Raw genomic sequence first — 56132 nt, 5'->3', positions numbered from 1 at the left:
TCCAACGCCATCGCGTTCTGCTCCTGGCCTGGGCGCTTGTTCGCCGAACGGTTGACGTCATCAGCGTACACACCACAGTAAATCCAGCAGCCGGAGGAGGTTGAGCCGTCAGCCTTGAGATCCGCAAACTTGTCTACAAGCTGTCCCTTGCGAGGACCGTCGAGGTAGTAGCCGTTGATCTCCTTCAGCACCGACTCCGGCAGAATCTCACCGTGCTCATCGCACTCGTAGTCCCAGGTGATCTTCTGCAACGGCACGTCGCGCGGGTCGGTCGAATCCTTGACGCGCTCCTTCAAGCGAAGTCCCAAGTCGTAGAAGAACTCGAGGTCACTCTCGGCATCGCCCGGCGCATCCTTGGCCTTGTAGCGCCACTGCAGCACACGCGAGGTCTGGGTAAAGGTACCAGCCTTCTCGACGTGGTTCGCTGCTGGGAAGAGGAACACCTCAGTGTCGATCTCCTCCGGCGAAATCTCACCGGACTGCACCTCTGGAGAGTCCTTCCAGAACGTTGCCGTTTCGATTTCAGAGAAATCACGTACGACGAGCCACTTCAGCTTGGTCAGCGCCATGCGCTGAATGCGACCGTTCGACTGCGCAACCGCAGGGTTCTGGCCGAAGACGAAGTAGCCGTCAACAAGCCCCTGGTTCATCAGCTGCAGCGTGTGGTACGTCGAGTGCGCACCAGTCAACCTTGGCATGAGGTCCATGCCCCAGTTGTTCTCCTCGGTTGCGGCGTCACCCCAGTATGCCTTCATCAACGACACAGCGAAGGTGTCGCCGGTCTGCCAGAAGCCCTTCTGATCACGCTTCGACACTGCTGCCAAGTACTCGTCCCACGTCTGGTGCGTGGACTGCGGCATTGGCAGGTAGCCAGGCAGGATGTGGAACAGCGTCGGCACGTCCGTGGAGCCCTGGATCGATGCGTGGCCACGCAGCGCCATGATGCCCGAACCCGGACGGCCGATGTTGCCCATCAGCGTCTGCAGGATCGCACACGTACGGATGAACTGTGCGCCCAACGTGTGCTGAGTCCAGCCAAGCGCGTACGCGAAGCAGGTGGTGCGATCGCGGCCAGAGTTCTCCGCAATCGAGTTCGCGAGGAAGTAGAAGTCCTCCTCGGAAATACCACACGACTCAGCAACAACCTGCGGGGTGTAGCGGGAGTAGTGGCGCTTCAAAATCTGGAAGACTGTTCGCGGATCCTGAAGGGTTTCATCCTTCTCAACGTCCCACGAAGTCTGCGCATCCCATTTCTTGCGCGCCTGCCACGACTCGTTGGAGTAGCCGCCCGTTTCAGGGTCGTATCCAGAGAACAGACCCTCAAGGTCCTCCGTATCCTGAAAGTCTTCACTGATCAACGTCGAAGCGTTGGTGAATGCCTTGACGTACTCCTCGAAGTACAGGTTGTTTTCCAGCACGTAGTTGATGACAGCACCCAACAGAATAATGTCGGTACCACCACGAATCGGGATGTGCTTATGCGCCATCGCCGACGTACGCGTGAATCGAGGGTCAACGTGGATGATTCGTGCACCACGCGCCTTCGCCTCCATGACCCACTGGAACCCAACTGGGTGCGCTTCGGCCATGTTTGACCCTTGGATGACAATGCAGTCCGCATTCGCCATGTCCTGCAGTGGCTGGGTCGCTCCACCGCGTCCAAACGAGGATCCCAAACTGGGAACCGTGGAAGAGTGTCATATACGAGCTTGGTTTTCTACCTGCACCGCGCCCGCTGCAGTCCACAGCTTCTTGATCAGGTAGTTTTCCTCGTTATCCATCGCGGCGCCGCCCAGGCCTGCGATGCCCATGGTTCGACGCACAGGGCGCCCCTTGTCGTCGAAGTCCTGCCAGCCGTTTTCACGGGCTTCGAGGAACCTGTCGACGACCATTTCCATGGCGGTTTCGCGGTCAAGCTTGACCCATTCCTTGGAGCGCGGTGCTCGGTACAGAATGTCGGTCACGCGGTTTTCCGCGTTGACGAGCTGCTCGGAAGCTGCACCCTTCGGGCACAGGCGTCCGCGTGAGTGCGGAGAATCCGGGTCGCCTTCAATTTGAATGACCTTATTGTCTTTTACATATACGCGCTGGCCACAGCCAACAGCGCAGTACGGACACACGCTCTTGACAACGCGGTCCGCTTCTACAATGCGGCCTTCCATTTCTTGGCTGCGCGCAGATTCGGTGTTTTCGCCTCGGGCGAAGGCGTCACCACCGCGTATCTGGCGCACAACCGGCCAATTTAAGGGACTAAAACGAGACATACCGGCAAGGATAGCCCATTTTGCGAAGGTTCCCCATCGACATACCCCCAGGTCATTGATTAGGATACCCTTACTTTTGATGCATTTTTGCCTCGCAGGCGTAAAATAGCGCCGTAACATCAGTTTTCAACTACACCTTCAAAGGAGCTTGACTATGGACAAGAAATTGCAAGATGCAATGAACGAGCAGGTCACTGCGGAATACGAGGCGGCATTACTGTACCGCCAGCTCGCATACACGATGGAGGCACAGTCCTTCCCAGGCTTCGCGTCCTGGTTCGCTGAGCAGGCCCACGAGGAGTGCGACCACGCGGAGAAGTTCGCAACCCACCTGATCGACCGCGGCCACGACGTCACCCTGCACACAGTCGCCCTCGACGCACCTTCGATCGATTCCCCACTGGCGGCGTTCCAGGCGGCGCTTGAGCACGAGCGCAAGGTCTCCGCGATGATTCGAAACATCGCTGGCATCGCCGATGAGGTCAAGGACTTCGATTCCCGCTCCCTCATCACGTGGTTCCTCGACGAGCAGATCAGCGAAGAGGCAACGGTTTCCGAGATTGTTGACCAGCTGACACTTGTCGGCAATGATGGTTCTGGACTGCTGCGCCTGGACTCGGGTCTTGGTCAGCGCAACGATTCTTCGAACTAACCCAATATTCGCCCAATAATTATCGACGTCCACTTCCCCACAGCCTGCTGCGGTGAAAGGGGACGTCGAATATTTTGCCTCACGACGTTTCATCCCAGGAGCCCCATGCCTTTGCCGCCTTTGACCCGAATTATCGCCTGTGCCACTACTCTTGCTCTTGCTGCGACCGGTCTTTCGATTCCTGTCGCACACGCACAAGCGAACTCGATTTTGCCTGCCTGGCCTACGATCCGGCCGCATGGCCCTGAAGATCTTCCGACGAAGCCAAAGCAAAAACCGATGAAGATGCCAGATGGCACCGTCGTCCAAATCATGGGTGATGTGCTCGGCCCGTGGGCCGCGCACGTCGGTATCGGGGCTGGCGATCTAGGTACGATGACCCCGCTCAACGGTGATGAGTTCGCGATGATCTTCGGCGACTCATTCCGCGGCAAAAAGTTTGGGGAAGGCGACTGGATCAGCCCCATTGGCGTGGTTGCACGAATGAATAACGGACAGATCGAAATCCTTCGCCCGCTCAAGGGGCACCGTGACGCATACGGCCTGATCAACTACTACCGGAAAGAAGGCGACAACCTGACCCTCATCCCGTCCGACGTGATCAACATCAACGGAACGCTGTACATGCAGGGCATGTGGAACCGTGGCATCGGCAATGTGCTCGAGACACAGACATGGAAGTCCACAGACGAGGGGAAAACCTGGAAGAGCATCGGGCGCACCCCTAACTACTACCTCAATGGCCTTGGCCAGCTCATCTCTTGGGAAAAAGGGCCAGACGGCTACATCTACGCAGTGATGTCCGGCTTCCAGCGCGAGCACCCGGTGTACCTGGCTCGGTTCACCGAGGACCAGATCGGCGACCAGCCAAGTTGGGAACTGTTTAATCCGAACACCGGCGAGTGGGGCAACGAAGCTGGCGCGATCCTGCACGGTAACAAGATCAAGGCCGGCGAGATGAACCTGCGGTACATCGACAACCACTGGGTGTTCGTGATGTTCAACGAGGCCACGCTCGCCGTCGAGGTCCGCATTTCGGATACGCTGCCACAAAGCTGGAACGACGTGCCTGTCGCGACAATCGCCAAGAATGGCTACTGGGACTTTCAGCAGACGCCGATGAATTTCTCCCAACCTTACGGTGGGTACATCGTACCGGGTTCCACGATCGCGAACCTCGACGTCGTCATTTCGCAGTGGAACACGAACACCAACGAACGCTACATGTCGACGCAGTTCAACGTCAAGGGCCTGGACACGTTCTTCGGTATTGACCCTGAAGCGATGCGCCCGCACGACCAAAACGATGTCGACGTCAACGTCACACCAAACCCACCGCAGACCGATGACATGGACGCCGAAGATAACCTGATGTCCTCGGAGGGCAGTTCCAAGACGAAGGCGGCGCTCATCACGGTTGGTGTGCTCGCCGGGCTGGGCTTAATCGCTGCGGTGACGTGGCCCACCATCCGCCAGTACCTGCCACCGCAGTTACAGCAGCTTGTGGGTTAGCGCAGTTCTTCCTTGACGTAATCCTCGACGTTTTCCATGAATGTTTTCGGCGGGGCAAAGAAGTTGCACCCGGTGAGTGCCGTGGAAAAGTCGAGGATTCTGTCATAGTTGCCAACTGGCTCTCCGATGAACATGCGGCGCAGCATCCGCTCGGTGATGGCGACGTCCTTCGCGTAGCTCATAAAGAATGTGCCCTGCTGGCCGGCTGCGTCACCGAAGGTGAGGTTGTTGCGGACGATCTCCAACGATTCGCCGTCTTCATCTTCGATCGAGTTCACAGCAACGTGACTGTTGGCCGGTTTCGCGTCGTCGTCGAACTCGATGTCTTCGTGCTTCGTTCGGCCGATGACACGCTCCTGCTCCTCGACGGGTAAATCGTCCCAGGCTTTCAGATCGTGGACGTACTTTTGCAGCACGATGTGGCTGCCACCCGCCCACTTTCCTTCGCGGATAATCGCCGTTGCGATGCCGTCTTGGCCGCGCGGGGACTCAGTGCCGTCGACAAACCCGAGAGGGTCGCGGAAGTCCTGGTACTGGAAAGCGTGCGTCTCGTCAAAGTCTTCGATGGCGTCACCGAGCTGTTTCGTGATGCGGCGAGCAAGCTCGAATGCGACGTCATATTCGTCGGCACGGATGTGGAAGAACAGGTCGCCTGGTGTCGACGGCGCGTGGTGCTTCTCCCCTTGCAGTTCGACGAATTCGTGGAGGCCTTCGGGCTTTTCCACGGTAAAGAGGCGGTCCCACATCGAGGCGCCAATGCCGAGGACCGCACTTAAGTGAGCTTCTGGCCAGCGGAAGCCGACACCGTTGACGAGCCCTGCAAGGCCACCGATGATGTCTACTACGTCGCGCTCGTGCCCTTGTGCGATGGTGAGCGTCAAAAAGATTGCGTCTTTTGACTGCGGGAGGATGACGTTCTGGGAGACTTCTGTCGAATGTATATCGCTCATAGGTGCCATCATATGCCCTATGCTCTTTCGCCACTGGCGACCACCCGGTAGAGTCAGTGCGATGGAGACTCCCCGCAGCACAGGGCCCTGGGCGGCGTTGTGGTCGATGATGGTCGGGTTTTTCGTGATTCTGGTGGACTCGACGATCGTTGCCGTCGCTATTCCTGCGATTTCCACAGCGTTTGACGCCACCTACAGCCAGATTATCTGGGTGAACAGTTCGTACTTGCTGGCGTACGCGGTGCCGCTGCTGATTACGGGGCGGCTCGGAGACAGGATCGGACCGCGGACCGTGTACCTGTGTGGCTTGAGCCTGTTCACGGTCGCCTCGCTGGCGTGCGGCTTGGCAACCTCAATCGAGGCACTGATTCTTGCCCGGGCTGTGCAGGGCTTTGGCGGTGCCCTAGTGACACCGCAGACGATGTCGGTGATGCTGCGCACGTTCGCACCGCAGCAGCGGGGTGGCGCCATGGGCGTCTGGGGCGCAACGGCAGGGGTAGCGACAATCGTTGGGCCGCTGCTCGGCGGCCTCCTCGTCGACGCCTGGGGCTGGGCGTGGATCTTCATCATCAACGTCCCGGTGGGCATTGTTGGCATCGCATTGGCGTGGGTCTTCGTGCCGAGGCTCGAGCAAAATGCACGGACGTTTGACTGGGTTGGCGTCGCTCTGTCGGCTTCGGGCATGTTCTGCCTGGTGTTCGGCATCCAGGAAGGACAGACATTTTCGTGGAGCTTCGCCATCGTTGCACTCATTTGCGCCGGCGCCGTGTTGCTGTCGCTCTTCGTATGGTGGCAAGCGAAAACCACCCGGGATCCATTGGTGCCGTTGGAGCTGTTTTCTGACCGAAACTTTTCCCTCGCCTGCGTAGCAATTTCTACGGTTGGGTTTGCAATCTCCACCTACGTCATTCCGTGGATGATCTACGTGCAAAACGTGCAACACTACTCGCCAACCCAAGCAGCGCTGCTCCTGCTTCCCGCGGGATTGATTTCTGGATGCTTCTCGCCTTGGGTCGGCAAGCTCACCAACACGCATCAGCCCAAGCCGTTCGCGATCGCAGGGCTCTCGCTCGTCGCGGTCGCGATTGGTGCCGCGGCCTTCATTACCGACCCGAGTGTCTCCCCAATGTGGTTACTCGTGGTCTCCGTGATCAACGGGTTTGGCAACTCCATGGTGTGGGGGCCATTGTCCATGATCGCGACACGAAACCTCGATCCCCGCCTGGCCGGGGCGGGTTCCAGCGTGTATAACACCGTGCGACAGCTCGGCGCGGTCATTGGCTCGGCGGGGATCGCGGCAATGATGTCGCAGCAGCTCACGCGCCAGCTCGGGCCAGCAGCTGCCGACTTTTCCGGCGGCGGGAGCGCCCAAGCGCTCCCCGACGTGCTTCACCAACCATTCGCGCAGGCGATGTCCACGTCTATGCTTCTGCCGTTGAGCGTCGTCATCGTTGGCGTACTTGTTTCCACCAGGTTTGTGCGCACCCAGTCTTGGAACGATTAATCTTCCAGGGAAATCATGTACACAGGTGGCTCAATCTTGAAGTAGCCGAGGTGCTCCCAGAAAGCACGCCCTGCGTCGTTGCCTTCTGCCACCATCAGGTGCACTGCTGGGGCTTTACGTTCGCGCAGCCATTGCACGCAACCGTCGGAAAGCAAGCGCCCCACGCCGCCTCCCCGAGCGCTAGGGCGCACTCCTGTCATGTGAATCCACCCGCGGTGGCCGTCGAAACCTACGATGGTCGCGCCGTCGACGACACCTTGGGGCGACTCCGCTACGAGTACTGTGCTGCCGGGGCTTTCCATCGCAAGATCGAAGTCAGTCGGCGGGTCATTCCATTCCTGGGTAATGCCAGATTCGTCCCAAACATCCACGACCGCCTGGCGGTCCTCAGGGCGGGCTTCACGCAATGTGTACATAACAGGTAAGAATAAACGCTGAAAGGTAGAGCATGAAATGCGACGTAAACCCCGCACCCCAAAGAAATCCATTACGGGAACATTCCCCGTAGACACCGGCAGAGCGACCATCATCGCCGACAAACTTCGCGACGGCGGCTACACCCTCGAACTCAACCGCGTCCCCAGCTCCTACGTTGTACTCGGTGCGCCGGAGGTGCTCACCTTCGACTACATGCAGTGGATCACGGGATTCATCCGCCCCGGCGACACCGTGCCCTCAGACTTCCGGGCAGTACATCTCGGCGGGGCCGCGTGCACCCTGCCTGCGCATTTCGCGCACCGCTACCCCGAAAGCCATCAAACGGCGGTGGAGATCGACCGCAAGCTTGCGCAGCTCGTGCGTTGGGCCTTTCACGAAAACGTCGAGCCTGTCACGATTCGCTGCGCAGAAGCACGCGCGTTCACTCATGCCTGCCAACCACGCAGCCTCGACGTCATCATTCGTGACGTCTTCAGCGGCCCCGACACTCCACGCCCACTGACCACCGTCGAGTTTTTCCGCGCGTGCACCGTGGCACTGCGCCCGGGAGGCATCTACATCGCGAACATCGGCGATAGGCAGCAGCTTCCCAACACCCGAGCCGAAATAGCCGGGCTCCTCGAGGTCTTCCCCCACACCGCGGTTGTCGCACCACCAGCGATGCTCGACGGCCACGAGTACGGCAACGTCATCGTCGCCGCGAGCAACGCCCCCTTAGTTTTCGACGCCACCACCGCCCCCACCGTGGCCGTGAAAGATGGCGCGACAATGCTCGTCGATACTTCCGATCGCCGCCTTGCCCGGCGCGACTAACGTTTGCGTCCGCATCGGACAGACTGAGCGTTTTTGGGGCTCGCAGCAGAGGACTAAGGTAACCATTTTGTCACGTCTGGGAGAAAGGGCTGATCTTTGAACCATTTTCGCGCCATGTTCACGATGGCACCCGCACGCCGGGACCATATCCCTGCCTTCCGCACAGCCGCCGGAGTAGCCATCCCACTCCTACTCCTGCTCTGGATCGGCCGCTTCGACCTTGCCATCTACGCCAACTTCGGCGCGTTTACGGGTGTTTATGGACGCCATGAAACCCGACAGGATAGGGCACGCCACCAGCTCCTTGCAGGTACCGCCATCGTGGTCGCGATCGCAATCGGCGCGACAATGTCTTGGACCCACGCAAACCAGTGGCTCATTATGATGATCTCCGCCATCGCGTCCTCCGTGTGGGCGACCATCGCACTGTGGTCAGGCACACGCCCAACCGGGTCCGTATTCGTACTCTTCGCAATCGCCGCGGTAGGTTCCCTCGCCCACCCCGCACACCCGCTGATCGCGACAACGGTAGCTGCGGCGACTGCGGGACTGTGTTTTGCACTCGGGAAGGTATCGCACCTCATAGGGGAAGGTCCCAATGTGCGTGAACCGCGAGGGGAGGAAGTGGGCGTCGATAAGCAGGCGCTGAAGCGAGAGGCAGCGCGATTCTTCCTCGCTCCCCTGCTCGCTGGAACGATCGGCATCATCTCCGTCGCTCTCATTGACCCGCTGTCGCACTTCTACTGGGCGATGGTCGCTGCGGTAGTGCCGCTGGTCAACAACCGCTACCGCGTGCAGTACTTTCGTGCCTTGCAACGTATGCTCGGCACCCTTTCCGGCATTCTCGTCGCCGGGTTCCTCCTCTCGCACCACATGCAGGAATGGCAGTTCGTGATATGGATCATCATCCTGCAGTTCTTGACCGAAACCTATGTCACCCGCAACTACACGCTGGCAGCGAGCTTCATCACCCCGACCGCCCTGCTGATGATCCAAGCCGTCGAACCTGCCCCCGTCGCGCCAATGCTCCTTGCGCGCAGTGCGGAAACCATCCTCGGTGCTGCCTCAGCGCTCGTAATTATCGCCATCGGATATACCAGAACCAACCCGCACTTGGTACGCCAACGCCTCAAGGCTGCCACCCCTAAAGCCTAAGGCCTAAACCTCAAACCGATACTCGGAGCCATACCGCGGCTGGTACAGCGCCGCATACTCCACATCCACAGCCCTGAAGTGTGGCGATGTCACTTCAGCAAGTGCCTGGATATAGTCCCCTACGATCGCCTTCGGCAGGCGCAGCCCCATCGTTAGGTGCGGAATCCACCGAGCACCACGGCCATCGGGATTGAGCTCGCTGAGCTCCCGCGCTGCTCGCTCAAGCTCGTCCGGGCCCTGCAGCAGCCACGCCACCGTCTGCTTCGACTTCGTCCCGAACACCACCGTGCCTACCCTGTCCAGACGCGCAGACAATAACTGGGGCAGGAGTTCCCCTGCCCGGGCGATCACCTTTCGAGCCATCTGAGGAGCGAACGTCACTGACACGTGCGGGCGCTGCTGCTGAACGGGAAATCCGCGCTGCGCCAGCTCCTCATAAATCTTGCGAATCTCCTGCTCCTGCGTCTTCGGCAAGCGCAGCAAAATGTTCTCCGGGGACATACGACCTCACTCGTTGATGTCTTTCAGGTCCACGATAACGTCGGGGTTGCCGAACGCCTTGCGGACACGCTCGAGGGCATCGGGAAGGCTCAGCCCGTCGGCGGCAGCGCTTAAGATCACGTCTTGTAGGTCGCCTCCTCGGCCCCAATCTTTGTAGTCATCAAACCCATATCCAGTGCCGGTGAGCACTTTGTCATCGTTGAACTTCAGCGCCATGACACCGTTTCCAACCCGCCACATCCACCCCGTCCCTGGGCAAGGCTCACTGGTTTTCGCTTTGCAACATGGCGTCGGAATCATCTCGAGACCCATGTACCGGTAGCGATCATCACTGTCATTGCTTGCCATGTTCGTCGAGCGCCTCCACCCTCAAGTGATTGTCTGCCACGTCTCAACGTACCAAACCGCCAGAAAGTTCGTTCATTTGTTCGAATCGTGCCGATCTGTGTCGGCGGGGGTTGATAGGGTGAGAGCAACTCACGAAAGGAGGGGTCATGACCAGCACAATCACCCGATGCGTCAACGATATTTCGGCAGCGCTGCGCACGTTAAGTGAGCTTTTCGCCGACCCCTCCGCCCTCACATTCAGTGATATCCGGCACGAAATGGAACGCCTCGAGGAGCAATTCAAAAAGAAGGCAACTATCGACGCCGCGTTCGCCTTCATCGCCGAGCGCGAAGAAGCTGGCCGAATTGTCGGCGCTAACTACCCCAACGCGTACCTCCAGCAGTGCCTCGACCTGTCAAAGGGCGAAGCCTACAACCGCCTTGAACGCGGCCGACTCCTCTTCGGCTAGCCGCCAGCACCTAGCACTCCCCCGGCCAGCGAGGAAAGCACCGAGGAGCTTTTCGCTCGCACCCATGAAGTGGAGCAGCAGCAGGCAACTGCCAGAAGAACGTCTTCCCAGGTTAGTGCAGAGAAGCAAAACATCATCCGGCGCGAACTCGACAAGTTGCTCAAAGCTGGCGTGGACGAACGCACCCGCATCTACTCCGCAGCCATGACCGAGGGCTTACGTCGCAACCCCGAAGACCTCCGGCAGTTCGTTCGCCGCGCAGTCAGCGACGTCAACCGGAAACACGCCCCACATACCAACCCTAATGCCGGGTATGAAAATCGTGGCATGTCCATTGGTCGTCGCAAATCGGATGGCACTGTAGACATCTACATCAACGCTACGGCTGGAGATGCCGCCCTGATCAAAGCGCACACAGACAAGGGCCTCGCGCCAAACTCCAACCTTCCAGCAGCGATGCACGACGAAGTGGACTCCCGCACCCGGCAGCAACGTCGGTTCGACCAGTTCTTCGCCATTTTCAAACAACACGAGCAATCGCACCAGAAGGCGAACGGCGGCGCTGCCTCGGTGGTCATTGCACTTACTCTCGACGACCTCGCCGACGGCGATGCTTCCATGCTTTACGGCACCAACACCGGCATCGAAGTCGACTGTTTCGATCTTGTACGCCTCGGCATGGACGGAACTACAGACTTCCTCCTCCAAGTGGACGGCGTCACCTCAGTACCGCTGTGGATGGGGAGAACCACCCGGCTCGCATCGGTCGAACAGCGAATCGCAATGTTCGCCATCCAAGGAGTATGCTCCTGGCTCGGCTGCACCACCCCTATGTCAGAATGTGAGGCACATCATATCCTCGCCTGGATAAAGGGCGGACACACCGATATCGAAAACCTCACTGGTCTTTGCCGCGAGCACCACAGATGCAACAACGACAACAGAGACGGCTCCTTTAACAAGGGCTACATGGATTTCGACCCGCAAACAGGCAAAGCGGGATACCGAAAGCACCCGTCCGATCCAATGAAATTCAACCAATCGGTGCCTGCGAAACACTCGGCAGTCAGCAGAATCTACGCCGCAAAAGGCAGGTGCAACTGCGTACGGACCGGAGAGCGTGACCCCGCCTTGTATCCGCCAGGCCTCTCACCTCCCGTTACGGCTCCACTATCTCAAAGCGCCTAGGGTCGGAGGCATGAAGATCTTTACCGTCGGCCATTCAAACCTCGAGTTTGACCAATTCGTGGGCATGCTCGAGGCTTCCGGCGTGCGTGCAGTCGTGGACGTGCGCAAGCTTCCCGGCTCCAGGAAGTACCCCTGGTTCAACGACGATCAACTTGCCCAACACTTACCTGGGCACGGCATCGAATACTCCCGAAACGAAGGGCTCACCGGGCGGCGCAACGTGTCCAAAACAGTCCCCTTCGAGGTGAACGGCAACTGGCGCAACCGAAGCTTTCACAACTACGCGGACCACGCACTTGGCGACGAATTCGCACAGTCACTCCAAGCGCTCAGGGAACAAGCCAGGACATGCCCAACAGTAATCATGTGCTCAGAGGCAGTCTGGTGGCGTTGCCACCGACGCATCATCGCCGACCACCTCCTGGCCCACGGCGACAACGTGCAGCACATCATGGGAATGACGCAGCATGGCCCCACCCTAAGTGCAGCGAAGCTTAACGACGGAGCTGTCGTCGGCGAGGATAAGAAAGTACGCTACCCGGAGCAAGAGACCAAGTAGCACGTTTCAACTACCCACCGCTGCCCCTGTTCCCATTTCCGCAGTACGCGCCCATTTTTAGCTAGAGGGGCGCTAACCTCTCAAAAGCCTCCCAAAATGCATTGATTGAACAGGTGGCAAACTCTTCGCTTCAATGTCAGTTCAGTGCGTTTGAAATAGGTCAGTATTGACTGTATAGTTCAGCACATGCTGACTATTGCTTCGCGCCTCGATGTCATGAACCGGCTCGGCCGGGCCATGGCGGATCCGACGCGCTCCAGAATCCTGATGACCCTACTCGACGGCCCGAGCTACCCGGCTGTGCTTTCGCGCGACCTGGACTTGACCCGCTCGAACGTCTCGAACCACCTGACCTGCTTGCGTGACTGCGGCATCGTCGTCGCCGAGCCGGAGGGCCGCAAGACACGCTACGAAATCGCCGATCCGCACCTCGCGACAGCGCTCAACGCGCTAGTGAACGCGACGTTGGCTGTCGACGAGAATGCCCCGTGCATCGACCCTGAGTGCTCGGTGCCCGGCTGCGACGAGAAAGGAACGGACGCATGAGTTCAGCGTGTGGATGCGAACACGAACCAACCACGGAAATCGAAGATCTCGATCGGCCATGGTGGAAGGACCCCGAGTTGCTACTGCCGATCTTCTCCGGCGTAGCCCTCTGCATAGGTCTGGCGCTGGGCTGGTCCGGGCTAGAGGCACCCGCGACAGTACTGTTCTGGGTCGGCCTACTGTTGGGGGCGTATACGTTCGCGCCCGGCGCTACCCGGAACCTTGTCACGAAGCGCAAGCTCGGCATTGGCTTGCTGATGACAATCAGCGCGGGCGGCGCGGTGATCCTCGGTTACGTCGGAGAGGCCGCGGCGCTAGCGTTCCTGTACTCGATCGCCGAGGCGCTGGAGGACAAGGCGATGGACCGGGCGCAGAGCGGACTGCGAGCACTGTTGAAGTTGGTGCCGCAGACCGCGACGGTGCTGCGCGACGGCACGGCGGTCGAGGTCGCAGCGAAGGACCTCGTGGTTGGCGAGCTGATGCTCGTTCGCCCCGGGGAGCGGATCGCCACGGACGGCATCATTCGTTCCGGACGCTCCAGCCTTGACACCTCAGCGATCACCGGAGAATCCATTCCGGAGGAGGTCGCACCGGGCGACGAGGTGCCCGCGGGAGCGATCAACTCCGCCGGTGTGCTGGAGGTCGAGACGACCGCAGCTGGAACTGACAACTCGCTGACCACACTCGTGGACCTGGTCGAGCAGGCACAGGCGGAAAAGGGCGACCGCGCCCGGATCGCCGACCGGATTGCCCGACCCCTAGTGCCCGGGGTGATGATCCTGGCGGTGCTGGTCGGCGTGATTGGCTCGCTGCTGGGCGACCCCGAGACGTGGATCACCCGTGCGTTGGTGGTTCTGGTCGCAGCGTCGCCGTGCGCGTTGGCAATCTCCGTGCCGCTGACGGTCGTGGCCGCGATCGGCGCGGCCAGCCAGTTCGGCGTGGTCATCAAGTCCGGCGCGGCGTTCGAGCGGCTCGGCGGCATCCGTCACCTGGCGGTGGACAAGACCGGAACCCTTACCCGCAACCAGCCCGAGGTTACCGGGGTGGTCCCGGCGGACGGATTCGATCGGGCCCAGGTGCTTTCCTTCGCAGCGGCAGTTGAGCAGCAATCGACGCACCCCCTCGCCGCGGCGATCGCGGCAGCGGCGCCCGAAGCACCCGCCGCCTCGGACATCAGCGAGGAAGCCGGTCATGGCATCGGCGGCACCGTCGAAGGTCGACGGGTGCTGGTGGGCAGCCCCCGGTGGATCGACGCCGGGCCACTGAAGGCAGACGTTGAGCGCATGGAGTCCGAAGGTCAGACCTGCGTCCTGGTCACCGTCGATGACACCCTCGCCGGAGCGATCGGGGTCCGCGACGAGCTGCGTCCCGAGGTTCCCGAAGCTGTGCAGACCCTGCACGCTAACGACGTGAAGGTGAGCATGCTCACCGGCGACAACACTCGCACCGCCCGGGCGCTGGCTGAGATCGCCGGGATCGACGATGTGCGCGCCGAGCTACGCCCAGAGGACAAGGCAAGCATCGTCGCCGAACTCTCCTCCAAGACACCGACGGCCATGATCGGCGACGGCATCAACGATGCTCCGGCACTGGCGGGCGCAACGGTGGGTATAGCGATGGGAGCGACCGGCTCTGACGCCGCGATCGAGTCCGCTGACGTCGCCTTCACCGGCCACGACCTCCGGCTGATCCCTCAGGCACTGCAACACGCCCGCCGAGGCAGCAGGATCATCAACCAGAACATCGTGCTGTCTCTGGCTATCATCATCGTGTTGATGCCGCTGGCGATCAGCGGCGTGCTGGGCTTGGCCGCCGTCGTATTGGTTCACGAGGTCGCCGAAGTCATCGTGATCTTGAACGGCCTGCGGGCTGCACAAGCGAAGCGCTGAGCCACACTTTCGTCCAGCGCGCTGGCTCCCCAACGCGGATCTTAGAAGGATCGTTCTGCTCAGGGACCAAGCGTCATCTCAAAACTTTTGATGCCGAGCTTTATCGACACGGCCCGCAACAACCTGGGCAGTGTGTTTGGCAAAAGGCCCCACACCCATCAGCGTTGCCGAGCCGTCGCCGGTCCAGTTGCCATAACCGACTAGATGCAGATTCTTCACCGCGGTTTCGCAGCCGCGCATGAGGTGGCGGAATGGACCGAGGGTTGGGCGAAAACCAGTGCACCAGATCAGGTGGTCGTGGTCCAGCTCGTTCAAGCTATCGAAGATGGGGGTAGCGGTGAGCTGACCGGAGTTGCGGAGCTCACGTAGATGAGGCAATGCGACAATGTCCCCGAGGTTCGGGTCGGCATCGCCACCGAGAATCCGGCGGCGGCTGCGGAGAAAGAGATCGCGACCATCGACATCATCAGGCATCCAGCGCGGTTGCTCACGTGTGAACCATGTGACCTCCGACGTCCCGATGAGGTCCGCGGCGATCTGAGCACCCGAGTTCGCCCCACCGACCACCGCAACTTTCGCATCGCGGAATGGTTCGGGACCAGGGTAGGTCGACGAATGCCACTGGCGTCCGTGAAAAGTGCCGGGATAGTAGGGCACGAAGGGCGCGGACCACGTGCCTGTGGCAGCGACAACGTGTTCCGCCGTGAATTGACCGGCGGTCGAATCTAGGGTGAACGTCCCTCCCTCGTGGGACACGCTTCGAACGTGCGCTGGGCGCCTCACCGGGAGGTCGTACCGTTTTTCGTAGCTTTCCAGATAGTCGATGACATGACTTGCAGGCGGGTACCCCGGGTAGTGCGGCATGGGCCAGCCGGGCAGATTGGAGAATTCCGCGGCGGAGAAAAGCGTCAATGACGGCCACGTATGCAACCACGCTCCACCAGGTTCCTCCTGGTTGTCTAGGACCAAGAAGTCCACTTCGTAGCGTCGCAGGTAGTACGACGTGGCTAGGCCGGACTGGCCACCACCGACGACGATCGCCGTATGATGCTCAGCCAATCGATCATCCCTCCAGAATCTCCCGGAAGCGCCACTCAGTGTCGTTTCTCATCGGGCACATGCCCGCCCAGGTGTGTCTCCGCGAGCTCACCAACGGGAGAGCTTGTCAATGGTAATCAACGATCTCCACCTTAATGCCCCGCGTTACACGTTGAACTTGAACTCGACCGAGTTTCAGTCGAAAGCTACCTGCCTTTTCGCACCATCAAGCGTAGTAAAATCCTCACCACGGTGCGCACGTATAAGTGGGAGCTGCGCGCCGCGGAGAACTGCGTGACCGAACGTGTGTCGGTGAACGTTGAAGGCGACGGATGGGGCGAAGCCTCGAGCTGTTTAGGTCCGAGCAAGGCGTGGGGTCGGTGGAAACCAATGAAGAGGGCGCCCAGCCTGAAGATCTGCCCTCCCCCGGTATCGTCCAGTCAGCCGACCTGAAAGCCGCACTCGATTGCGATCTCGGTCTGTGTCCTCTCACCATCACAATGCCTATTCGTCGCTTGACGCTGCTTGAGACTCAGGTTCCGAAAACGCAGCTGATCATAACTTGGATTGATATACCGTCCCTCCAGGTGATCGCATCAGACCAGTACTACAGCTCCGTCGATGCTGAAACTGTCCGATACGAAAGCGGAACACGGGGAGTCGACGTCGAGTTGGAGGTCGACGGTGACTGAGTGGTCGTACATTACCCTGATCTCGCACGTCGGGTCTGATCCGGAAACAACTCTAACTACGCTGGGCGGTATGAACGATCTGACCATCGCGCCCGGACCGGGGATCCCCGGTGGCCTCGTCGTCGCCGCGGCGGACCTGTCGGAGCGGTTCGCGAAGGCATCGGGCCCGGGCGGCCAGGGCGTCAACACCACCGACAGTAAGGTGCAGCTCTCCATCGACATCGCGGAATGCGCATCGCTTTCCGACGCCCAGCGTCGCCGCGCCCTCCACAACCTCGAACACCGCCTGGACGGCACGGTGCTCACCGTGAGCGCATCGACGCAGCGCTCGCAGGTCCGCAACCGTGCCGAGGCGCGGGAACGCATGGCCATCTTGTTGCGCGAGGCGCTCGCCCCACCGCCTCCCCCGCGGCGGAAAACGAAGCCGACGCGCGGCTCGGTGCGGCGCCGTCTCGAAGCGAAAAAGCGGCGCTCGGAACTCAAGTCCACGCGACGGCGACCCCAAATTCCCTAGTTCGAACCATCCGCGTGCATATCCTCACGCTGACGGACCTGGTTCGGGTAACCGCTACGTCGAGACAGCGTGAATCGGCTGAATCCTCTCGATCTCGGCGAGGATTTTGTCTTCTGCCACATCCAGGTCGTACTGGGTCTGTAACCCGAGCCAGAACTGGGGGCTCATTCCGAAGAACTTCGCTAGACGAAGGGCCGTGTCAGCGGTTACAGCGCGCTTACCGTGAACAATTTCGTTGATCCGGCGGGGCGGAACGCCGATGGAGACGGCGAGCTTGTGCTGGGTGATCCCCATTTCCTTGAGAAAGTCCTCCATGAGGATCTCACCGGGGTGAACCGGAGGGAGCTTGTCAGTGGTCGTCAACGATCTCAACCTCCTCTGGCCTCGCGGCGGACCACCGAAAACAGATCCGCCACTGGTCATTGATTCGAATGCTGAACTGACCCCGCCGATCACCTTTCAACGCCTCAAGCCGGTTCTCCGGGGGATTCCGTAACTCATCAAGAGTCTGCGCGTGCCCAAGCTGGCGAAGCTTGCGCAGCGCTACTGAGTGAATGCGGGAATCGATCGAGCGAACCCGCTCTCGATTCCACAAACGCTCGGTGTCCTTGTCAGCGAACGACTGGATCATGCTTCACCTTATCACCCCCATAACGCGAAGCGTCAATAACGCTACACGTTAAATTTGAACTCGACGGATTGTCGAAAGAATATAACCTCCCCCTAGCCGCCAAGCCTTTTCCGTATTACGATTACGTGCATGAAAACTATCAACGGGAAGCTAGTCAGCGAAGAGCAAATCGATGCGTGGGTAACCGAAGCCGAGAAAGGCTACGACGTAGAGACACTTCGTCGACGTGGAAGGAAACCTCGAAACGAAGATGCTGCGAAGGTTATCTCCATTCGGCTTTCCCCCGGCGAGATATCGGACCTCGACAAGTTTGCGGCTGAAAACGGATGGTCACGCTCTCAGGCAATCCGCGAAGCGCTAAAGAATGCTATTTAGAAATGGACGTACGCCGAAGCGCCACGAAACACGGCATCAAGCCAGACGACTCCGTTACTGCCGCGACTTCAGGCTGCGTTTTTAAGACCCCACTCGATGAGGAACACCCTCAAAGGGAACTGCGCCTCGGGTTCGACGGCTCAATGAGATTACTCGAGATTGTCGTACTCATCTGGGATGACGGCACCGAAACGATCATTCACTCCATGAAGGCACGCAAACAGTACCGCGCCCTGCTCGACTAGGCACGAATATCTTCGAAGAAACCCGGTGTGCTTACCGGATACAGCAATCATGCGCTCGCCAAGGCATTGCAAGTGTCTCAAAACTCGGCGAGTTTTGGTCCGCCGCAACCGGTTGCGAAATCGCCGCGGATTACGGCGATTTTGTGATGGTTGATTCCACCCCGGCGCTGGGATTTCAGCGCGTTAAGGATCCGATACCTGGGAAAACCGCATGCACATCGACGTTGGCGGGGCGGAGCGCGAAACTTTAATAGAACGCCTCAAAGACCTAGGCGCTACCGAACTCATCACCCACGAGGCGCCGGGATTGGTGTGGACTGTCATGCAGGACCCGGAAGGCAACGAGTTCTGCGTGAGTATCCCCGGGGCCTAGCTACACATTGAACTTGAACTCGACCCCGTTCCGTAGCCGAATAACCTTTGGAGCCGTGCCGTCAGTCAGCAGAGATGTGGCACCGCAGCGCCTAGGCAAGAGGAGGCAGATGAGTATCGACGACATCGCGGACCACGTCGATGTCGACGCCGAAATACTGGTGCACCAGGATGTTGCGGAGATCCCGAATCTGAGGCCAGACGATCTCAGGGTGCGCGCCGGTGATCTCATCGGGAAGATGGTTCACGGCTTCGCCGGACTGCGACTCACAGCGGCACCGCCTCGGCGAGCGTCGAAGCGGATACCGGGTGCCTGAGCAACTGGGCAGGAAACACATCGATGCCATCGCGCCCGAACAGAGCGCGACTCTCCTCGAGCAGACCAGACGCACGCATCAGGAGACGTCCCTCCGCAGGGTCCATCCCGACGAGGATGTCGATGTCCGATCCTGCAGACGCGGTGCCGCGCGCGACGGACCCGAACAACTTCGGGTTGGTCGCACCGTACCGATCGAGGAGCACCTGGAACTCGTCAAGACGCGCAACGAGAATCTCGCGTAGGGCAAGCGTCTCAGGCGTCATGACGGTCTCAGACATGCTTCCGGGGGTAACGGGCCCGGCAGCACGTCGACATGGAGCTTTGACACTGAAGCGGAACTCCACCGCGTTCTTAAGGGCCGACGACATTTTCCCGTCTCACCGCCGCACCAGGCGGCACTGACGCGCTGCCACCACTTACAGCCGGTCGTCTCGCCCGCCCGCCATGACGCACTCAACGAACGAGCGATAGAGCAGGCTTACACGCGTCTCGCACTAAACGACCGGGCAGCAGCGTCACGGAGGTTCCGAAGTAGCGGCTATCGCAGTGCACCTAAGGGTTTGGTGAGGGAACCAGCCATTCGGCAGCGGTACGAAACGTAGCCCTCAGTTGCGGGTGCTCCCGCACGATCTCTCGCTGTCGCTCTGCCGGCAACCCGAGCTCGTGCAAGACGTTGAGGATTACGACCGCGGTCGTCACCTCGACGACGGCGATCAGCTCCTCGATGGAATGGTTGGGCGTTCTGCCCTCGTGCGCGAGGTCATTGCGGGCGCGCGTCGTCCACTTCGCCCAATGGTCGACATCCGGTAAGAGCTGTGCGATCGCTTCCTGATCGGGTCGCGCGGCGAGGGCATGGAGCCGATCACGGAGGGTCGGGTCGTTGCGGATCGCTCCCTTGAACCTGTTTCGGTGCTCATCGGGAACCTGCGCCAGCATCGCCTCTCGCATCGCCCTGAACTCCGCGTTGGGGAACGGTTTCTCGTCGATGCGGAGGTTGCGGTGCAACACCTCGGCAGCACCGACTGCCGTCAGAAGATTGTTCTCAACAAAACGGGCCGGTGCGTAGCGCAAGCCCAAGATCATGTTTGTCGCTGCCTCCAGGCGGCCATGGGCGTCGCACCATCGGGGCATGACCTCCTCAAATGGGATCGTGCCGCAGGTGAAGAACATTCGGTGGTGATCGACGGCTTTCGCGTCGTGTTTTCCAAGCGCGGCCGGTGAGTAGAGCACATCGGCACGTCGGCGCGGCAGCGGGCGGCCATCAGGGAAGTGCGACTCGGTCCCGGCAACTTCCAGTCGGAGCCAGATCACTCCGGCCGCGCGATGCGTCGCCAGGGAGATCAGGTCCTGCACCAGGCTCGCCTCCTGCAGAGCAACACTCAGAGAGAATGGTTCGGCTGGCACGACGCAGATGGACACCGTGTCCCGCACACGTCCGACGCTTCCTCCCTTGCGCTGGTCGAAGAATGGAAGCGTGTGCGTGTGCTGAAGGCGATACTCAGTGTCGTCGACTACGACCGATTGCGCCTTGACCGGCTTCACCGAGATACGCCCGGTCCCGTCGATCTTGCCGTCGGGAGCCCCGAGGGATCCTTCGAACACAGAAGACACCGCCCAGAGACTCAGATCCTCGACTGAGACTTCTGCCCTAGCGAACGCCGGATCCGCGTCACCGCTGACATGCGCGCCGATGATGGCGACCGTCGCGGTCACGGTCTGCTTATCAGGGCTCGCCACTCGCGCACCCATGGTCCTTCTGGTGCTCCTAGGAACACAGCCGAGCAGTGTGATCTCCCTGAGCTCGGCCACACCGTGCATGACTTCCCAGGTGCGGGTTCCTTCGTGAACAGCAGTCCATCCAGACGAGTCCGTCGTCAAGATCCGATCCTCGAAGGTGCCGATCAGCGACAGAGAGAGACCATCTTCCGGGTCGTACCGTAGGACACCCGGGACCTTCTCGCTAGGGGCTTCCGGCAGCCACCACACGCCAGCCCACTCGCCGGCCTTGTCGAGGTTGAGAGGATCATTAGGCATCGTGCTCCCGGTCCGGGCTCCTTCCTGTCTTGCGGCCAGATGTCAGGTCGAAAATCTTTACTCCACCACATGCCCCCCCACGTAGGACAATCTACAGCGAGATCATGGTCAACTGAGATCGGATGCGGCGACTGGCACACAATCGCAGTTCGACGCGACGGCACAGCCCTCGCAACTGGCAACAATCAGCGAGGGCAGACCGACGTCGCCCGGTGGACACACGTGTCCGAGGTCTCTGCCGGCTACCTGCACACCGTCGGCTTACACGACGACGGCACCGTCGTCGCCGTCAGCGACGACAGCAGAGGCCAGTGCGAGGTGTCATCGTGGAGAAGCATCACCTCAGTGGCAGCCGGCTCCGTCCATACGCTCGCGCTGAGCCAGACCGGAAGGGTCTTCGGAACGGGCGACAACCAGTTCGGCCAGTGCGATGTCCAGTCATGGACCGGCATCACAACGATCGCAGCCGGAGCGAGACACTCGCTCGGGCTGCGCGCCGACGGAACAGTCGTGGCTGCGGGCCGACGAAACAGTCGTGGCTGCGGGCGACCACACCGAGCAGCAATGCAATGTCAACGCCTGGGCCGCTCGACCACAGATGAACTGAAGTCCAGCGTGCCCGATAATCGGCCGTCGATCACACGTTGAATCTAAACTCCACCGAGTTCCGGCACATAGGTACATCTGAACACAGGGTTCACGTGCTCCCCCTCCCCACGGTCAGTGCTCGCTACTGATCAGGGGACACAGGCTCACCCTCGACGTGGGTCAGCCTGCAGGACGCCACGAAGGAGGTACCGCGCCATCACGCCGGCAGGGAACCCGGCTGAGACGCCACATACTAGGGATCTGAAGAGGGCTCGACCATGCCAGCGGTCGGCCCCTATTCCTTCGCGAGCACGGCGTTATCCGTCAGGCAGAAGTCATCGTTGATCTTGATGACCAGCGCAACGAGTAGGCGGAGCGCTGTTAGATACGTGTGGCGGTGAACGCGGTCGTCGTCACCGTCTGCCTGTGATCCATGGAGGTAGCGGTTGCGCAGGCTAGGTCCGTTGCTGAACTCCTTATCGTTAAGGAAGTAGTTGAAGTAGCTGACCTCCGCGGCGCTGAGCAGCGTTGATCGATGCACCAGCCATCCGGCGCTCACCATCTCGTCAATGGCTTTCTGGCCGGCCGCCGAATGATGGAGACAGCTCGTCACCTCGTACTCCCAGAGTTCCTTGAGCACATGCAATTGTGGCGCGCTTGCAAACGCAATTCGGTCACGATCTCCGGTCAGGATGCCCTTCTCGACCAGGAAGTCGATGTTGCGCTGTTGGTACTCGTGGAACTGGTCGTAGGCGATGTCATTGGCGATGACCAAGTGGAGGAAGCTCTCTGCCTCCAGATCGCTGCTGATGTGCACCAATCCGGATTGGTCCGAGAAGAGCAGGTGCTGAATTCCTTGGATGTCCGCGTTGTTGGCAACGTAGGCGTACTTATCCACAACCTGACTCGGGATGTCGCCGTAGGAAAGCTGCTCCGATGTGATTGTCAGCAGCTCCGGGTCAACCTCGCCGTAGTCGACATGCAGCGTGAACTGCTTGAGGACGCTCTCCATCTCTGAGAACAGATGGCGGCTCTTCTCAAGGTAGGTAGCGGTCGGGCTGGAGGCGCGGTACTTCAGCCCCTTGGCACCGAACTCCTGCTCAAGGTAGTCCGTGAAGAACCAAGCGATGACCAACTCGAGCTCTATACCTTCGGAGCTGAGGAAGCGCTCGTACATCAAGGTCTGGAGCAAGGACGCCTGATCCTTGAGCCTGAACACCGCCCCCGTCCGGTAGTCGCCCTTGCCCGGCGTACCCATGAACCGCTCGAAGAAGCCAAGTTGCGCTCCGTAGGAAGGGAGTTCTAGGAGCATGTGGTCGTTGGCGAACTGGAACAGGTGAACAAAGTTATTCAGGATAGTCGGGTAGTCGAGGTTCTCCGTGAGCCAGGTTCGACTGTAGGAGTACTTGCCAACCATGCCGTCCAAAGACTGGACGACCTCTTCGACCTGATCGGCCGAGATGCCCACTTCGCAGCCGGTCTTGATCCCCTCCGTGGACTCGAACATCTTCTTCGTGAGCGCATCTGCCTTGCGACGAGCCTTTAGCTTCAGTCGAGCATCGACGCCGGTGTTCTTGTCAGCTCGTGCGGATGCGATCAGCTTGACGAAGTTGAGGTTAGGCTCTTCCTCATCGAGATATCGGTCAAACAGGCCACGCTGATCCGCGGGAGTAAAGCTCTTCGGAAGATGGATTGGATCCCGCCCCTCGGACTGGAGGACCTTCCGCGCAAGCAGCTCAGCATTGCGCGGCTCATCGAGTAGCAGGGCCCGAATCTCCTGGTCGTAGGCACGCACGAGTGTCTGGCATGAGAGCAGATCGTGCGGGTGGAAACTCTGCTCTTGAAGTGCAGCAAGCACGATCGAGTCAGTGCAGCGCTCGAAGACCTTGTTCTTTCCGAGGAGATCGAGGACGTCTGTGCGGTACTGAAAGTCAACGTCCTGAACGAGCGTTGAGAAGGTGGCGTCAGTCACTTTGCCGAAAAACCTGCCGATGACTTCCCGGATCTCGGGGACGTGCGCCAGAGGCGCGTCTCGCTCTGCTTCGGCCAGGTCCTTCGGGAGAACTTTGTGTTCTAGGAACAACGCGAGATGATGCAACTCAACGATGTCGTTTATGCCTTGATCGCCACGAGTAGCATCGAATTCACGGACGAGCTCTAGGAGGCGGTCGGCCTGCCAGAAGGTTCCGTAGTCGCTGAGGCCGAAGAACTTCAGTCTCTTCTCTGGTCCGCTTTCCGACACTCGAATCTCCCTCCCGGTAGGCGTCACTCTATACAGTTCGGGGGCGCCTAGTGGCACGAATTTGAAGTTGTTGCCTGATCGTGCAGCAGTCCCCTTGGGCGGAGCCGTCGTCCACGTCGATCGTTGCGCCGACTCCTCGTTCTGTCGTGGAAGCGAGCCGAACTAGCGGCGCATCACCCCGAGGCGGACACGACCTACGTCTCCATGGGCATAGTCCCGCGCCCCATCGGGCTCCTCCCCACCGCGGAGCGGCGCACGACGGACGATGTACAACTACGCGGGTAGGTCCCTGGCAAAAGCGCCGGGCACTAGTCCTGACTCAACACTCGACGAGAATCATCAACGAATCTCACTAGTTATTGAAACGGAACTCCACGGAGTGGCGAAAGAAGGCTACCTCACTCAGTTGCAAGCGATTCGAGAAGCCGAAAAGTGGGCCGCAAGGCGTTTCCTGCTCGGAAAGGCAGCCTCTGCAGGCTAGATCGTTCCGCGTCATGAAGAGCTAGCACCGCCGAAGTTCCCCTCAAGTCAGATTCGGACTCATTCTCACAGTCAGTCGCGGAACGAAACCCAACTTAGTACGGTCCCGACTGCAACTAAAACTGTTCCTGCCGAAACTAAATGCCACCTTCTAACCGCTGGCGAAGCACGACTTCCTCTTCATCGCTGAGCCCAGCGAGTCTTTCACCCTGCTGTTCTTCTTCAAATCGCAGCGCATCCGCCAATGTCTCTTTCAACGGGCGAATCTGCAGGCCCGCTTCGTAGGCTGCGGTGCAATCGAGTAGCGCGATGTTGCGAAACTGTTCACCTGGTACCCACAACGGCAACGATTTTGGGCCCATCCACGGGGTTACATCATTAGCGAGAAGCAGTTCATCAGAGCAAGGTCGCTCCGTAGCCTCCGATGCGGTTAACTCACGCGAAATCTTGAACACATCGGACAAGGAAGTAGCAAACCCCGTAGCATTAAAGGTTCCGAAAGTCCCAACTTCTGCAGACTCAACTATCCAGCCTGCAAGGTCTTTCACATCAATCATAGCGACGGGAAACGCCGGGTCTGGGACGATCACGTTCTCACCCGTGGGATGCGCGAAGCGCCACGGATAGTAACCACTGCGCCCTGTTTCGTCGCCGTAGCCAGCGATCAGACCGGGTCGAACTACCATTACCGACCGATTTGTGCTGCGATAAATCGTTTCGCAAGCAGACTTTGCGGCTGGGTACTGCCCCATGTCCTCCATGTAGTCAATTTCAAGCGGAGTGACTACGGAATCAGACTCGGAAGAAATACTTCCCTGATCCTCATATACGCTGCTCGAAGACACAAATATACGATGCTTGGCCTGGAGTTTCGCCGCCGCATCCCGCGCATGCTTCGGCTGACTCGTCAGATCCACAATGGTATCCCAAGTTTTCCCCGCAACCTCATCGTACGCACCGTCACGGTCACGGTCCGCACTCACAAACTCAGCTCCGTTGGGAGCCTTCCCGTTACCTCGTGCAAGGCAAGTAACTTGATGGCCTCGGTCGACTGCTGCAGCCGCAATGTGTCCTCCAAGGAAACCGGTACCACCGAGCAATAAAAAGTTCATGTCACTAGTTGTACACGAAAACTTCTCACACGTGACCAGTCCTAATCCCAGCGCACCCAAGCTAAATTAACAAGCTAAATTAAGATGTCAGAGCAGGATTGCCCCACCATCTGCCAAAGCTTCTTATTCGGCTAACCTACACATTGAACTTAAACTCGACGACGTGTCGGCGCAAAGAAACCATTTCGCTAAAGACAGCAAGTAAATCCAGAGAAGTACCGCAGGATGCGGTCATGGCGCTATCGCTCCCGGAACATCTAGCAACTCGGGAAGCAATAGGGCACGGGAAGATGCGCGTCAAATGTACACCGCCCGCCAGGTCGAGTTGGGCACCAAGGTGCGCAAGCTGCTGGCGGACAAAGGCTACGTCTCCGTCGCCGCGGTTGCGTCCCTTAGTGTGGTGTAACGCTTGCTGATGGTGGGCCCTGGAAAATGCAGGGGCGGCCACCGTCAGTAACCTTTCGACTCAACTACCACATCTCACCGAAAGGAACATGACGATGACCGCTGCACCGCATTCTATCGACCCGACAACCTATCTGGATGATCTGCTCGCCCAAGCGTCTCCGGATCTGATGCGGCAGATGCTGCAAGGGTTTATCAACCAAATCCTCTCCGCCCAGGCCGACACCGTCTGCGGCGCCGAATACGGCGTCGCCTCCACCGAACGCGTCAATCACCGCAACGGGTATCGCCACCGCGACCTCGACACCCGTGTCGGCACGATCGACGTAGCAGTGCCGAAGCTGCGCCACGGCGCGTTCTTCCCAGAATGGCTGTTAGAGCGCCGCTCACGAGCCGAACGGGCACTATCGACCGTGATCGCGACCTGCTACCTCAAAGGGGTCTCCACCCGCAGGATGAACGATCTGGTGGCAACCCTTGGCATTAACAACCTGTCGAAATCGCAAGTCTCACGCATGTCGGAAGAACTCGACGAGATGGTCGCAGATTTCAAAAACCGCCCACTTGATCCCGGCGGGTACGCCTACCTGTCGTGCGACGCGTTGACGATGAAAGTGCGTGAAGGCGGCCGAGTGGTCAAATGCTCCGTACTTTTGGCCACCGGTGTCAACGCTGACGGGTACCGCGAAATGCTCGGCATGCACGTTGCCACCACGGAATCCAACGCGTCGTGGAAAGGCTTCTTCCAAGACTTAAAAGCCCGCGGACTTCGCGGTGTCTTCCTTATCACCAGTGACGCCCACGAGGGCATCCAGCACGCGATATCTGAAGTGCTGCCCGATGCGTCGTGGCAGCGCTGTCGCACCCACTTCGCGAAAAACCTCTACGAAAAAGTCCCCAAGACCCAGTGGCCGATGGTCTTAAGCGATGTTCCAGACAATCTTCCAACAACCCGACGCCCAATCCACCTGGCGACAAGCCCGCGAAGTCGTCGACCTGTTAGAACCAAAGTTCCCGCAGGTTGCGGCCTATCTAGAAGAGTCGCTCGATGACGTGTTGGCGTTTACCGCAGCACCGAAACCAGTCTGGAAGAAAGTCTGGTCCAACAACCCCACCGAACGGTTAAACCGGGAGATCCGCCGGCGCACCGATGTTGTGGGCATCTTCCCGAACCGTGAATCCATCATCCGGCTTGTCGGCGCGGTGCTTGCCGAGCAGCACGACGATTGGATCCAGCAAAAACGCTACATGTCACTATCCGCACTCGAGCACACCAAACACCTCATGCACCAAACTGGAGGTGAACATGGCGAACATCACCAGCTAACCGCCTAACAAAACCCCGAACTTCATACCGAGCCGAAAGCACAAACGGCTACACCACTACACGGGACTTGACCGTCGCCGCCCCCGGCTTCGAGGCCACCTCCATCGTGGTCATGTACGCCACCGCCCCGGAGCAGGCCAACGGATCCGCGTTCAAGCATGCCGGCGTCCAGATCGCCAGCGGTGTTCCGCTGCAGGTCGGCGAGCCGGAGGGCTTTTCCACATTCCGCATCGGTCTGTTCGGCTTGGACAAGTGGGCCGACGTGGACGGCACCGTCGCGCGGTTCGCCGAGACGCTGGACAAGGTTGTCTCTGCCTAGCCGAAGGTCAACGAATACAGTTTCACGCCTGCCGTGGGCCGGATGTGCAGCACTCCCTCGGTGGGCGTGTCGCCTTTCACAAGGTCGAGGGTTCCATCTGTGACCGGGAACGACTTTGTCGCACCGTCCGGATACTCGACCTCGATCTCGCCTTCACCCGAAACCACGAGCTGGACCCACTTGGCGAAGACGTTGATGTCCAGGTGTCCTCCACTGGTGGTCTGCACTGATTCCTCCTCGAGAATCCACGTCCCGTTCAAAGTGAACATGCCGCGCTCCGGAGCGGCCGGTTCACCGAAGTCGTGCTCGCCGTCGGTGTAACCGGGCTGCTTGGTGTACTCGGCGCGCGCAGTGCCGAGATAAGTTTCCGGGTTGCGGCCCTTCGTACCGCCTGCTGCTTCGCCGCTTTCGACCGGTTCGGGGAGGTCGACGTCGGGGTTGGCGTCGATGAGCAATTCACGCACGAGCTTTTCTGTTTCGGCGTAGCTTCCCTCCCCTTCCACGATCTGCCGGACGTTGCCGTGCTTGTCCACCAGGTAGCGGGCTGGCCAGTAGCGGTTGTTGAAATTCCTCCATGTAGCGAAGTCATTGTCCTGCGCCACCGGGTAGTGGATACCTTCCTTTTCTACGGCGTTGCGGACATTGCCCAGGTCGTGCTCGAAAGCGTACTCAGGGGAATGGACGCCGACGACGGTGAGGCCGGAATCGCGATAAGTGTCGTAAAGCTTGGTGATGTGCTCCCCCGCACGCTGACAGTTGATGCAGGCGTACGCCCAGAAATCAACGAGCATGACACCACCGTCCTGCGGGCTCGGCGGCTGGTCGGTGTTGATCCAGTTCGTCAGCCCCGCGAATTCCGGTGCCGGGCCACAATCCTGCAGCTGCGCGGGGTCGGCACGGCGGCACGACTGCAGTGAACCGCTCCCAGTTGGGCCGACCTTGCTGAGAGCGTCATTGGCCAAGTCCGAATTCTCAAAACGGTTCGACAGCGACGACGTCCAATTCGGCAGGGCACGCTGGATCGCCGCCGGCGCGTCGAGAGCCAACGCCACAGTGAAGACCAGGATGAGCACGCCGATGGCCTTACGGTGGCGCTGCACCGCGTCTACCTTGTCACCGATCTTGTTGCCCGCCAGGGCGAACACGAACAGCGGCAGCGCGGACCCAATCGCGAACGCGACAGTGAGCACCACCGTGTTCCAGCCGATCTGCCCAGTCGAGCCCGCCACCGTCACCGCTGCAAGCACCGGGCCCGCGCACGGAACGTACACCGCGCCAAGGGCCAGACCGATGAGAAAACCTCCCTTGCCGCGCGTTTTCTCCTGCAATGCCGTGGGGCGCGGAAGCGCGTCAAAGGGCTTCTGCAACACCTCCCCCACTGGCGGGAAAATCATTCCCAGCCCCACCCATGCCAGCAACACCACTCCCGCCCAGCGCAATACCGACTGTGGCAAATGCAGCGCACTAAGCAGAATCGTACCCAGCAGCGCGATCGCGGCGAAGCTCACGACCAAACCTGTCACCACGTGCGACGGTTTACGCCCGACGCTGACCCCCAGCACCACCGGCAACACTGGCAAAATGCACGGCGACAATGCCGTGATCACACCTCCGATGAATCCGACAAGAATCACGCTGATCATGAGTTTCCTCTACTTTCCGGTTGCCTTTCCTACACCCAGCACTACGGAGTGAGCACCCGCACCGGATTGGTCCAATCCGCATCAGCCCCCGGCTCCGTAGTACTCAGTGACGGGCCAGAAACACTGCGCCTGCGAACCGAAAAAGTGAAGGAGACGCTATGTCTATCAACCGCGCAATCGCCAGCGCCAGCGCCATCGTCATCGCCGCCGTCGGCCTCGTCGCATGCAACGACTCCGAGGAGAATATGGAGGACAAGATGGACGGCTCCATGACCCCGTCCTCCGATGCCATGATGAGCGAAGATTCCATGGCACCGTCTTCCGAGGCGATGATGAGCGAAGACAAAATGATGGAAGAATCCAAGTAGCACATGACCCAGGTGTTAGATTTAGAATCCGTGGATCCGGACCGTCTCTTAGAAAGCGTGCGCGCGGGCGATAAAGTCGCCTTCGCCGAGCTTTACGACGTTCTGGCCCCACAGATTCTAGGTCTCACCACCCACATCTTGCGTGACCGGGCCCAAGCGGAAGAGGTCACCCAAGAAGTCTTCGTGGAGGTATGGCTAAGCGCCCACACCTTCGACCCACACCGCGGCAGCGCCAAGTCATGGGTACTGCGGCTCGCCAAATCGCGCGCCATCGATCGGCTGCGGAGCTGGCGCAGCTCCCAAGCCCGCGACACCGACGATTTCAACAGTCAACTGACCACGTGGGTCGCTGCCGCTGAGGACGAAGCTCAACAGCGACTAGAGTCTGAGGAGCTACAAGAACTCATTGATTCAATCGGAGAGCCTCATCGAAGTGCGCTCATGCTCGCGTATTTTGGGGAACTCACCCACCAAGAAATCGCCGATGCCACTGGCGTCGCTCTCGGAACAGCCAAAACCCGGGTACGCGACGGGTTGCAAAAGCTTCGCAAGGCCGTGTCGTTGAAAGGAGGCCTGTGATGGATAAAGATATCGAGGACCTCTTCAATTCCGCAGCCACGCCGGTCACTCCGCCACCGGAGCTCAAACGCTCAATCATGGAGCGTATCGACGCTACCGACCAGGTCACAGACTTCGACACCGCGCGGAAGAACCGGTCCTGGCGACGTCTCACAACCGCCGCAGCAGCCGCCGTTGTGCTCATCGCCGGTGGCGGGTTCGCGGTCACCCAATTCACTGTCGACGAGTCACGCGAATCCGTGGCAGCCCAAGGCGTCGACGAAATGCACGCAATTATGGAGGCCGACGACGCGCGTCAAGGTCAGGCCGACGCGATGGGCGCGAGCCTCGACATCGCGATCAGCTCTGACATGGGCAAGGGCGGCGCCATGGTCAACGGCCAGCCAGCTCTCAACGACGGCATGGGTGCACAAGTGTGGGCAGTCATGGCTGACGGCGCCGTGGAATCGGCTGGAGTCATCGGCCAAGAACCCCACGACGACGTGTGGATGCCGCTGCCCGGTGGAACTGCTTCAGTCCTGGTAACCGAGGAAGTCGCCGTCGGCGCGGCGCAACCCACCGGCACGGTGCTGGCCAACGTGACGCTCTAGTGCCGGCTGCCTCCCTTGGCGCGCTTCAGGCCATTCGCGTTCTAAAAACCACAAAGCCCCGACCCAAAGTGGATGAGACGCGGTGGCAGGCCTAGCGTTAGTCCTATGACGTTGCCAGAGTTCGGTCCCGCTTGGGCCGGCGCTTTAATGGGAACCTCGATTGCGTCGAGTTTGACTGGGTTACATGGATTTCATGTAGCCGAGCTCGTGTTTGCGCTCATCGCGGCGGGCCTCCTCGTTGTGTTCACGGTCGGCGTGCGCAATGAGCCACCGCGGCACCAGAACATGGCGGCGTGGGGCATGTACGCGATGGGGCTGCTCGCGTGCGGCTCGGCGTGGACGGCACTCACGGGCAACGATGCGTTCCAGCTGGTCAGCTGGTGGATCGGCGCGCCACTGGCCATCATCGTGTGCTTGTGGCAACTCTGGGGTTTGTGGAAGCAGTCCGCGCACTACACCGAGCCAGCGTTCCCGTGGGGCTTGGCGCTCGTGTCCCCGATGGTCGCCGCGACATCCGCCGAGCAGCTCGCTACCCATCACGGCGAGTTTTATCACTACGCGGGTGAGCTGTGCTTCTTCCTCACGTTCTTCACCGCGATCCCACTCTTCCTCTACTGCTACTGGACCGGCACGCGCCCGCGTGGCGCCGCCGCGGGTACAGCGTGGATACCCCTCGGTGTTGTCGGCCAGTCGACGGCAGCATCGACATTGCTTTTCGACGCTCACCTTTACGGCCTCATCATGTTCACCCTCGGCGTACCGTGCGTCCTCTACGCCATGTACTGCTTCTACGAGGCTGTCCTCCATTGGGGTGTCTGCGCGGTGCGCTTTGGCTCCTGGGAACTAAGCCAATCTGGCGCTAGATGAACTAGTTAGCCGCGCTTCTCCGATGCCGTCGTCGTGGTGGTCCACGACGAGCTGGATCTGGATCCCGGGGAACTCCCCGTCCGGCACGCCCAAGACTCGGCGTAGCGGCCGCCCTTCGCCAGCAATTCATCGTGCGTGCCCCGTTCTGCGACCGTCCCTTCCTCCGAAAGCACGACGATGAGGTCGGCATCGCGGATGGTGTGCAGGCGATGGGCGACGACGATCACAGTGTGATCGCCGCGCAACGCCTCAATCGTGCCGACGATCGCCCGCTCAGTGGCCGCATCCAGCGAGGACGTCGGCTCGTCGAGAAGCACCACCGGGGAATCCTTCAGAAGCGCCCGGGCGATGGCGAGGCGCTGCCGCTCACCTCCCGACAGCAGCGTCCCCTCCTCCCCCACCGGGGTATCCCACCCGGAAGGCAGCAGCTCCACGATGCGGTCCACCCCGGAACGCCGGGCGGCCTCGCGCAAGCGGTCCCCGTCACCGGGCCTGGAACCGAATCCGGGGTCGGCGAAGACCACGTTGTCCCGCACGGACGCGTCGAAAAGAAACGTCTCCTGGAACACCGGGGTCACCAGCGAGTTCACGCCGTCGGTGCCGATCCGAGGCAAGGGCACCCCGCCGATGAGGATCTCCCCCGAGTCCGGATCATGAAACCGCGACAGCAGCCGCATGACCGTCGTCTTGCCCGCCCCCGAAGGTCCCACTATGGCAACCAGCGCTCCCTGAGGTGCACGGAAGCTGACGCCGTCGAGAACCTTCTTATCCCCGTACCCGAAGCTCACGCCGCGGAACTCCACGTCATGCCCGTCGGGCAGCTCCGGTGCGGCAGGTTCGGGAAGGGCGGGGATTGCCCGCAGGTCACGCAACGCAGTCAACGTGTTGCGGCCCGCACCGAAACCGCCGGACAACGCTCCCGCGGTGGTGATCGGTTCGGTGAACTGGACGACCACGATGAGTATCGGCGTCAAATGCGCCGGCGCCATCCCGCCCGTCGCGGCGACTGCCACGGCGACGATCACCGCCGCCGTGAACACCGCATGGACGACCGAGCCCAACCGTCCGATGGCCGCGCCTTGCGTCGACGTCGCCTTCGCGAACGCATCGTGTTGGGCCTGGATCGCCTCATCCACCATCGCGTCCGCCGCCGAACCGTCGCCCGCGGCGCGAATCGCCTGCTGGCCGCGGGTGAACTCGATCAGCCTGCCGGAGACGGCAGCGACGGCGTCAGCATGCGCTTCGTCCGACTCCCCGCCGACCCGGCCAATGGCCCGGTAGGCGAAGAAGATCACCGGCGCCGACGCGACAAGAACCAAACCGACGCGCCAATCCACCGCCAGAATTCCGAGAGCGATGACGGTCGGCGTAACCACAGCGGCGATGACGGGCCGCAGGATCACGTGCGGCACGGACGCCGCGAACGCGATACCCGACGACGCCATCTCCGAGAAGCGGCCGGCCGTGGACTTGGTGACGTACCCGAGTGGCAACGTCAGCACGCGTTCGCCCAGGGAACGCAACAGGGACGACAGCACCGCTGCGGAATTCGCCCTGCCGACCGTCCCCGCGGCGAGGGACAACACCGCATGGGCGGCCGCGAGGCCGGCGATGACGCCGGTGAAACGCCACGCCGTCGCATCATCTCCCTCGGCCAGAGCCGACAGCAGCGGCAGCAGCGCGACGAACGCCGCTCCCTGGGCCAGCGCGGCAAGCGCGGCCAACGCAATGAGCCACACCAGCGTCATTCTCGAGCGCCGATCCGTCATCGACCACAAGTCCCGAATCATCGATTCCCCGCCTTTTCATCGTCTGCTTCAGTGCCCCGCGGGGCGGATGGTTCGTCGTCGAGCGCGAACGCGCGCCACAAATCCCGGTAGCGGCCACCGCGCGCAAGCAACTCGTCGTGGGTACCCGCCTCCGCGACCGCTCCCCCATCGAGAACGAGGATGCGGTCGGCGTTGCGGATCGTGCTCAATCTGTGCGCGATCACGATCACCGTCCGCGAACGGGCCAAACGCTCGATTGCGGACTGGATGAGGGCCTCGGAAGCCGGATCCGCGTAAGCGGTTGCCTCGTCGAAGATGAGCACCGGCGCGTCCGTAACAATCGACCTCGCGATGGCCACGCGCTGCGCCTCACCACCGGAAAAGGTTACGTCGACGTTGACCACCGAATCCAGGCCCTTCGGCAGCGCCGCGATGACCGCATCGAGGTTCGCGAGCTTCGCGGCCGCCATGATTTCGTCGTCGGTGGCGTCTCTCCTGGCCAGCCGGATGTTCTCCCGCAACGGCAGCGTGAACAACTGCGGATCTTGGAACACCACCGACACCGAGCGGTGCACGTCGCGCACGGCGATGTCGCGAAGATCGGCGCCGCCCAGCAGCACCGAGCCTTCAACGGGGTCGTGGAAACGCGCCAACAGCCGGGCGACGGTGGACTTTCCGGAACCGGAGGACCCCACCAGCGCAGTGAGGGTCCCTGGTTCGAACGTCGCGGACATCCCGTCGAGGACCCGCGGCCCATCCCCGTAGGAGAAGACCAGGTTCCGGACCTCGAGCGCGCCTCCGTGCACGGGCACCGGATCGGCGGGCTCGGCGATCGGCGGCGTGCCCAGCACCTCCGCGATGGACTTCAGGGCGGCGATCCCCGCGATGATGGGTTCGGAGTTCATAGCCACCCTCACGATCGCCGCGGAGAGTCCAAGGCCGAGAACCAGCCCGGCGACGAGACCCTCCGGTATGCCGCCCGCGGCGTCCCTCAAAGCGAGGCCGGCCCCGCACACCACTGCGAGGACTGTGGTCGGGGACGTCACCACGTCGATGAGCCCGAGATAGATGTTCGACTGCCGGGACCAGGCGGACCACGCGCGGACGAACGACAACGCCGCGGCATCGTAGCGACCCGCGCCCTGGCTGGCGCGTCCGAAGGACTTCATCACCGGGATACCGCGCACCAACTCGATGACCGCGGCCGTCACTCCTTCGGAGGCTCGCTCGTAGTCGCGCTGAAGACCGGCTCCGCGCGAAATCATCACGCCCATCAGGGCGAAGGTGACCAGCACCGGGACGACCGCCACCGCCGCGATCCGCCAATCCACCGCGACGAGCGCGATGAGGGAAAGCAGGGGAACCAGCACCGCCACCACGGTCTCACCGACGGTGTGGCCCATGAGCTGGTGGACAGCCGCGACGTCCTTCTCAACCGACTCGATGATTCCCGACGAGCGCCGGGCGTCCAGCCAGCCCAGCGGCAACTTCCGGATTTGGGCGACCAGCCGGCGCCGGAGGTGGAGCTGCAGGTCGTTATCCGCCCGGTGCGAGAGCATGCCGGCGGCGCCGTCCGCGGCCATGCGCACCGTTGCGGCGACGACGATGACAGCCACGGCCAACCACGTCCGATGCACCGGGGCCTCCGGGTACGTCATCGCGATGTCGATGATGCCGACCAGCGAAGCGACGGTAGCCACCGACGACAGGACGGATAACGCGACCACCGCACGCATCCGGGTCCGAATCGGGGCGAGCAGCGACCACGGGCCTACGGTCCCGTCCACGGCGCTCACTTGCCCGCCTCCCCGATCGCGCTTTTCTTCGTGAGAGTGCAGAAGTACACCATGCCGGCGTGTGAGGCTCCGCCCAGCTTCAGCCCGTTGGCTTCGGCGAGGTCCTCGACCTCGCTGCCCCGGAACACCCGGTGGCCCATCTTCGCAACGACGGCCATGTCCACATGCTCGTTCACGTCGGGATCCTCGACGAACGTCTGCACGTAAGCGATGCCTCCATCGGCGAGCAGCCCGGCGACCCTGCCGAGCGCGGCTCCCGCATCCTTCATTTGGTGGAGCGCGCCACACACCCAGATTTCACAGGCCCCGCCGGGCTCTCCCGCGAGCGGCGTGAGGATGTCGGCAACGTGGAATTCCGTCCGGGCCCCAAGCCCGTCGGCGGCGGCGCGTTCGCGGGCGATGCGGATCGCATTGGGCGACAGGTCGTAGCCGACGATGTTCGCCCTGCGATAGCGAGACTCAGCGGCGAGCGTGCGGGCGAGCCACCCGGTTCCGCAACCGAGGTCGAGGACCCGGGCCGGCGCATCCGGCCCGGGATCCAGCGCACGGAGCTTCCGGTACACGGCGGCGTCCATCGGTTCGCGCGCATAGCGGCTGAGGAACCTCGGCTGGACCTTGTCCTCGTAGGCCGCGAGGAGCCTGCGGTTGTTCTGGACGATCTGGGCAATCGACTTCATCTGGTTCTGTCTCCGGGTGTGTGGGCCGCATCCACGCGGCGGTTTCGGGTTAGATGCTCGGATTCGCGGGCCGTCATGCAGACTCCCCCGGCCTCGTTTTCACGGCGATGCCCCACGCCGCGAGCACAGCGATGCCTAAGAACCAGGCCGCGCAGACCACCAGACCCGCAGCCCCGGTGCCGTTGACGGCCTCGCCGGCCGCGGATACGGGGGTGTGCCCGGCGATTCCGCGCAGGAGGGGACGGAAGTGGTCGGCGGGCATGAGCACCGTGTTGACGAACATCGCAACGATGATTAACGGGATGAGGGCCACGGAACCCTGGGGGCTGGTGATGGAGAACGCGATGTACGTGCCGGTGCATGCGGCCGCCGCGGCAACCATCGCGCCGGTCACCGCGATCCTCCACCACCAGGACACCTCCGGTGGGCCGTCGGAAAGCAAAGCGGCCACCGCCGCGACGACGGCCGTCATCGCCATGATCCGGATGAACTCGGCAATGATCCGTGCGGCCGGCACGGCCGCGTACGGCGCCGGCATGGTGATCAACCGCTCGTGGAAGCCATTGCTGCGTTCAACGAACACGGTGGATGATCCCGTGATGGCCAGGATGAACGCCCACGCCGTCACGACCAGGATGACCGCGTTCCGGAGTTCGAACTCTCCGGTGAGCTGCCTGACCAGGCCACCGAACATGCGGTTGACGATGAACAGGTACACGAGCGGAGCAATGAACGTCATGAACCAGAAGTCGGGGCGCCGCAGCCAAATGTGGGCGATGCGCCGCAGATGCACGAAGATGGCGCCAATCATGATTCGCTCCTCGAGGTGAACCGGCGGATGAACAGGACGATTCCGGCGACCGCCGCGACACCGAGCCACAGGGCGGCCTCTTCCCCGGCGCGATCCGGGAAGGCGTCCGGGGACGCCGCCCTAATCACCTCGATCACCGGCGAAAAAGGCATGTGGCGCACGACGTCGCGAAGGGAGCCGTCCAAAGCGGTCGCCGGAATGAACGCGGTGGAGAACATGAGCAGCAGCATTTCCAGCGCCTGGATCGATGAGGCCGTCGACACCGGGGTGGGCACCATCAGGATCACCCCGTCCGTGACCAGGGACAGGACCGCCGCGGCGAGCAGCGACCACAGGACAGTCCACGCGACGTCACCGACAGCCATGTCGAGGCCGCAGGCCCACGCGACGACCAGCAGCGCCGCGATCGACGCGGACATCCGCAGCACATCGGTGACGAGCCTGCCGGCGACATAGCCGCCTGTGGCCCCGGGCAACACGCGCACGCGGTCAACGAGCCCGGATTCGACGTCCTGTCCCACCGCCATCGCCGACGCCGCGGCGGTGAACATCGCCGCCTGGAACAGGCAGCCGCCGAGCACGAAACGCAGGTACCCGAAGCCGGATTGCTCCGCCGAGTACCCGAACACCGCGTACAGGCACAGCAGGAAGAGGGGCGGAACCACGAACATGGAGATCAGCGACGCGGTGTTGCGTCGCAACAGCAGCAGATCCCGACGGAGAAACGCCGCGACCGACGTCGCACTCATCGCGCCGCACCCCCTGCGTTCATCGATATGAACACCTCGTTGAGGGTGGGCGGCGACACGCTCAGCGAATCCGGCAACGCTTCCGAGGCCTCCATCGCCTGCGCCACCGCCTCGAGGACCCGCGGTCCGGGGTCGACGTCGAGGGACACCGACTTCCCCGCGACGCGGGCGCCGTCCAGGCACGTTCCCCCGAGGCAGCGGGCGAACGCCTCCGCCTCGGCGGCGGTGGCGAAGGACACGCGGAGCACGTGCGACCCGAAGGCGCGGCGCAATTCCTCCGGCGTTCCGCTGGCGACGATGCGGCGATCCTTGAGCAGATGGACGTGGTCTGCCAGCGCCTCCGCCTCTTCCAGGTACTGGGTGGTCAGCACCAGGGTCATTCCGTCGTCCCGCAGTTGCCGGATGAAGCCCCACAGCTCTTCGCGGCTGACCGGGTCCAGCCCCGTCGTGGGTTCGTCGAGGAACAGCAGCCTGGGCACGACGCACAGCGACGCGGCGATGTCGAGGCGGCGCCGCATGCCACCCGAATAGGCCGACGCCAGCGTCGAGGCACTGTCTGCGAGCGAGAATTGCGCGAGCAGTTCCGTCGCGCGGGCGGCCGCGGCGGCGCGGTCGAGTCCGCGCAGCCGCCCGAAGAACTCCAGGTTCTCCCGGCCGGTGAGGTTCTCGTCGATCGCCGCGAATTGGCCGGTGGTGGCAATGTCAGCGCGCACGCCCGCCGGGTCCTCTTTCACGTCGCGCGAGAAGATGCTCACCTCGCCGGAGTCGGCGGTGATGAGCGTCGACAGGATTCGGATGAGGGTGGTCTTGCCTGCACCGTTGTGGCCGAGGAATGACACGATCGCCCCGGTGGGCACGGTGAAACTCACGCCGTCGAGCACATGCTTGCGCATCCGGGCACCGCGCTTTCCCTTGCGCCCGCCGTCCGGCGGGGCACCTGCCCCGCCTTCGGGCGGGGTGCCCGCTTTGCCCGCAATCGGGTAGCTCTTCGTGAGGTCGCGGACGACGATCGCCGCACCTCGTTCAGCTTGATCCGTCATCGTTTCCCCTTTTCTTTGGTATCGCAGTGGGCCGCTGTCGGCAGCGGCCCCGTGGTCGGGTTGTCATGTGGCACCTCGATATGGATGCCCGCATCGCGGGCGAAGGCGAGGACCGGTTCGAGGAGCCGGGGGTGGCCGACGAGATCCCGGCACCCCGGCGCGACCGGCTTCCCCGCGACCGCCACAACGGTGGCGGCAGCAATCGCCGCGGTCATTTTGTAGGAACCCGGGCCGGTCGCCCGGACGACGGTCGTCTCGGCCGCCGGCCCCGCATCGCCCGCGCCGGCGGAGGACAGTGCGACGACCAGCTCGGCGGGTTGCGGAGTGCCCTTCGCCCGCGCCTTCCGCGATGTCACGGCCGCCCCGAGACGGGCGAGCAGACCGGAGACAACGGGCATCGAGTACAGTCTCGACGTGCGGATTTTCTCCACCGACTCATCGGGGAGGGCATCGAAGGCGACGTGGTAGGAATATCCACGGATCGAGGGGCACACCTCGCGTACGACGTCGATGTCCGGGCATTCGTAGCTGATTCCGCTTTGCGACGACACCGGGTTGCGCCGCACCTCGACGATGGTGCCGCCGAGCATCGTGCGGTATCCGCCGCGGATAGTCCGGAACATCGACTCGACCGACGCGGCCCCGGATTCCTGGTCGGCGCCAATTCGCAGATCGACCCGCACATCGCGGACCTCTTCGGCCCCCGCAGCGCGGGCCCCGAGCATCAACAGGGCCGTCGACAAGCCCGGGCACAGGCCGAACCCGGTGAGCACGGGAACCCCCTCCCGCCGAGCGTCCCCGTCGAGGGCCATGATCGCGCGGCGGGCGTCGATCGAATCGTTGACGTCGATGTACCCGGTGCCTGAGTCGATGCAAGCACGGGCGAGTGAGTCTGCATGCACCTCGAACGGGCCGGTGCAGTTGACCACCCAATCGTGTTTGCGGAAGACCCTGCAGATCTCGTTGTGGCCGGCGGCGATCCTCAGCGGGAAGTGCCGCCCCGGGCCATCGTCCGGTTTCTGCCGGGAAGTGTAGGCCAGCTCAATCCCATCGACGACGCCGAGCATCCCCCGGACGAGCCGTCCGGTGACGCCGGTACCTCCGGCCACCAGCACTTTCACGGGTTCGCCCGCGTCGCGGTCCCGTGCTTCCCCGCCGTTTCGTCGGTCAGTCATGTTCCATTTCGTTTCCCCGGTCCCGCGACCGGTCGATTCCTTCGGACGACGGGTCCGCTGCCCTGTCGTCCGTTTCCGGCGCCTGGCGCCGGCGTTCGATGTACTCCCCGATGAGGGCCCCGGTCAGCGCGGCATCCTCTCCGAGGACGAACGAATAGTGGTTTCCCGCGACGCCGGCGACGCAGAGGTCATCGACGAGGTGGTCCCGCCACTGGTCGTGGTTGTGAGCCTCGCCGTCATCGGGGAAAACGAACAACGCCTCCCTCACCCGACCCTCGGGCCGGTACCGGGTGCGGGCATCGATGAGCGAGCGCAGCGAGTTGAACTCCGTCGCCGTCACCCGGTCGCCGGAAAGCCCAAGGTCCTCCAGGAGCGTCGGTGCGACTGCTGCGGCCAGGGCACGCAGACGGGCCCCCCGTTCCCCGTCGGTCTCATCGACCCCGCCGAACTCCGCCCAGAGGCGGGCAACCGGCGTTCCGTGCGGGAGATCGGCGATCGAGGGCGCCACCCGGGACAGCAGCCCCTTTTCGGATTCCGCGCCGAAATCCCCGACGTCGACCGCGATCCCCGGAGCCAGGCTGTCGAGAAACACCAGCGCGGGATCAAGATCGGCCCCCTTTTTCGTCTCATCGGCCTTGTCCCGAAGCACGTCGCTGATGGTCCGGATCGTGTTCATTGGTACCTCTTTCGGTTGTCGGCGCCATGCCGGTGCCGGGCGGACCGGGCCCGCATGGCGTGACCCGGAGGATGTGTCTGAAGGGTTGAAAGGGTGAAGCAACTGGGTGGGGCGCGTCTCCGCACAAGCTCGGAAACGCTCGCGGGCCCGGGACCCGCCGGTTCCGGGCGTCCGTCAAGTCACTGCGGACACCAGGGCGGCGACGAAGGCCGCGGCGGACGCTGCGGCCGCGAATCCGTCACGCACTCGCCAGGGGTGATCGGTGCGGAAGGTGCGCCGCGGATGGCGGCCGAAGTTGCGCATCGCCAGGGTCAAGGACAGCTTTTCGGCGCAGCGCACGGCGCTGACGAACAAGGGAAAGGCGATGCGCGCGGGCGTCGTCGCGCGAATGAAGCCGGAGCGGAAAGACTGCCCCGGTCGCATCGAGCGCAATCTAATCGCCCATGTCAGATGGGGGATTTCGCTGCGCAGGAACGCCGCGATGCTCATCCCGGAAATCGCTATGGTGCACCATGTGTAGGGCACCCGGAAGCGTTGCACCATGGCGTCGAAAAGCTCCTCGACGCGCATGCACGCGGAGACCAGGACCGTCCCCGCGAACACGGCCGTCAGCAGCAGTCCGTGATGGATGCCGTGGCGGACGGCCTCCGCCGGATCCCCACCGCCGTAGAACTCGGAGCGCCACCCGAGCAGGCCGAAGAACACCCCGATCAACAGGACGAGGAGGACCTTCCCCGCCGTCGCCCGAACGTCGCGCTCCGCGATTGCAGCGAGTGCGAGGAACGCGACCCCCGTCAGCGCGAGAACGGCGTCTCCGCCGGAGAGCAGCCCGGCGACGAGGACGAGCATCACCGCCGCGACGATCGTGATGGCGTTCAACCCCGCGCGCCTCCGAGCGGCGGATTCACCGGTCCAGGGGCTTTCGTCCCCGGACGTCCGTGCGCCGGCCGCGGGCAGTGCGCGATCCCGCCGGGACGACTCCGGGGCAGCCGGCACGTCGGCCGCGGGACCGGACCAGGCGACCTTCCCTTCGGCGACGATGCTCGCCCGATCCGCCCACGTTCGCGCGACACGGCGATCGTGGCACGTGAACACAACGGTTCCGCCGGCCCCGGCGTATTCCGCCAGCGCATCCAGCACGATGCGCGCGCTCGGCGAATCCAGGTGCGCCAACGGCTCGTCGAGAAGCAGCAAACGGCGATTGGCCGCCACCGCCAGGAAGATGCCCAACCGTCTTTTCTGTCCGCCCGACAGGACGAACGGCGAGACGGGGTCAAGTGCCCGGGGGAACAGGGCTTCCCGCAGTTTCCGCAGCTCATCGGTGCCGAGTGGCCCGTGCGGGTCCGTGCCGGCCAGCGCGGAGTCGATTTCCGCGGCGACGGTCGCGCGGGTGAACTGGTGCTCGGGGTTCTGGAACGCCCACGACGCGAAGGCGTCGGGGACGCGCCAGGCGGACGCGCCGTCGATCCGGAGGTCCGCTCCCGCCTTCATCTGGCCCGACAGCACCGCCAGCAAGGTGGACTTACCGGCTCCGTTGGCGCCGACTAGGGCATGAATCTCGCCCCGTTCCAGTGTCAGATCGGCCCCGTTCAGGATCTTCTCCCCGCCTCGGGCCACGTGGGTTCCGGTCAAGGCCAGCAGTGGAACGGCATCCGCCTCCGATTCCGGATCGGTGCCATTCCCGGCCCTCCGGGACTTTCGCCGCCGGTCCGGACCGGGACGGTCCGGTGCCCCCGTGCCCTGCGTACTGGCGTCCGGCGTTCCGGCGGTCGCGGCCGTCGTCGCAATGCCCTTCACCGCGATGCTATCCGGCGCTCCGTGGGCGGCGACGCTCCCGTCCGCATCGAGGATCGTCACCGTGTCGACCCACCCGTCGAACGGGCGGAGGTCGTGCTCGATGAGCAGGATGACGCGCCCCGGGGCCCGCAAGTCACGGATGACGGCGAACAGCGACCGGCGACCGTCCTCGTCGACGTGGGCCGCGGGCTCGTCGAAGATCATGACCTCCGGCGCCCTGGCCACCGCACCGGCGATGGCCATCCGCTGGCGTTGCCCGCCCGACAAAGCCCACGGATCCTTCTCTGCGAGCTCTGACAGCCCGAGCTCCGCTAGGGCCTCGGCTGATCGCTTGGCGACGATGCCGGCTTCCACGAGGGAAAACTCGAGGGCCATGGACACGTCATCGACGACTCGGAGCGTGAGCACCTGCGTCGCCGGGTCTTGCCCGACGAAGGTGACCCGGTCCCGGTCCACGGGGCATTCGGTGCCGTCGGCATCGACGATGTGCACGGATCCGGCATGGTCGATGGGGATGTGCGAGGGTATCAGTCCAGCGATGAGGTGGGCCAGGCTCGTCTTTCCGCATCCCACGGGTCCCGTGATGGCGTTGATCGTGCCGAAATCGAAGGAGAGGTCCACCATGTCGGGTGCCCATCGCCCATCGGCGTGCCGCACTCCCGCGCCACTGACCCGCAACCGGGCCGGGGCCGTCCCGCGTGTCGCACCGGCGCACGCGGGCGCTCCGCCGGTCATCGGGTGACCCCGCGGCTGCGGAGCCCCTTTGCGACGGCAAAGCCCAGGACCAAAAACACCAGGCTCGATGCCAAGGCTACGGCGAAGCTGATCAGGGCCATGGGCGTGGTCGGCGAGTCGACGCCGACGGCACGCGGGGCCATCGTTCCCATCAGCGCGGAGAATAACATCGCCGACGCCACGAACTGGGGACGCGTCCACCGCCGGTACAGGGTGACCATGAACGGAAGCTCGATGAGCAATCCTTCCATGATCAGCGCCCCGATCGCGGCGACGCCGAACGGGGTGGTCGCCGCGGACACGACGCCCATGGCAAGGCACGCGATGAGGCTCGCGCCAGGCTTGCGGACGACGATGAGGGGAACGACGCACGGCAGGAACCACAACCCGAGCGTCGCCGCGACGAGATAAACGTGGGCGATGCCGGCGAACACCTGCAGGTAGGTCAGGGGCACGACGATGAGAGACCCCGCGACGCCGATCGCGGCGGCGACGAGCATGTCGCGGGTGGATGGTCGGCCACCCACTGCGACCGGTGCGACGTGTACCAACCGCCCGTCGTCCGTCTGCGACGCCACCGCGTCGCCGTCGCCCGTCCCGTCCGGGCCCGCGTCCCCGACTCCCCCTCCGGAGAGGGGTTCTCTGGTCGATCCACGTTTTCTGTTCATCGTCGCCGCCTCGCTTCCGTTGCCGATTCCCGATCGGGACCATAACTTGAAACAGTATTAGGTTAGGCAATCCTTATCAACTTATGCCAGACTCGAATTATTGACTTTGCCCCCGTTCCCCCCCATTTCGTTGTTAGCAGTTCCACCTCAGGGCACCGAAGATTCATAGCCTGTCCACCCGATTGGGCGGGTTATGTTTATTTCCGTTCCCTCCGTCTGAAAGGACAGTAGAACTAGTCGCTGGCTTCGGTATGGCTTATTCCCGCCCCTGTCTGAAAATGATCCGGGGGTGATGCCGCCGAAGACAGTGACATACTCAAACTGCTAATAGGAACCTGACCCAGCCCAGGTGGTATGAGGTCTCACAGTAATGTAGATGCCAGTACTAAGTATGTCCGACCACCCCCAGCGATGAAGCTCAAATAGTCCAACTTCTAATTCATCGCTAGGAGGAACACACCCATGGCCTATGACTTCGTCATTGGCGTGGACGTCGGCAAATACTTCCACCACGCCTGCGTCCTCGATCCCCAAGGCAGACGCGCGTCAAGGTCAGGCCGACGCGATGGGCGCGAGCCTCGACATCGTGATCAGCTCTGACATGGGCAAGGGCGGCGCCATGGTCAACGGCCAGCCAGCTCTCGACGACGGCATGGGGGCACAAGTGTGGGCAGTCATGGATGACGGCGCCATGGAATCGGCTGGAGTCATCGGCCAAGAACCCCACGACGACGTGTGGATGCCGCTGCCCGGTGGAACTGCTTCAGTCCTCGTCACCGAGGAAGTCGCCGCCGGCGCGGCGCAACCCACCGGTGCGGTGCTGGCCAACGTGACGCTCTAGTCCCGGTTCCCTCCCTTGGCGCGCTTCAGCGCCGAGCACCGGACGAGAGCGAAGTTCACAGCACAATCCAGCCGACCAGGGCCGCGCCGATGACGACCGCCCAGGGCGGGACCTTCCACGAGGTGGGCGCGGCGTAGCAGACCACGGTGATGGACAGAGTGATCACGCCGGAAACCCCGGCGGTGAACACCGGGGTGTACAGCGCTGCACCGAGAATGCCGACCACCGCGGCATTCGCTCCAGCCAGGGCCGCACCTGCGCGTGGTGTCTGGCACCGAGGAAGGACGCGAACGTGAACAGCGGGCCTGGCATCGCCTGCGTTGCGCCGTAGCCGGCGAGGACGGTGTCTGCCCTCGCTCTCCACGCTGCTGTTGGGCGCGTGACTGCCTAGCCCCTTTACGCTCGACTTCACCGCGTGCTACGGCCGCCTTGATGCGCGCGAACATCCGGCCTCCGTCAGTACTGAGGTCCGCATCACCATTCGCGGTAAAAAGCTTCAACCCGTGCTGTTCCGCTCTGTCGATCCACCCTTCGAGCTGCGCGGGCTGCCGCGTTAGACGATCCAAGTCCCAGCAGATAATCGCGTCTAGCTCGCCTCACTGAAGACTAGCCACCATCGCGTCGTAATCGGGACGTTCCACGTCTTTCTTAGAGGCCGAGATCGACTAATCCACATAGGTGTACACGACCATCCAGCCACGCTGCTTTGCAATGGCTTCACAGTCTTCGCGCTGACGCTCGATGGCAAGACCGTCCATTGCAGCATCGAGCGAGATGCGAAGGTAAATGGCAGCACGTGTTGTCATACGACTAACACTGGCGCGCCTTAAGTTACATTGAACTTGAACTCGACCACGTCTCCGTCTTCCATGACGTATTCCTTGCCTTCTTGACGCACCTTGCCGTTGGCGCGCGCTTCGGCCATGGACCCAAACTTGTCGAGGTCTTCGAAGCTGACGATTTCGGCCTTGATGAAGCCTTTCTCAAAGTCGGTGTGGATGACGCCGGCAGCCTTCGGTGCGGTATCGCCCTGGTGGATCGTCCATGCGCGGGCCTCCTTTGGCCCAGCAGTAAGGTAGGTCTGCAAGCCGAGGGTTGCGAAGCCTGCCTTTGCGAGCGTTTCCAGTCCAGGTTCGTCCTGTCCAACGGAGGCGAGGAGCTCCGACGCGTCCTCTTCGTCTAGTTCGAGCAGCTCGGTCTCTGTTTGCGCGTCCAGGAAGACTGCCTCTGCCGGTGCGACAAGTTCTCGCAGCTCTTGTTTCCGGCCTTCGTCGGTGAGCACGGCTTCGTCGGAGTTGAATACGTAGAGGAATGGTTTCGCCGTCATGAGGTGCAGGTGGTGGAGCAAATCGAGGTCGATGTCTCCTGCCTTTGCGGCGGCGAAAAGGGTGCGGTCGTCTTCAAGCACCGCCTGCGCCTTCTTGGCCTCCTCGGCCTCTGCTGCCACGTCCTTGCTCTTGCGGCCTTCCTTCTCCAGGCGCGGCAACGCTTTCTCGATCGTCTGCAGGTCAGCCAGGATCAGCTCGGTGTTAATGACTGCGATGTCAGATGCGGGGTCGACTTTCCCGTCGACGTGAATGACATTGTCGTCAGCGAAGGCGCGAACGACTTGGCAAATGGCGTCTGCTTCACGAATGTTGGCAAGGAAGGCGTTGCCCATACCTTCGCCCTCGGACGCCCCCTTGACGATGCCAGCGATGTCAACGAACGACACCGTCGCGGGCAGGATGCGTTCGGATTCAAAGATCTCAGCTAAGCGCTTCAGGCGCGGGTCTGGCAGTTCAACCAACCCCACGTTCGGCTCGATGGTTGCGAACGGGTAGTTCGCAGCGAGCACATCATTCCGCGTCAACGCATTAAAAAGGGTTGACTTTCCGACATTGGGCAAACCGACGATTCCAAGTGTAAGACTCACGCTGGCCAATCCTAGCCCACCCATCGCGTTGCCGTCGAAAAGTTTGCAGCTCGCGGTCGGGTTACGTTTCTTTCTCCCTCGGATGGGGCACAATAGGTCGCGTGAGCACTCAGAAACCTCTCGACTACGACGCCAATCCGATTGATCGCGGCATTGTCTACCGCGCGTGGATCAAGTCCGCCGCGACGTTGACGCTGCGAGTCCTCATTGTCGCAGTGTTTTTGGCCGCGCTTGGCAAAGTGATCGGGATGTTTTGGGCAGGCATTCTTCCGGTTGTTCTTGCGCTCATCATCTGCACTGTGCTCGCGCCCGTTGCGGGCTGGCTGCGCCAGCATGGCATACCAGCTGGATTTGCGGCGCTCTTGACGTTGCTTGGCTTCTTTGGATTTCTCGGCTTTCTCGTCTCGTTGATTGCCCCGGACATTGCGGCGCACTCGAGGTTGCTCTATCTGCAAGCGCTCGAAGGTGTGCAGCGGTTGCAGCTCTGGCTGCAGGGTCCACCGCTCAATGTCAACCCCGATGATCTTGATGAGGGCGTGAACGAGATTGCGCAGTGGCTCCAGAAGCAGGCCGGGGCAATCGCTGGCGGTGTATTCACGGGTATTGGCACTGCCGCAGGCCTGATTGTCACACTGTTCGTCGTACTCGTCTTAACTTTCTTTTTCCTCAAAGACGGACACAAGTTCCTGCCGTGGCTTCGCAGTGCTACCGGTGGCCGCGCAGGCCTTCATTTCACTGAGCTCTTCACCCGTGCATGGAACACACTTGGGGGTTTTATTCGCGCCCAAGCTGTTGTCTCGCTTGTCGACGCCATCTTCATCGGACTCGGCATTTACTTCGTGGGCGTCCCGATGGCGTTCACGCTCGCTGTGCTGACGTTCATCGCGGGGTTCATCCCGATTGTGGGTGCGGTTGTGGCAGGCGCGCTTGCCATTTTGGTCGCGTTGGTGTCGCTTGGCGTAACCCAAGCGTTGATTGTGTTTGCCATCGTCATTGTTGTCCAACAGCTGGAAGGCAATGTGCTCTCCCCGATGCTGCAGTCCCGTGCAATGAACTTGCATCCAGTGATCGTGCTGGTCTCCGTGACCGTAGGTGGTGGACTCTTCAACCTGATTGGTGCCTTCTTGGCAGTCCCCGTAGCTGCGATGATCGCGGTTTGCTACCGCTACGCGCTCGATATCGTGCGCATCCACTCAGGGGAAGTACACCCGGAAGATCTTTCTTTCATCACCGAGGAAGGTCGTGCGATTGCTGAGCTGGAAAGCATCGAAAGCCAACACAAGCGCGATGCGCTGCGCGAGGAAGATGAATGGGCAGCCACTGTCCCCTCGGAGGCTGCACAGGGAGAGTCCGCGGAGGAGGATCTTGATCAATCCGATCACCGTTTCCGTCCGCGATACAAGCCCGACAAGTTAAAACATATGTTCGATCGACTGCGTCCTAACGCCTAGTTTTGTCCCGCTCATGTGCTCTACTAATGCACATGGACGCATCGACCGCACTGCTATTGATCTTTACGGGCCTCCTCGTTGGGGCCATCCTGGGCTTTTTTGGCGGCGCGTTTTGGATGCAGCGTACCAACCCCCAACAGCACCCGCCTACTGATCTACGCCCGCTGGCACAGGCACTTCGTGACCTACAGGTTCGTCTCGAAGACATCGATAAAGAGCAAGCAGTAGCGCAGTCTGCCTTGGCAGGCCAAGTACAAGCAATTGCGCGCACCTCATCCAGGCTCGGGGACCGGACTGATCAGCTCATCACTGCACTGCGCTCACCGCAGGTCCGAGGCAGATGGGGCGAAGTGCAGCTGCAGCGCGTGGTAGAGCTGGGTGGGATGGTAGAGCACGTCGACTTTGACGCTCAGGCGTACATGCGTTTCGACGGCGCCTCGCTACGCCCGGACATGGTTATCCGGCTCACCCAGGATCGAAACATCATCGTCGACGCCAAGGTTCCGTTTTCTTCATACCTCGATGCGCTCAACACGGAAGACCCGGAAGAAAAGCAAGGCTACCTGCGTAGACACGCGCACCTGCTGCGAAGCCACGTCGATACGCTGTCCTCAAAGTCATACATAAAGGCATTTCAGCCCAGCCCGGAATTCGTCGTGATGTTTGTCCCAGCAGACCCATTCTTGGACGCCGGTCTCGCTATCGACCCGGAGCTGCTCGACTACGCTTTTGCCCGCAACGTCGTCATCGCGACCCCCACGACGCTGTTCGCACTGCTGCGCACGGTTGAACTTGGGTGGAGGCAAGATTCCATGAATCGGGAGGCGCAGACCATCCAGCGTCTTGGCGAAGAGCTGTACCGGCGTCTCGGCACGCTGACAGAGCACTACAACCGCGTCGGGAGCAGTCTTGAGAAGGCGGTCGAGTCGTACAACGCAACACTGGCGTCGCTCGACAGTCGGGTGATGGTCACCGCTCGTAAGCTCGAGGAACTAGGTGCAGCTGGGCACTCGTCGAGTGCGCCGGAGTTTCACCCTATCGATGCGCGACCGAGACTCCGCGACTCAGATTCGTCGAATTGTTAGCCCCTGGAGCGGGTCAAACTGGCAAGACTCGGGGGTAGGCCGGGTAGAATGCCCAGCGTGTCTCAAAACTCTCTCCGATCCCCGCGCCCTGGTACCGCCACCTTCCACGGTTTGCCTACCGTTTCCAGCATCGGCATTATCTTTGCTGCGCTGCTGACCGGCGTCGTCATCGCAACGTCGGCGGGATACATCGGATGGCCTCTGCTCGTACTGTTCAGCGTCGCGGTCATCGCCGTGACAACGCTGGTAGACCCGCGGGGTTTGTTCCTTACCGTCGCGGCTACCCCGCTTTTGTTCGTCATTGCGCTGCTTGGATTTGGACTGATTTCAGCACGCAATCAGCTTGGGGCAGCTGGTGCAGGCGGGAAAACCGCTATCCTTATGGTGCTCTACCCAGTAATCGAGCACTTCCCTATTCTCTTCACGGTGACTGCTGGTGCCCTGGTGATCGCCATCGTGCGCTACTGGCTGATCCAACGCCATAACGATGAAGTCCTGCGCCGGGAGCGAGCGCAGCGCCGCCGCATGAGCCAGTCGAACCGCAGGACCAATAGCGAGGGCCGTCGGGCCCGTGAGCGCAGCCAGGGTGGCATCACGGTCGATGAGCTGTTGAAGCGAACGAAGGCAGAACGCAGTCAGGCCCGCCCCCGTGGGGAGCGGGCCCGGCGAGTTGCCTCTCGCCTTGGCGAGGACCTGTACAAAAACGAAGATCGCTAGGCGAAGGCTAGACGAGCACTAGCTGCTACGGCGCGGCTGACGCAGATCCCGCGGCAGCGCGAACGTGATCGTCTCTACCGTAGTGGTGACTTCCTCTACATCGGTGTAACCGCGCTTCGCCAGCTCCGCGAGCAGCTCCTGAACCAGAATTTCCGGCACCGAAGCTCCCGATGTTACGCCAACGGTGTTGACGCCCTCGAACCATTCGTCTTGTACTTGGTGGGCGTAGTCGATGAGGTATGCGTTGTTGGCACCAGCGTCGAGCGCTACTTCCACCAGGCGCTTCGAATTGGAAGAATTTTGCGAGCCGACCACAATAACGAGTTCCGTCTGCGGTGCGATCTTCTTCACTGCTACCTGACGGTTTTGCGTTGCGTAGCAGATGTCGTCGCTAGGCGGGTTTTCTAGATCTGGGTAGCGCTCGCGCAGCTTTTCAACGATCAGCATCGTTTCATCAACAGACAGGGTGGTCTGGGATAGCCACACTAGCTTCGTCCCCTCTGGGAAGTCGGGAAGGGCGTCGACACCCTCGACCCCGTCAACGAGGTGGGTGACCTCCGGGGCCTCACCTGCGGTACCTTCGACTTCCTCGTGGCCCTCGTGGCCGACAAGCAAGATCTGGTATCCGTGCTTGGCAAACCGCTTCACCTCGTTGTGCACCTTGGTCACGAGCGGGCACGAGGCGTCGAGCGCCAGCAAGTTGCGCCCGTCCGCTGCTTCGCGGACCGCGGGGGAAACTCCGTGCGCGGAAAAAACAAGGTGCGAGCCTTCGGGGACCTCGTCGGTTTCGTCAACGAATATGACGCCGCGCTTCTCTAGTGTTTCCACTACGTACTTGTTGTGGACGATCTCTTTTCGCACATAAATTGGGGCTCCGTATTTTTCCAGCGCCTTTTCTACAGTGACAACTGCACGATCCACACCTGCGCAGTAACCGCGAGGTGCTGCCAGAAGAACTTTTTTACCCTGATTTGTCATGGAACCGACCCTACCGAATCAACGTCTAAAACAGTAGGTACACATTCTTGTGGTGATCTATCTATGAAACAATGACAGCGTATTCCATCGACACGCTGGGAAAGGAGCGGTGTTGACACAAGCACAAGGTGAGCGTTCAGCCTCACCAAGTAGCCCTGAGCAGCCATGGCCAGTGGCAAAGTTGAATAAGTCGGTCAAGGGGTGGATTAACCGTCTGGGCCACTTGTGGGTCGAAGGCCAGCTCACGCAGGTGAACTACAAGCCGAGCTGGAAATTCTCCTATCTCACGCTCCGCGATACACAGCAGGAAACGAGCGTGCAGCTTACGGTTTCCTCGGACTACTTAAGGAGCTTGCCGACGCCACCAAAGGACGGTGACCGCGTCGTCATCTACGGCAAGCCGGCCTTCTACGAGGGCCGCGGCTCCTTTTCGATGTGGACGACGCAGATTCGCCACGTCGGTATCGGTGAATTGCTCGCGAAGATTGAGCAGCTTCGGAAACAGCTTGCAAGTGAGGGTCTCTTTGACCGCGCCCGCAAACGGCCGATTCCCCTGCTCCCGAACACGATTGGCCTCATTACTGGTCGCGGCTCAGCCGCCGAGCGCGACGTGCTTTCCGTGGCGCAGAGCCGTTGGCCCGCGGTCCAATTCCGCGTGATCAACACCGCGGTACAGGGACCGAACGCGGTGCCTGAGGTCATTCAGGCCCTGCAGACGCTTGACGCGGCCCCCAATGTTGAGGTCATCATCATTGCCCGCGGCGGTGGCTCGGTCGAGGATCTCCTGCCGTTTTCTGAGGAGGCACTGCAACGCGCCGTAGCTGCGGCGGGGACGCCGGTGGTATCTGCCATTGGCCACGAGCCGGATAGCCCGGTGCTCGACAACGTCGCTGACTTACGCGCGGCCACTCCAACCGACGCCGCTAAACGCGTCGTCATCGATGCCACCCAGGAGCTTGCATTTCTGTCTGAGGCGCGCGTACGCAGCGCGCAGGCGCTGCGTACCTGGGTTTCCACCAAATCGGAAGAGATCCAGTACTGGCGCTCGCGTCCGGTGATGCAGAACCCGTTACTGGCAATTGAGCGTCGAAGCGAAGAGGTCTCACAGCAGGTTGCTTCGATGCGACGAGAGATCAGCCACCTGTTGGCACGAGAAACGCAGCAGGTCGCTGCGCTCCGCTCACAAGTTTCGGCGTTAGGGCCAGCAGCAACTCTCGCGCGCGGATATTCCGTAGTACAAGTCCTCCCCCGCGACCATTCCGATCCTGAGGTTGTCACCAGCATCGAACAATCACCACCCGGATCGCAGCTGCGCATCCGCGTCGCGGACGGTTCCATCACCGCAGCAGCAATGGGGACCACCCCCGCCGATTAAATCCACACAGCAATTTCACTAGCATCTAGCATCAAGGAGACAATCCATGTCCGAAAACACGTATGGCAATGGCCAACCCACCGACGCCGCATTCCCCGACCCCGCAACGCTTTCGTTCGAGCAAGCTAGGCAGCAACTCGTAGAAACAGTGAGGGTCCTCGAGCTCGGGCAAATGAGCCTTGACGAATCACTGAAGTATTGGGAGTACGGCGAGGGGCTCGCGAAGCGCTGCGAGCAGCTACTCGAGGGAGCATCAAAACGTGTCGAGGCCGCTATTCAGCAGCGCGACGCGACTGAGCAAACACCACAGTCGGAATAGCCTGCTGCCACGGCGTCTACTGCGCTGACAGCGGCTCGGTCGCGAGCGCAGTACGTATCAGTTCCTCAAACTCGGCGTCTGTTCCGGCACCTGTGACGGCGAATCGTGCGTCGCCAGCATCGATAACCCACAGTGGGCGAGTTTTCGCCTCGGTACCCTTGAATATCTCAATGCTGTGGCCATCGATCGTGTCCTGGCGGTCAAGCGTGCGCTGCTTTCCGTCGACCTCGGACTGGACCGTTTTGCTGTCCGCACCCGTTTGCGTCAGCTGGATGAAGCCACCATCGGGCGTGACCCACCCTACGACTGGAGCTGGCTGCTGAGCGATCATGCTTCGCCGCGCGGAGTTCGTCACCCAACCTGTTGGCATTTGAGGGTAGCGCACCGGAAAATCGACTCCGCGAGCCTCAAGGCCAAGGAACGTCTTCGCATCGACTTCTTGCACAGGCCCATTTTCGGGCTTACCGGGATTGAACGTGCACAGCCCGGTCGCACCAACGGCAATGATCATGACGACCACGATCAAGATGACGTTGATGAGCATGTCTCTGCCGTCTTGGAAAATGCGAGGTTTGTTTTCTTGAGCCACGCGCTCCAGTATGACATGGATTCCTGATACCCCCGAATTTGTCTTTTACCCCCGCGCGTTGGCTTTTTACGCAGGAAGTCCCCAGTTCAGACACCACTATTCGCAGCATTGCCCTATTTTAGGTGTAGAAACGACGGTTCATGTCTGGCAAAAGTGCCATGATAGAGGTGTGCCAGACCGCAGTGGTATGGCTTTGCAACGCGGCATGATGTCGATGTTGTCACAACTAAAACTAGTTTGCCGCAGGAGGGCACTGTTTCATGTCTGAACAAACTTCTGAAAACTTCCCTGACCGTAACCTTGCAATGGAGCTCGTGCGCGTTACCGAGGCTGCTGCGCTTGCCTCTGGCCGCTGGGTAGGTCGCGGGATGAAAAATGAAGGTGACGGCGCCGCAGTCGACGCCATGCGCAAGATGATCAACTCCGTCACGATGGACGGCGTCATCGTCATTGGCGAGGGCGAGAAGGACGAGGCGCCGATGTTGTTTAACGGCGAAAGTGTCGGCAACGGTTTTGGCGCACAGGTTGATCTGGCGGTTGACCCAGTCGACGGCACGCGCCTGATGGCGGAAGGTCGCCCGAATGCTATTTCGGTTATCGCGGCTGCCGACCGTGGTTCCATGTTCAACCCGCAGGACGCGTTCTACATGAACAAGATTGCAGTCGGCCCTGAGGCTGTCGGGGTCATCGATATTACGAAGTCCGTCGAGTTCAACATTAAGGCAGTGGCAGAAGCCAAGGGAGTCGGCGTTGGTAACGTGACTGTGGTGGTACTCGACCGCCCACGTCACAACAAGCTGGTTGAGGAGATTCGCAAGGCTGGTGCCAAGGTACGTTTCATTATGGACGGAGACGTTGCTGGTGCCATCGCTGCTGCCCAGAACACCAACTCCATTGACATGGCGATGGGCATCGGTGGCACACCGGAGGGGGTTATCACGGCGTGTGCATTGAAGTGCCTTGGTGGTGAGATCCAGGGCCAGCTCGCACCGCAGTCCGATGAAGAGCGCGAACGCGTGCTGGCAGCGGGCCACGATCTCGACCGTGTGCTTGGCCTCGACGACTTGGTGGCCTCCGATAACTGCTACTTCGCGGCTACCGGTGTCACCAACGGCGACATGCTGCGCGGCGTCTCCTACCGTAAGAATGGCGCTACCACCCGTTCGTTGGTAATGCGCTCGAAGTCTGGCACCGTCCGCTACGTGGAGTCCCTCCACCAGCTGCCGAAGCTTCAGGAGTACTCGGTGATCGATTACTCCGGCCCGATCAAGTAATTCAAAGCGTCGATTTTCTGTAAGTATCAAGTAAAGGAAAGATTGAATGGCCGATAAGCAGTACCGTATCGAGCACGACACCATGGGTGAGGTCAAGGTACCTGTTGATGCACTGTGGCGTGCTCAAACTCAACGTGCTGTAGAGAACTTCCCGATCTCTGGCCGGGGCCTCGAGAACCAGCAGATCCGCGCCCTTGGGCTCCTCAAGGCCGCGTGTGCGCAGGTCAACAAGGATTCGGGCAAGCTCGATGCGGAAAAGGCTGACGCGATCATCGCTGCGGCGAAGGAAATCGCAGACGGCAAGCACAACGACCAGTTCCCAATTGACGTCTTCCAGACGGGTTCTGGCACTTCCTCGAACATGAACACTAATGAGGTCATTGCTTCGATCGCGCACGCAAACGGCGTGGAAGTCCACCCGAACGACCACGTCAACATGGGACAGTCCTCGAACGACACCTTCCCAACTGCAACGCACATTGCTGCCACCGAAGCTGCCGTCGAAGTGCTGGTCCCGGCCCTGCAGGTGCTGCAGAAGTCACTGGCTGCGAAGGCTGAGCAATGGCACGAGGTAGTGAAGTCGGGCCGCACTCACCTGATGGACGCGACCCCGCTGACGCTTGGTCAGGAGTTCTCCGGCTACGCTCGTCAGATCGAGCTCGGCATCGAGCGCGTTGAGGCAACTGTTGGCCGCCTCGGCGAGCTCGCCATTGGCGGCACCGCGGTTGGCACCGGCATCAACACCCCAGCAGACTTTGGCGCAAAGGTGACCGCAGAGCTGGTGAAGCTCACCGGACTGACACAGCTGTCGGAGGCAAAGAACCACTTCGAGGCCCAGGCCGCACGCGACGCTCTGGTGGAATTCTCCGGTGCGATGCGCACTGTTGCAGTCTCGTTGTACAAGATTGCAAATGACATCCGTCTGATGGGTTCAGGCCCACTCGCAGGGTTCGCGGAGATTCACCTCCCAGATCTGCAGCCAGGCTCGTCGATCATGCCTGGCAAGGTGAACCCTGTCCTGTGCGAGGCGGCAACCCAGGTCTCAGCCCAGGTGATCGGCAACGATGCCGCAGTGGCATTCGGCGGCTCGCAAGGCCAGTTCGAGCTCAACGTGTTCATCCCGATGATGGCGCGCAACGTGCTGGAGTCCGCTCGCCTGCTGGCGAACGTCTCTCGACAGTTCGCTACCCGCTTGGTTGACGGTATCGAGGCGAACGAGGCCCGCATGAAGCAGCTCGCGGAGTCTTCACCATCAATCGTCACCCCTCTGAACAGTGCAATCGGCTACGAGAACGCTGCGAAAGTGGCAAAGCATGCGGTGAAGGAGGGCATCACGATCCGCCAGGCTGTGATTGACCTCGGCTTCGTGGACGGCGAAACGTTGACTGAGGAGGAGCTCGACAAGCGTTTGAACGTCCTGTCGATGGCTCATACCGAACGCAACTAGTCTTCGCTACAATCATCCCTGCTACTGCCCATGTTCATGAGCACGACCAGGGATGATTTTTATGTCTGATTCTTTTTCGCAGCTTCGTACAGCTGGGGGCTCAAATAAGCCATGGGTTATTGGCGGTGTCTTAGCTCTGGTGGTCTCGCTTATCGGGATAGCGCTCGCCGCAGCGTACTGGTCCGCTCAGCCAAAGCCGGAGCCTAACGGGGTGCCTACAGTTGTGACGGTGACTGCGTTTCCTGAAGCTCCGCAAGTGCGTGACGACGCCCCCTCTGGAACATTCCAAGGCACCCTCCAATCGCACAGCCCTGATGCTGCCGTAGCGGCGTGGCCGGCGGTGTTCTCCCTCCATGAAGGACAAGGGATGGTCAGCTATCCTCTGAGCGGTTGCGTGGCGCTTATCGCGCATGATGGCAGTGCTTCCGCTCTGACGAAACAGTGCCCTCCAACTACTGATGATGGTTTCTGGAGCTTCTCCAGCCCGGAGCCGGGAATCGTTGAGGCACAGTTTTTCGAGCGCCGCGGTGATAGCTCTCCAAACGTGGAAGGCTCACTATCGCTCCTGGTTGAATAGGTTTCTTTGATATTTTTGCACGGAGTGTAAGATTGCACTCCGTGAATTTTCCCGATCAGTCAGAAGGTCTCCGGCAGCGAAAGCGCCGCGAAACACGGCAGCGAATCTTCGATACAGCTGCATCGCTTGTGGCACGCGACGGCTATGACAATGTCACAGTCGA

The 56132-nt window shown here is 61.5% G+C and carries 58 protein-coding genes and 3 pseudogenes (1 of these 61 running past the window's edge); 31 read left to right on the top strand and 30 right to left on the bottom strand.

The window, feature by feature from the left end; all coding sequences use genetic code 11:
• On the bottom strand, window positions 1-2264 hold the 5' portion of the coding sequence (fdnG, locus tag QP752_RS07870) for a formate dehydrogenase-N subunit alpha (protein ID WP_284805210.1). Its footprint begins 1006 nt before the window's first position; only the first 2264 of its 3270 coding nucleotides appear in the window; it begins with the start codon at window positions 2262-2264; the stop codon falls past the left edge of the window.
• Between the two features lie 154 nt (window positions 2265-2418).
• Between fdnG and QP752_RS07865 the strand changes: the two genes are divergently transcribed.
• Both QP752_RS07865 and QP752_RS07860 read left to right on the top strand, forming a co-directional pair.
• Window positions 2419-2916, top strand: coding sequence for a ferritin (locus QP752_RS07865; RefSeq protein ID WP_071573325.1), 498 nt, complete (start codon window positions 2419-2421; stop codon window positions 2914-2916).
• 279 nt (window positions 2917-3195) lie between these two features.
• Entirely contained in the window at window positions 3196-4428 is a 1233-nt protein-coding gene (locus tag QP752_RS07860; RefSeq protein WP_256021195.1) for a DUF4185 domain-containing protein, read from the top strand.
• On the opposite strand, the gene QP752_RS07855 is transcribed toward QP752_RS07860, so the two are convergent.
• Window positions 4425-5378: a Dyp-type peroxidase gene (locus QP752_RS07855; protein ID WP_256000409.1), complete on the bottom strand. Its 954-nt coding sequence runs from the start codon at window positions 5376-5378 to the stop codon at window positions 4425-4427. The genes QP752_RS07860 and QP752_RS07855 overlap by 4 nt on opposite strands.
• Before the next feature lie 61 nt (window positions 5379-5439).
• Here QP752_RS07855 and QP752_RS07850 point away from each other — a divergent pair, with 61 nt between their 5' ends.
• A complete protein-coding gene (locus QP752_RS07850; protein WP_284805206.1) occupies window positions 5440-6882 on the top strand; it encodes a DHA2 family efflux MFS transporter permease subunit in 1443 nt (480 codons plus the stop codon).
• Here the strand turns inward: QP752_RS07850 and QP752_RS07845 are convergent.
• Window positions 6879-7298 carry a GNAT family N-acetyltransferase gene (locus tag QP752_RS07845; protein WP_070976225.1) on the bottom strand — a complete coding sequence of 140 codons (420 nt, stop codon included), beginning with the start codon at window positions 7296-7298 and terminating at the stop codon, window positions 6879-6881. The genes QP752_RS07850 and QP752_RS07845 overlap by 4 nt on opposite strands.
• Before the next feature lie 37 nt (window positions 7299-7335).
• On the opposite strand from QP752_RS07845, the gene QP752_RS07840 reads away from it, so the two are divergent.
• Complete coding sequence (locus QP752_RS07840; RefSeq protein WP_070976223.1) at window positions 7336-8133, top strand: spermidine synthase; 798 nt, start codon at window positions 7336-7338, stop codon at window positions 8131-8133.
• A 96-nt stretch (window positions 8134-8229) separates the two neighbouring features.
• Window positions 8230-9288 (top strand): FUSC family protein, encoded by a 1059-nt coding sequence (locus QP752_RS07835; RefSeq protein WP_284805202.1) that lies wholly within the window; start codon window positions 8230-8232, stop codon window positions 9286-9288.
• A gap of 3 nt (window positions 9289-9291) precedes the next feature.
• Here the strand turns inward: QP752_RS07835 and QP752_RS07830 are convergent, their stop codons facing one another.
• Together QP752_RS07830 and QP752_RS07825 are read right to left on the bottom strand one after the other, a co-directional pair.
• Window positions 9292-9789, bottom strand: a complete 498-nt coding sequence (locus tag QP752_RS07830; protein ID WP_284805200.1) for a 2'-5' RNA ligase family protein — start codon at window positions 9787-9789, stop codon at window positions 9292-9294.
• A gap of 6 nt (window positions 9790-9795) precedes the next feature.
• Window positions 9796-10137, bottom strand: a complete 342-nt coding sequence (locus QP752_RS07825; RefSeq protein ID WP_143110584.1) for a hypothetical protein — start codon at window positions 10135-10137, stop codon at window positions 9796-9798.
• A 146-nt stretch (window positions 10138-10283) separates the two neighbouring features.
• Here QP752_RS07825 and QP752_RS07820 point away from each other — a divergent pair, with 146 nt between their 5' ends.
• The 5 genes from QP752_RS07820 to QP752_RS07800 all read left to right on the top strand — a co-directional run bounded on the left by QP752_RS07820 (window position 10284) and on the right by QP752_RS07800 (window position 14768).
• A complete protein-coding gene (locus QP752_RS07820; protein ID WP_284805199.1) occupies window positions 10284-10586 on the top strand; it encodes a hypothetical protein in 303 nt (100 codons plus the stop codon).
• Window positions 10587-10655: 69 nt separating this feature from the next.
• Window positions 10656-11774 (top strand): HNH endonuclease signature motif containing protein, encoded by a 1119-nt coding sequence (locus QP752_RS07815; RefSeq protein ID WP_284805198.1) that lies wholly within the window; start codon window positions 10656-10658, stop codon window positions 11772-11774.
• 10 nt (window positions 11775-11784) lie between these two features.
• Complete coding sequence (locus QP752_RS07810; RefSeq protein WP_284805197.1) at window positions 11785-12333, top strand: DUF488 family protein; 549 nt, start codon at window positions 11785-11787, stop codon at window positions 12331-12333.
• Window positions 12334-12519: 186 nt separating this feature from the next.
• Window positions 12520-12879, top strand: coding sequence for a helix-turn-helix transcriptional regulator (locus QP752_RS07805; protein WP_070362728.1), 360 nt, complete (start codon window positions 12520-12522; stop codon window positions 12877-12879).
• Window positions 12876-14768, top strand: coding sequence for a cation-translocating P-type ATPase (locus QP752_RS07800; protein ID WP_284805195.1), 1893 nt, complete (start codon window positions 12876-12878; stop codon window positions 14766-14768). The genes QP752_RS07805 and QP752_RS07800 overlap by 4 nt, the downstream gene beginning before the upstream one ends.
• 78 nt (window positions 14769-14846) lie before the next feature.
• Here the strand turns inward: QP752_RS07800 and QP752_RS07795 are convergent, their stop codons facing one another.
• Window positions 14847-15827 (bottom strand): NAD(P)-binding domain-containing protein, encoded by a 981-nt coding sequence (locus tag QP752_RS07795; RefSeq protein WP_284805193.1) that lies wholly within the window; start codon window positions 15825-15827, stop codon window positions 14847-14849.
• A 311-nt stretch (window positions 15828-16138) separates the two neighbouring features.
• On the opposite strand from QP752_RS07795, the gene QP752_RS07790 reads away from it, so the two are divergent.
• Together QP752_RS07790 and arfB are read left to right on the top strand one after the other, a co-directional pair.
• The gene (locus QP752_RS07790; RefSeq protein ID WP_284805191.1) at window positions 16139-16498 is read left to right on the top strand and encodes a putative glycolipid-binding domain-containing protein; all 360 of its coding nucleotides are present in this window, start codon (window positions 16139-16141) and stop codon (window positions 16496-16498) included.
• Window positions 16499-16568: 70 nt separating this feature from the next.
• The gene (gene arfB / locus QP752_RS07785) at window positions 16569-17012 is read left to right on the top strand and encodes an alternative ribosome rescue aminoacyl-tRNA hydrolase ArfB (protein WP_070829487.1); all 444 of its coding nucleotides are present in this window, start codon (window positions 16569-16571) and stop codon (window positions 17010-17012) included.
• A gap of 54 nt (window positions 17013-17066) precedes the next feature.
• Here arfB and QP752_RS07780 read toward each other — a convergent pair whose 3' ends face one another.
• Window positions 17067-17327, bottom strand: coding sequence for a HigA family addiction module antitoxin (locus QP752_RS07780; protein ID WP_070568690.1), 261 nt, complete (start codon window positions 17325-17327; stop codon window positions 17067-17069).
• Between the two features lie 34 nt (window positions 17328-17361).
• On the bottom strand, window positions 17362-17643 hold the full coding sequence (locus tag QP752_RS07775; RefSeq protein WP_070568662.1) for a type II toxin-antitoxin system RelE/ParE family toxin: 282 nt from the start codon (window positions 17641-17643) through the stop codon (window positions 17362-17364).
• Between the two features lie 129 nt (window positions 17644-17772).
• On the opposite strand from QP752_RS07775, the gene QP752_RS07770 reads away from it, so the two are divergent.
• The 3 genes from QP752_RS07770 (at window position 17773) to QP752_RS07760 (ending at window position 18636) form a co-directional block, all read left to right on the top strand.
• Window positions 17773-18018: a ribbon-helix-helix domain-containing protein gene (locus QP752_RS07770; RefSeq protein WP_034662589.1), complete on the top strand. Its 246-nt coding sequence runs from the start codon at window positions 17773-17775 to the stop codon at window positions 18016-18018.
• 2 nt (window positions 18019-18020) lie between these two features.
• Entirely contained in the window at window positions 18021-18263 is a 243-nt protein-coding gene (locus tag QP752_RS07765) for a hypothetical protein (protein WP_070568665.1), read from the top strand.
• Between the two features lie 211 nt (window positions 18264-18474).
• Window positions 18475-18636 carry a VOC family protein gene (locus tag QP752_RS07760; RefSeq protein WP_246816755.1) on the top strand — a complete coding sequence of 54 codons (162 nt, stop codon included), beginning with the start codon at window positions 18475-18477 and terminating at the stop codon, window positions 18634-18636.
• 91 nt (window positions 18637-18727) lie between these two features.
• Here the strand turns inward: QP752_RS07760 and QP752_RS07755 are convergent, their stop codons facing one another.
• From QP752_RS07755 to QP752_RS07745, 3 genes are all read right to left on the bottom strand, one after another.
• The gene (locus QP752_RS07755) at window positions 18728-18973 is read right to left on the bottom strand and encodes a DUF86 domain-containing protein (RefSeq protein ID WP_256374907.1); all 246 of its coding nucleotides are present in this window, start codon (window positions 18971-18973) and stop codon (window positions 18728-18730) included.
• Entirely contained in the window at window positions 18903-19232 is a 330-nt protein-coding gene (locus QP752_RS07750; protein WP_070614131.1) for a nucleotidyltransferase family protein, read from the bottom strand. The genes QP752_RS07755 and QP752_RS07750 overlap by 71 nt, the downstream gene beginning before the upstream one ends.
• Before the next feature lie 274 nt (window positions 19233-19506).
• Window positions 19507-20988: a HEPN domain-containing protein gene (locus tag QP752_RS07745; RefSeq protein WP_070568670.1), complete on the bottom strand. Its 1482-nt coding sequence runs from the start codon at window positions 20986-20988 to the stop codon at window positions 19507-19509.
• A 69-nt stretch (window positions 20989-21057) separates the two neighbouring features.
• Between QP752_RS07745 and QP752_RS07740 the strand changes: the two genes are divergently transcribed.
• On the top strand, window positions 21058-21636 hold the full coding sequence (locus QP752_RS07740; RefSeq protein WP_284805189.1) for a hypothetical protein: 579 nt from the start codon (window positions 21058-21060) through the stop codon (window positions 21634-21636).
• A 235-nt stretch (window positions 21637-21871) separates the two neighbouring features.
• Here the strand turns inward: QP752_RS07740 and QP752_RS07735 are convergent, their stop codons facing one another.
• Entirely contained in the window at window positions 21872-23818 is a 1947-nt protein-coding gene (locus QP752_RS07735; RefSeq protein ID WP_284805188.1) for a hypothetical protein, read from the bottom strand.
• A 617-nt stretch (window positions 23819-24435) separates the two neighbouring features.
• Window positions 24436-25410 (bottom strand): NAD-dependent epimerase/dehydratase family protein, encoded by a 975-nt coding sequence (locus QP752_RS07730; protein WP_034662607.1) that lies wholly within the window; start codon window positions 25408-25410, stop codon window positions 24436-24438.
• Window positions 25411-25910: 500 nt separating this feature from the next.
• Between QP752_RS07730 and QP752_RS07725 the strand changes: the two are divergent.
• Window positions 25911-27150 (top strand): annotated as a pseudogene (locus tag QP752_RS07725) (IS256 family transposase).
• 98 nt (window positions 27151-27248) lie between these two features.
• Entirely contained in the window at window positions 27249-27461 is a 213-nt protein-coding gene (locus QP752_RS07720; protein WP_284805187.1) for a hypothetical protein, read from the top strand.
• Here QP752_RS07720 and QP752_RS07715 read toward each other — a convergent pair.
• Window positions 27458-29104, bottom strand: coding sequence for a cytochrome c biogenesis protein CcdA (locus QP752_RS07715; protein ID WP_284805186.1), 1647 nt, complete (start codon window positions 29102-29104; stop codon window positions 27458-27460). The two genes, QP752_RS07720 and QP752_RS07715, sit on opposite strands and share 4 nt — an antisense overlap.
• Before the next feature lie 158 nt (window positions 29105-29262).
• Between QP752_RS07715 and QP752_RS07710 the strand changes: the two genes are divergently transcribed.
• The 4 genes from QP752_RS07710 (at window position 29263) to QP752_RS07695 (ending at window position 31508) form a co-directional block, all read left to right on the top strand.
• Entirely contained in the window at window positions 29263-29472 is a 210-nt protein-coding gene (locus QP752_RS07710; protein ID WP_143000854.1) for a hypothetical protein, read from the top strand.
• Window positions 29473-29475: 3 nt separating this feature from the next.
• Entirely contained in the window at window positions 29476-30051 is a 576-nt protein-coding gene (locus tag QP752_RS07705) for a sigma-70 family RNA polymerase sigma factor (RefSeq protein WP_256000398.1), read from the top strand.
• On the top strand, window positions 30051-30641 hold the full coding sequence (locus tag QP752_RS07700) for an anti-sigma factor (protein ID WP_070976205.1): 591 nt from the start codon (window positions 30051-30053) through the stop codon (window positions 30639-30641). The genes QP752_RS07705 and QP752_RS07700 overlap by 1 nt, the downstream gene beginning before the upstream one ends.
• A 105-nt stretch (window positions 30642-30746) precedes the next feature.
• A complete protein-coding gene (locus QP752_RS07695) occupies window positions 30747-31508 on the top strand; it encodes a hypothetical protein (RefSeq protein WP_284805183.1) in 762 nt (253 codons plus the stop codon).
• A 5-nt stretch (window positions 31509-31513) separates the two neighbouring features.
• Here the strand turns inward: QP752_RS07695 and QP752_RS07690 are convergent, their stop codons facing one another.
• From QP752_RS07690 to QP752_RS07645, 10 genes are all read right to left on the bottom strand, one after another.
• A complete protein-coding gene (locus QP752_RS07690; RefSeq protein ID WP_284805182.1) occupies window positions 31514-33298 on the bottom strand; it encodes an ABC transporter ATP-binding protein in 1785 nt (594 codons plus the stop codon).
• The gene (locus QP752_RS07685; protein WP_284805181.1) at window positions 33295-35073 is read right to left on the bottom strand and encodes an ABC transporter ATP-binding protein; all 1779 of its coding nucleotides are present in this window, start codon (window positions 35071-35073) and stop codon (window positions 33295-33297) included. The genes QP752_RS07690 and QP752_RS07685 overlap by 4 nt, the downstream gene beginning before the upstream one ends.
• The gene (locus QP752_RS07680) at window positions 35070-35750 is read right to left on the bottom strand and encodes a trans-aconitate 2-methyltransferase (RefSeq protein WP_068538777.1); all 681 of its coding nucleotides are present in this window, start codon (window positions 35748-35750) and stop codon (window positions 35070-35072) included. Before QP752_RS07680 ends, QP752_RS07685 begins: the two co-directional genes overlap by 4 nt.
• Window positions 35751-35823: 73 nt before the next feature.
• Window positions 35824-36561: an ABC transporter permease gene (locus QP752_RS07675; RefSeq protein WP_052205195.1), complete on the bottom strand. Its 738-nt coding sequence runs from the start codon at window positions 36559-36561 to the stop codon at window positions 35824-35826.
• Window positions 36558-37310: an ABC transporter permease gene (locus QP752_RS07670; protein ID WP_070976203.1), complete on the bottom strand. Its 753-nt coding sequence runs from the start codon at window positions 37308-37310 to the stop codon at window positions 36558-36560. Before QP752_RS07670 ends, QP752_RS07675 begins: the two co-directional genes overlap by 4 nt.
• Window positions 37307-38350, bottom strand: coding sequence for an ATP-binding cassette domain-containing protein (locus QP752_RS07665; RefSeq protein ID WP_034666007.1), 1044 nt, complete (start codon window positions 38348-38350; stop codon window positions 37307-37309). Before QP752_RS07665 ends, QP752_RS07670 begins: the two co-directional genes overlap by 4 nt.
• A complete protein-coding gene (locus tag QP752_RS07660) occupies window positions 38347-39525 on the bottom strand; it encodes a saccharopine dehydrogenase (protein ID WP_034666009.1) in 1179 nt (392 codons plus the stop codon). The genes QP752_RS07665 and QP752_RS07660 overlap by 4 nt, the downstream gene beginning before the upstream one ends.
• On the bottom strand, window positions 39518-40201 hold the full coding sequence (locus QP752_RS07655) for a hypothetical protein (protein WP_070764469.1): 684 nt from the start codon (window positions 40199-40201) through the stop codon (window positions 39518-39520). The genes QP752_RS07660 and QP752_RS07655 overlap by 8 nt, the downstream gene beginning before the upstream one ends.
• Window positions 40202-40375: 174 nt before the next feature.
• Entirely contained in the window at window positions 40376-42622 is a 2247-nt protein-coding gene (locus QP752_RS07650) for an ATP-binding cassette domain-containing protein (RefSeq protein ID WP_284805177.1), read from the bottom strand.
• A 107-nt stretch (window positions 42623-42729) separates the two neighbouring features.
• Window positions 42730-43401, bottom strand: a complete 672-nt coding sequence (locus QP752_RS07645) for an ECF transporter S component (RefSeq protein ID WP_141738245.1) — start codon at window positions 43399-43401, stop codon at window positions 42730-42732.
• A 562-nt stretch (window positions 43402-43963) separates the two neighbouring features.
• On the opposite strand from QP752_RS07645, the pseudogene QP752_RS07640 reads away from it, so the two are divergent.
• Window positions 43964-44242, top strand: a pseudogene (locus QP752_RS07640) (anti-sigma factor); the annotation flags it as partial.
• A 55-nt stretch (window positions 44243-44297) separates the two neighbouring features.
• Here the strand turns inward: QP752_RS07640 and QP752_RS07635 are convergent.
• From QP752_RS07635 to ychF, 4 genes and pseudogenes are all read right to left on the bottom strand, one after another.
• The gene (locus tag QP752_RS07635; protein ID WP_218079174.1) at window positions 44298-44468 is read right to left on the bottom strand and encodes a hypothetical protein; all 171 of its coding nucleotides are present in this window, start codon (window positions 44466-44468) and stop codon (window positions 44298-44300) included.
• Window positions 44469-44649: 181 nt separating this feature from the next.
• Window positions 44650-44808 (bottom strand): annotated as a pseudogene (locus QP752_RS11385) (recombinase family protein); the annotation flags it as partial.
• A 99-nt stretch (window positions 44809-44907) separates the two neighbouring features.
• Window positions 44908-45048, bottom strand: coding sequence for a recombinase family protein (locus tag QP752_RS11380; protein ID WP_257000612.1), 141 nt, complete (start codon window positions 45046-45048; stop codon window positions 44908-44910).
• Between the two features lie 20 nt (window positions 45049-45068).
• Window positions 45069-46157, bottom strand: coding sequence for a redox-regulated ATPase YchF (gene ychF / locus QP752_RS07625; protein WP_070976202.1), 1089 nt, complete (start codon window positions 46155-46157; stop codon window positions 45069-45071).
• A 101-nt stretch (window positions 46158-46258) separates the two neighbouring features.
• Between ychF and QP752_RS07620 the strand changes: the two genes are divergently transcribed.
• From QP752_RS07620 to QP752_RS07610, 3 genes are read left to right on the top strand one after another with little or no spacing between them, the layout of a single operon-like run.
• Window positions 46259-47608: an AI-2E family transporter gene (locus QP752_RS07620; RefSeq protein WP_284805174.1), complete on the top strand. Its 1350-nt coding sequence runs from the start codon at window positions 46259-46261 to the stop codon at window positions 47606-47608.
• A 32-nt stretch (window positions 47609-47640) separates the two neighbouring features.
• The gene (locus QP752_RS07615; RefSeq protein ID WP_256006407.1) at window positions 47641-48693 is read left to right on the top strand and encodes a DNA recombination protein RmuC; all 1053 of its coding nucleotides are present in this window, start codon (window positions 47641-47643) and stop codon (window positions 48691-48693) included.
• Between the two features lie 57 nt (window positions 48694-48750).
• The gene (locus QP752_RS07610; protein WP_252931093.1) at window positions 48751-49410 is read left to right on the top strand and encodes a DUF6542 domain-containing protein; all 660 of its coding nucleotides are present in this window, start codon (window positions 48751-48753) and stop codon (window positions 49408-49410) included.
• An 18-nt stretch (window positions 49411-49428) separates the two neighbouring features.
• Here the strand turns inward: QP752_RS07610 and QP752_RS07605 are convergent, their stop codons facing one another.
• Window positions 49429-50388 (bottom strand): 4-hydroxy-3-methylbut-2-enyl diphosphate reductase, encoded by a 960-nt coding sequence (locus QP752_RS07605; RefSeq protein ID WP_252931094.1) that lies wholly within the window; start codon window positions 50386-50388, stop codon window positions 49429-49431.
• A 112-nt stretch (window positions 50389-50500) separates the two neighbouring features.
• Between QP752_RS07605 and xseA the strand changes: the two genes are divergently transcribed.
• Together xseA and QP752_RS07595 are read left to right on the top strand one after the other, a co-directional pair.
• Entirely contained in the window at window positions 50501-51763 is a 1263-nt protein-coding gene (gene xseA / locus QP752_RS07600) for an exodeoxyribonuclease VII large subunit (protein ID WP_284805172.1), read from the top strand.
• Between the two features lie 46 nt (window positions 51764-51809).
• On the top strand, window positions 51810-52082 hold the full coding sequence (locus tag QP752_RS07595) for an exodeoxyribonuclease VII small subunit (protein WP_070362751.1): 273 nt from the start codon (window positions 51810-51812) through the stop codon (window positions 52080-52082).
• A 16-nt stretch (window positions 52083-52098) separates the two neighbouring features.
• Here QP752_RS07595 and QP752_RS07590 read toward each other — a convergent pair whose 3' ends face one another.
• Entirely contained in the window at window positions 52099-52671 is a 573-nt protein-coding gene (locus QP752_RS07590; RefSeq protein ID WP_070362752.1) for a DUF4245 domain-containing protein, read from the bottom strand.
• Window positions 52672-52931: 260 nt separating this feature from the next.
• Between QP752_RS07590 and glpX the strand changes: the two genes are divergently transcribed.
• From glpX to QP752_RS07575, 3 genes are all read left to right on the top strand, one after another.
• On the top strand, window positions 52932-53945 hold the full coding sequence (glpX, locus tag QP752_RS07585) for a class II fructose-bisphosphatase (protein ID WP_070479332.1): 1014 nt from the start codon (window positions 52932-52934) through the stop codon (window positions 53943-53945).
• Window positions 53946-53991: 46 nt separating this feature from the next.
• On the top strand, window positions 53992-55392 hold the full coding sequence (locus QP752_RS07580; RefSeq protein ID WP_070479330.1) for a class II fumarate hydratase: 1401 nt from the start codon (window positions 53992-53994) through the stop codon (window positions 55390-55392).
• Window positions 55393-55453: 61 nt separating this feature from the next.
• Complete coding sequence (locus QP752_RS07575) at window positions 55454-55969, top strand: hypothetical protein (RefSeq protein ID WP_141742272.1); 516 nt, start codon at window positions 55454-55456, stop codon at window positions 55967-55969.
• Window positions 55970-56132: the final 163 nt, after the last annotated feature.

Source organism: Corynebacterium sp. UMB10321 (assembly GCF_030228725.1).
Taxonomy (GTDB): Bacteria; Actinomycetota; Actinomycetes; order Mycobacteriales; family Mycobacteriaceae; genus Corynebacterium; species Corynebacterium pseudogenitalium.
The sequence above is the reverse complement of the archived record's forward strand: the minus strand, read 5'-3'. Positions and strand labels throughout refer to the sequence as shown.

Excerpts from the sequence above, each read along its gene's own strand:
- QP752_RS07865 (WP_071573325.1), top strand. The coding sequence starts at position 2,419 with ATGGACAAGAAATTGCAAGATGCAATGAACGAGCAGGTCACTGCGGAA.
- QP752_RS07860 (WP_256021195.1), top strand. The coding sequence starts at position 3,196 with ATGAAGATGCCAGATGGCACCGTCGTCCAAATCATGGGTGATGTGCTC.
- QP752_RS07855 (WP_256000409.1), bottom strand. The coding sequence starts at position 5,378 with ATGAGCGATATACATTCGACAGAAGTCTCCCAGAACGTCATCCTCCCG.
- QP752_RS07850 (WP_284805206.1), top strand. The coding sequence starts at position 5,440 with ATGGAGACTCCCCGCAGCACAGGGCCCTGGGCGGCGTTGTGGTCGATG.
- QP752_RS07845 (WP_070976225.1), bottom strand. The coding sequence starts at position 7,298 with ATGTACACATTGCGTGAAGCCCGCCCTGAGGACCGCCAGGCGGTCGTG.
- QP752_RS07840 (WP_070976223.1), top strand. The coding sequence starts at position 7,336 with ATGCGACGTAAACCCCGCACCCCAAAGAAATCCATTACGGGAACATTC.
- QP752_RS07830 (WP_284805200.1), bottom strand. The coding sequence starts at position 9,789 with ATGTCCCCGGAGAACATTTTGCTGCGCTTGCCGAAGACGCAGGAGCAG.
- QP752_RS07825 (WP_143110584.1), bottom strand. The coding sequence starts at position 10,137 with ATGGCAAGCAATGACAGTGATGATCGCTACCGGTACATGGGTCTCGAG.
- QP752_RS07820 (WP_284805199.1), top strand. The coding sequence starts at position 10,284 with ATGACCAGCACAATCACCCGATGCGTCAACGATATTTCGGCAGCGCTG.
- QP752_RS07810 (WP_284805197.1), top strand. The coding sequence starts at position 11,785 with ATGAAGATCTTTACCGTCGGCCATTCAAACCTCGAGTTTGACCAATTC.
- QP752_RS07805 (WP_070362728.1), top strand. The coding sequence starts at position 12,520 with ATGCTGACTATTGCTTCGCGCCTCGATGTCATGAACCGGCTCGGCCGG.
- QP752_RS07800 (WP_284805195.1), top strand. The coding sequence starts at position 12,876 with ATGAGTTCAGCGTGTGGATGCGAACACGAACCAACCACGGAAATCGAA.
- QP752_RS07790 (WP_284805191.1), top strand. The coding sequence starts at position 16,139 with ATGGGGCGAAGCCTCGAGCTGTTTAGGTCCGAGCAAGGCGTGGGGTCG.
- arfB (WP_070829487.1), top strand. The coding sequence starts at position 16,569 with ATGAACGATCTGACCATCGCGCCCGGACCGGGGATCCCCGGTGGCCTC.
- QP752_RS07780 (WP_070568690.1), bottom strand. The coding sequence starts at position 17,327 with ATGGAGGACTTTCTCAAGGAAATGGGGATCACCCAGCACAAGCTCGCC.
- QP752_RS07775 (WP_070568662.1), bottom strand. The coding sequence starts at position 17,643 with ATGATCCAGTCGTTCGCTGACAAGGACACCGAGCGTTTGTGGAATCGA.
- QP752_RS07770 (WP_034662589.1), top strand. The coding sequence starts at position 17,773 with ATGAAAACTATCAACGGGAAGCTAGTCAGCGAAGAGCAAATCGATGCG.
- QP752_RS07765 (WP_070568665.1), top strand. The coding sequence starts at position 18,021 with ATGGACGTACGCCGAAGCGCCACGAAACACGGCATCAAGCCAGACGAC.
- QP752_RS07760 (WP_246816755.1), top strand. The coding sequence starts at position 18,475 with ATGCACATCGACGTTGGCGGGGCGGAGCGCGAAACTTTAATAGAACGC.
- QP752_RS07755 (WP_256374907.1), bottom strand. The coding sequence starts at position 18,973 with ATGTGTTTCCTGCCCAGTTGCTCAGGCACCCGGTATCCGCTTCGACGC.
- QP752_RS07750 (WP_070614131.1), bottom strand. The coding sequence starts at position 19,232 with ATGTCTGAGACCGTCATGACGCCTGAGACGCTTGCCCTACGCGAGATT.
- QP752_RS07745 (WP_070568670.1), bottom strand. The coding sequence starts at position 20,988 with ATGCCTAATGATCCTCTCAACCTCGACAAGGCCGGCGAGTGGGCTGGC.
- QP752_RS07740 (WP_284805189.1), top strand. The coding sequence starts at position 21,058 with ATGCCCCCCCACGTAGGACAATCTACAGCGAGATCATGGTCAACTGAG.
- QP752_RS07730 (WP_034662607.1), bottom strand. The coding sequence starts at position 25,410 with ATGAACTTTTTATTGCTCGGTGGTACCGGTTTCCTTGGAGGACACATT.
- QP752_RS07715 (WP_284805186.1), bottom strand. The coding sequence starts at position 29,104 with ATGATCAGCGTGATTCTTGTCGGATTCATCGGAGGTGTGATCACGGCA.
- QP752_RS07710 (WP_143000854.1), top strand. The coding sequence starts at position 29,263 with ATGTCTATCAACCGCGCAATCGCCAGCGCCAGCGCCATCGTCATCGCC.
- QP752_RS07705 (WP_256000398.1), top strand. The coding sequence starts at position 29,476 with ATGACCCAGGTGTTAGATTTAGAATCCGTGGATCCGGACCGTCTCTTA.
- QP752_RS07700 (WP_070976205.1), top strand. The coding sequence starts at position 30,051 with ATGGATAAAGATATCGAGGACCTCTTCAATTCCGCAGCCACGCCGGTC.
- QP752_RS07695 (WP_284805183.1), top strand. The coding sequence starts at position 30,747 with ATGACGTTGCCAGAGTTCGGTCCCGCTTGGGCCGGCGCTTTAATGGGA.
- QP752_RS07690 (WP_284805182.1), bottom strand. The coding sequence starts at position 33,298 with ATGATTCGGGACTTGTGGTCGATGACGGATCGGCGCTCGAGAATGACG.
- QP752_RS07680 (WP_068538777.1), bottom strand. The coding sequence starts at position 35,750 with ATGAAGTCGATTGCCCAGATCGTCCAGAACAACCGCAGGCTCCTCGCG.
- QP752_RS07675 (WP_052205195.1), bottom strand. The coding sequence starts at position 36,561 with ATGATTGGCGCCATCTTCGTGCATCTGCGGCGCATCGCCCACATTTGG.
- QP752_RS07670 (WP_070976203.1), bottom strand. The coding sequence starts at position 37,310 with ATGAGTGCGACGTCGGTCGCGGCGTTTCTCCGTCGGGATCTGCTGCTG.
- QP752_RS07665 (WP_034666007.1), bottom strand. The coding sequence starts at position 38,350 with ATGACGGATCAAGCTGAACGAGGTGCGGCGATCGTCGTCCGCGACCTC.
- QP752_RS07660 (WP_034666009.1), bottom strand. The coding sequence starts at position 39,525 with ATGACTGACCGACGAAACGGCGGGGAAGCACGGGACCGCGACGCGGGC.
- QP752_RS07655 (WP_070764469.1), bottom strand. The coding sequence starts at position 40,201 with ATGAACACGATCCGGACCATCAGCGACGTGCTTCGGGACAAGGCCGAT.
- QP752_RS07650 (WP_284805177.1), bottom strand. The coding sequence starts at position 42,622 with ATGGTGGACCTCTCCTTCGATTTCGGCACGATCAACGCCATCACGGGA.
- QP752_RS07645 (WP_141738245.1), bottom strand. The coding sequence starts at position 43,401 with ATGAACAGAAAACGTGGATCGACCAGAGAACCCCTCTCCGGAGGGGGA.
- QP752_RS11380 (WP_257000612.1), bottom strand. The coding sequence starts at position 45,048 with ATGACAACACGTGCTGCCATTTACCTTCGCATCTCGCTCGATGCTGCA.
- QP752_RS07615 (WP_256006407.1), top strand. The coding sequence starts at position 47,641 with ATGGACGCATCGACCGCACTGCTATTGATCTTTACGGGCCTCCTCGTT.
- QP752_RS07605 (WP_252931094.1), bottom strand. The coding sequence starts at position 50,388 with ATGACAAATCAGGGTAAAAAAGTTCTTCTGGCAGCACCTCGCGGTTAC.
- QP752_RS07595 (WP_070362751.1), top strand. The coding sequence starts at position 51,810 with ATGTCCGAAAACACGTATGGCAATGGCCAACCCACCGACGCCGCATTC.
- glpX (WP_070479332.1), top strand. The coding sequence starts at position 52,932 with ATGTCTGAACAAACTTCTGAAAACTTCCCTGACCGTAACCTTGCAATG.
- QP752_RS07580 (WP_070479330.1), top strand. The coding sequence starts at position 53,992 with ATGGCCGATAAGCAGTACCGTATCGAGCACGACACCATGGGTGAGGTC.
- QP752_RS07575 (WP_141742272.1), top strand. The coding sequence starts at position 55,454 with ATGTCTGATTCTTTTTCGCAGCTTCGTACAGCTGGGGGCTCAAATAAG.